Below are 56,901 nucleotides of genomic sequence, written 5' to 3' on the forward strand. Positions count from 1 at the left end.
CTCCTGCGGGACGAGCGGGACAGGTGAGACCACTCAATGGCGCAAAGCGCAGAGGGGGCTCACCGCACGCCCCGCGGAAAGCGAGCCACTGCAACGGAAATTAACCTCATTCAAAAGCAACAAAGTTTGCTAAAACAGCCTTTATAAAAAAAGAAGGGGAAGCCCCCTCTTTTATAATGACATTTTTAAAATGTTTAATACGTCTTCTTTATTTTGCTTGCTAAAGTTGCCAAACTCACCTCTAGCCATTGCTTTATCGGCTATCAAATCAAGTTTCGAACTGTCAATATCATAATCCGCTAAGGCATTTGGTGCACCTAGTGATGTCCAAAATGCTGATAAACGGTCAATACCTTCCAACGCGGCTTCTTTATCTGATTTCCCTTCTGTTTCTACACCAAATACTCGAACAGCAAGCTGTTTAAACCTGTCTACATTTGTGTCTACGTTATGTCTCATCCAATTTGGAAAAAGAATAGCTAAGCCGCCAGCGTGAGGAATGTCATATACAGCAGAAACAGCATGCTCTATATTATGGCTTCCCCAGTCACCGCGAAGACCCATTTGGAGGGTTCCATTAAGAGCCATCGTTCCATTGTAAAGAATAGTTTCACGCAGTTCATAATTTTCTAGATCCTCTAGCAGCTTAGGTGCCGTTTCCATAACCGTTAATAAAATCGATTCGGCAAAACGGTCTTGCAAAGGAGTATTTTCTGCATTATGAAAGTATTGTTCTAATACGTGGGACATCATATCTACAATTCCGTAAATCGTTTGATCTTTTGGAACAGAGAAAGTATAGGTTGGATCCAAAATGGAGAATTTCGGGAATACTAATGGGCTTCCCCAGCCATATTTCTCTTGTGTCTCCCAATTCGTGATTACTGATCCGGAGTTCATCTCTGATCCAGTAGCAGCTAATGTGAGAACTGTACCAAAAGGAAGAGCTTCTTGAGGCTGAGCTTTTAGAGTGATTAGGTCCCAAACATCTCCATCATATTTTGCTCCCGCTGCAATCGCTTTTGTACAATCGATCACACTTCCGCCGCCTACTGCCAATAAGCATTCAATATTGTTTTCTTTACAGAGGTCTACCCCTCTTTTTACAGTAGTCAGCCGCGGATTAGGTTCTACTCCAGAAAGCTCGCTTACTTCCATCCCCATCTTATTTAACTCATTCATCACTTCATCATATAATCCGTTGCGTTTAATGCTTCCTCCGCCATAGACAACGAGTACTTTTTTACCGTAACGGCCAAGTTCATCTTTAAGAGTCTTAATCTGATTTTTGCCGAATACTAAACGGGTCGGGTTGTAATATATATATTCATTCATTGCAATTACTCCTCCTTACATCATTTAAACCGTATTATGTGGGACTCATCCTTAAAAAGTAAAGTAATCAGCTTACCGAACCTTAGGATGCGTCAGTAAATGTTGTTTCATCCTGCAGAAGTCGGGAATGTATACATACAGTTAAAATTTGGCACTATAAGAGAGCATTTTTATTAAAAAAATAGGAGGAATTATCAAATGAGTGGATTACAGCGATTTGCGCTGGCATTAGTAATTGTAGGAGCAATCAATTGGGGACTAATCGGATTTTTTCAGTTTGATCTTGTTGCAGCCATTTTCGGCGGGCAGGACACTGCTTTAGCTCGTATCGTATACGGACTTGTTGGTTTATCCGGCTTGTACTGTTTAACATTATTATTTAAGCCTTCTGAAGAATTAAGCGGTGAAAGAACTCCTGAACATAATCGGGTTTGATACAATCATTTTTGTGTACAAAAAAACCTCTCGAAATGAGAGGTATTTTTATTATTTTTTAAGGCGCTTATTAAGTTGAGCCTGACGATCAGTTGACTCTTTCAACCAGTCTTTAAGCTTTGCTTCAAGAGTGTTGAAACCTTTGTTAGCGTCTTGATTGTTATTGCTGCTGCTTTTCTTGTTGTTGTTGAAACCACCAGGACGGCGCTCTTTTTTCGGTGCTGGCGCTGGTGCTTCTTGTGTTTGTCGGATGGAAAGTGAAATTTTCTTGCTGTCTTCGTCAACAGAAAGAATCTTTACTGACACAACGTCGCCAACACTTAAAGCGTCATTAATATCTTTAACGAAGCCATGGGAAACTTCAGAAATATGCACAAGACCTTGTACATTATCATTTAATGCAACAAACGCACCAAAAGGCTTAATGCCTGTAACTTTACCTTCAACAATGCTACCTACTTCAAAATTCATGAAAACACTCCTAACTATTTTTTAACCTGTTAAGTATAACATAACTATACAGTACAAGCAAAATTAATAAATGGAGTGTTAACGGCCGGTTAGTGTTAATTCCTGTCCTATACTAGGATTGTACATTTCGTTCTTCCCGAAATTGTATCTTTTCTCAATATTTATCTGATGCCATAGCATGAACATCAGTACCGTCCATATCTTCCTGCTGTAATCTCCTCTTCCAGCACGGTGTCCTTCAAGTAGGTGAAGTACTGTATCCTTATTTAAATATTGATCCGTATCACTCGATAAAATCAGTTGTTTAGCCCAATCATACATTTCATTTTTCAGCCAGTGCCTGATCGGAACAGGAAATCCTAACTTTCTGCGGTGAAGAACGCTATCAGGTACAATACCTTGCATAGCCTCTCTTAAGGCATATTTAGTAGTTCCGTTTGTTACTGTAAGATTAGGATGCAGACTTGAAGCAATCTTAAACACTTCTTTATCTAAGAACGGTACTCGCAGTTCCAATGAATGAGCCATTGTCATCTTATCTGCTTTTACGAGTATATCTCCTCGCATCCATGTATGAAGGTCGATATACTGCATTTTGTGTACATCATGAAACGCTGCAGCTTGATCATATAAAGGTTTTGTCACATTTTTATAATTATAAGCTGACCGATAATCTTTCAGCAGTTTACTTTTTTCATATTCTGAAAACATCTTAGCGTTTCCAATATAACGCTCTTCAATCGTCATGCTTCCCCGCTCCAAGAAGCTTTTGCCTTTAAGCCCCTCAGGAAGTACGTTTGCAATTGCAGCAAGTCCTTTCGTTATTCCTTTTGGCATGGAAGACAAATGACGTAAAGAGTGTGGTTCATGGTAGATGTTATATCCACCAAAAAGCTCATCTGCTCCCTCACCTGATAATACTACCGTCACATGCTTTGCAGCTTCGCGAGCCACAAAATACAATGGAACCGCCGCTGGATCTGCAACTGGATCATCCATATGCCAGATTATCTTCGGAAGCTCCCTAATAAACTCTTCAGGTTTTACCAAGTAATGAATGTTTTCAACGTTCAATGCAGCAGCTGTTTGCACTGCAACATCGATCTCACTGAAACCTTCTCTTTCAAATCCTACAGTAAAAGTTTTAAGTGAGGGATGAAGTTCACTTGCCATTGCCACAATTGCACTGGAATCTATCCCGCCAGATAAGAATGCGCCTACAGGAACATCTGAACGCATGTGAATCTTTACGGAGTCACGCATTACAGATCGAATTTCATCTTTTGCTTCTTCAAGAGTCATATCTTTTGTTGTGAAATTAGGCTTCCAATATGACTTGATTTTTAAAGGTCTGCCTGCTTTTTTTACAAAATAATGCCCTGGTTCGAGTTTCTTGATTCCTTTTGTTAAAGTCATCGGCTCAGGAACAAATTGATAAGTTAAATAGTGATGCAGTGCTTCAGCATCTACTTGCTGATCTTGTTTTGCCAGGGTGATGCTTTTCTTTTCGGAAGCACAGTACAAGCCTTCTTCATCCTCTAAATAAAAGAACGGTTTAATTCCAAATGGATCCCGCGCACCAAAAAGCTCTTTTGTTTCTTTATCCCAGATTAAAAATCCGAACATACCTCGAAGTTCTTTCATTGCCTCTTCCCGTCTTTCGCTAAAAAGAGCAAGTATAACTTCAGTATCAGAGTGTGTTTTAAACTCAAATCCTTTTTCTTCAAGATCTTTCCTTATTTCAACATAATTATAGATTTCTCCATTAAAAATGATCCAATAACGATCATCTTCATATGATAAAGGCTGTTTACCGCTTTCTAGGTCGATGATGCTTAAGCGGCGAAATCCAAAGCGGACATATTGATCAACAAAGTGTCCACTATCATCCGGACCTCTGTGTGTAATGATGTTTGTCATCTCAATTAATTTTTCAGTTTCCTGCTGCTCAGCAGTGTCAGGTGTATTTAACATATATCCAATAAAGCCGCACATTTTAAAGTTCCTCCCAAAAAAAGCAGTTCAAATATCAAGTTTTTCACGTATTTCATCACTTAAAGGTTTTCCAATATATTAAATCGTTACCTTTATTTGAGAAATACCTCTTAATTATAACGCTTATTTTTAACTATTCACTACATTTTTGTTAAAAAAATGAAAAACAAGGAATCTGTACTATATTTGTCGAGAAAAACAAAAAAAAGTTACAACATTTTATTAATGGCTCATTGCTTTTGAACATTTTTATGGAGTACGCTTCTTTGACTAGTTGATTGGAGCGCAAGGTGCGAGACTCCTGCGGGAGCAGCGTGCCAGCTACCTGAGTATTCTTCTCGTAAGGCATGCGACGAGGAACACCCTTCGTCAGAATTTACTTGTTGACGCAGGAGCACACCAACTTCTTTGAAGGTGAGACTCCTAATGGTGCAAAGCGCCGAGGAGGCTCACCGCACGCCCCGCGGAAAGCGAGCACCTGGAGCGGAAATCAATATCTTCTAATCACAACAATGTTTACGAAACAGCCTATTAAATCATTGAGTTCGGATCTAAAATACGTTCTGCTTCCTCCGGTGTGAATAATTTTTTTTCAATCAAAAGTTCTTTCAAAGTTTTCCCTGTTTCAAAGCTTTCTTTTGCCAATGCAGCTGCCTTTTCATATCCGATATGAGGATTTAGTGCTGTTACCAGTGAAAGACTTTGATCCAGCCACTCTTTAATTCTCTCTTTATTCGCGCTGATTCCTTTCAAGCATTTATCCGTAAATACATTCATACCATTGCTTATGATCGTAATAGATTGTAAAACGTTATAGCCAATTACAGGCATCATTGGATTGATTTCAAGCTGGCTTCCGATGGCAGCAGTTGTTACACATGAATCATTTCCAATTACCTGTGAGCAAATCATATATAAATTTTCTAGAATGACTGGATTGATTTTGCCTGGCATTATAGAGGAACCTGGCTGGACCGCTGGCAGGGTTATTTCTGCAAGTCCAGTTCTTGGCCCGCTGCTCAATAGACGCAGATCACTTGAGATCTTTATAAGATGAACCGCTAGTTCTCTCAGGTGGCCGCTGATTCGGATCGCAGCATTGGTATTTTGCATAAACATATACGTGTTTTCACTTTGTGTGAATGGAAGCTTCGTCCGTTTCGCAATCTCTTTAATAGCTAAAACTGCATACTTTTCATGGGCATTAATTCCGGTTCCTACTGCATTTCCGCCTAATCCTAAGTCAAATAAATACTTTTCTGCCTCTTTTAAAGCGTTTTTTACAGATAGAACAGCTCCTTTATATCCTTTAAATTCACTCCCCAGCCTGATAGGAACCGCGTCCTGCAAATGTGTACGGCCTGCTTTAACAACTGAATGAAATTCCTTTTCTTTTTCTTCCAAGACTTCTAGTAAATGATCTATAGCAGGATACAGTGTTTCATAAAGCTGACCCGCAATTGAGATATGTATAGCAGTTGGAATTGTGTCGTTTGTAGACTGTGACATATTCACATCATCGTTTGGATGAACGAGACTAAAATCTCCTTTTTTGCCTCCTAGTATTTCAGCTGCTCGTGATGCGATGACTTCATTCACATTCATATTTTGTGAAGTACCTGCACCCGCCTGGTACACATCTACAACGAATTGTTCATTCCATTTTCCATTGATGATCTCTTCAGCTGCCTGAATAATACAGTCCGCTTTTTTAGCGTTTAATACACCGCATTCTTTATTGGCCGCGGCAGCACTGGCTTTGATGATCGCTTGTGCTTTAATAAAAGAAAAAGGCAGTCTGAGACCGCTTATCGGAAAATTATTTACCGCTCTTTGGGTCTGGGCACCATAATAAACATCTTCAGGTACTTTAACTTCACCTAACGTGTCCTTAGCAATTCGAAATTTATCCACTTCATTCACTCCTTAAAAAAGCTTTCTTATGACTTGTATTCCCAACCGCTGAATATATGTAATCCTTTTTTCTAATATTTGCTTAGGCTTTATCCATGATCTCCTGTCCTTTGTTTATGAAATTTCACGGTACGTGTTCTTATATTTATTACACGTTCGCTCAGATTCATTGAGTTTCGCTCAAAAACGCCGACTTACGCTCAAGATCCTCTCGTTTCGCTCAAAATACCTCTAGTTTCGCTCCAAAACTTCCTTTTTCGCTCAAAGCGCCTCTTCTAATAGCAGCATTTTACAAAAACAGCCTTTTGAACAGAACAAAACCGCCATGGATAAGGCGGTTTTACAATTGAGGCAACGCTATGACCACAGCAGGTTCTTTTTTAATAAACTTATGCTCTGTCTTATAGCCCGCTTTTTTTTGTTTTATAAAGGTTTTCTTAGAAATTGGACGGGGCCTTGACCAGGAAAGGGAGTCAAGATTTTTCCAATTATCATGTGTAATAATTTCACTTTTGTAATAATAACAGTTTCCGCTAGTATACTCTTCACAAATATAGCGAACTGTTTGACGACTGTGCATATCATCTCTCCATTTTTTACTTCATTATCCCCGCATGACGTTTCATTCATACTTTAAGCAAAAAAAGGCCTGAAGACCCTACCTCCAAGCCTTAATCTGTTAATCTCTGGTGTTCCACCACCACCAGCCACCAAATATCAAGATGAGAATAAACAAGATTATTATTACAGCCCAGATCCAACCGTAGCCATAGCCGCCATAACCGTAGCCACCTGCATACGGGTAATAGTAAGGATAATATGGAAATGCCATCCTGCTACCTCCTTCATTTCTTTTCTTTATGCGTTCTTACTCCTTATTAAAATATGTACGAAGCATGTAAAGAGGAATAGAGACAAACGCACAAATTTTGATTGGACTGCTGGAATTCCGGGATGAAACAACCTTTATGAGTATAGGAAATAATTGCACCTTGTATCTTTAGACAGGTTTGGTAAAACTACGTATAAGATTTTTGCGGACGGAGGGTAAAAATTCATGGCCGTAAATAAAGAGCATCCATTTGTTCCTGGATATCGGTTAAATGTAAACAATGTGGAGATTTATTACGAATACTTCGATCATGAAAACCCGGATGCAAAAGTAATTGTGCTCGTTCATGGGTTTTTATCATCTACAATCAGTTTCAGAAAATTACTTCCCTATCTTACAAAAGAATATAAAGTGATCGCTCTTGACCTGCCTGGGTTCGGTCAGAGTGAAAAATCTACAAGTTTTATCTATAAGCTTAGTAACTATGGACAATTAATCATTGATTTTTTAGACAAGCTTAACATTCAAGATGTGATATTAATCGGTCATTCTATGGGCGGTCAGATTTGCATGCATGCTGCAAGAAAAGCACCTAAACGGATTAAAAAACTTATTCTTCTTGGCTGCTGTTCCTATGTAAAACGAGCCAGCCGTTCATTGATCGCATGCTCTTATTTACCTTTGTTTACATGGGGAATGAAAAGCTGGATTCAAAAAAAAGATGTGAAACAAAACCTATTGGCAGTTTTGCATGATTCAAAATTAGTCACACAAGAAATGATTGACGGATACAGCAAACCAATAAGTGAAGCAGCTTTTATCAATTGTTTAATCAGACTTTTAAGACATCGCGAAGGCGATATGAGTTCAGAAGAGTTAAAAGAGGTAACTCAGCCAGTATTGATGATCTGGGGTAAGGAGGACAAAGTTATTCCTTTGAAGATCGGCTATAAGCTTAAACACGATCTCCCAAACGCAGAACTGATTGTCTATGAAAAATGCGGCCATCTTGTCATGGAAGAAAAACCAGAAGAGATCACAAAAGAAATTCTTCGTTTTATCGAACAGCCAAATGGGGTCAGCCATGAGATTCTTTAAAACAGGAAAGTCAATAAAATCCAACCCCATTGCAGAAAAAAAAGAAAATAAACAGTTAGATAATAATATCCTTTGGCAAGAAACTGGTATTTCGGATTGGGAATCTGGTTATATCGAGTCTTTGATCTCACAAGAACGCTTTAATAAAGAGGTGCTTCGTTTCTTACAAGACCATAAGAAGCTTTCGAGCAAAGAAATGTATGAGCAGCTTCCATTTGGAAATAAACATTGGAATGAAAACCCTGATAAAAAAACGATTAATGCCATGATTCTGCAGGGATGTGTTGCACTAAAGAAACGTTCATCTACAGGGATGATTTTCGTTCACCTAATGAAGGAACAAACTGTCAGAGCCATAAATGTACCTGAAGTAGAATTTAGTGTAGTCGGTCCAAAAGAAGCTTTTAATGAGGATCTAGAAACAAACTTGGTATTGATTCAAAAAGGGTTAATGCGGGTGATCCAAAAGTAGTAAAAGGGATTGAAAAAAACATAAAAAACGAACTCGAACATAAAGCTCGAGAGTTAACCCGTAAATTTCAAGAATTAAATATAGATCCACTCGGTGTTGGTGAACATGTGCGTTCACAAACAAGGGGATTCAATTCTAAAAAGTGGCTTGATCAATACCAAGATACGGATATTCAGGTTGTGTATAATCTTAAAATTTCAGAATCCGGGATATCTCAATAATGGGCTGTTCCAAAAGTCAGGTAAACTGACTTTTGGCAGCCCGGATTATTTTATGTTTCAAATAAAAAGAGGCTGACTTCATAAGTTATTTACTTTAGAGTCAGCCCCTTTACTTTTATAGAAATTTATTGTTCACGGCTCTTTGTCATCTGCTGCCAAACCGTTCCTGCTGCTTCCTCACCGCTTTGAATACGCTCTAAAGCTATTTTAACTTGTAAAGCTACTTCAAATTCCGGGTCATCTTGGGCAGCTTTTAATGCCGGAACTGCTGTTTCATCACCAACTTCAAAAAGAAAACGTGCTGCACGCCATCTTACTAATTTGTTTTTATCAGAGAGTGCATCACACATTACTGGAATGGCCTTTGGATTGCCCAGGTCTGACAAGGCATCACCTGCTGTACGTCTTACAGACACATTTTTGTCCTGCAAGGCAAGATACAATAATGGGAGAACAGCTTCATCTTCAATCATTCCTAAATAGACAACTGCTAGACGTCTGATGGATGGCTTTTCATCCTTTAAAGCTTGTTTCAATATCATTACATCATCAAGTGTCGGATTCATTCTTTCGAGTGCCGCATACCGAGTTTGCCAATCGCTGTCACGGAGCTGCTCAGCTACTTCCGAAGTTGATACGTTCTCTTCCTCAATTTCTTTTTCGCCATTCGAGCTATACGCCTGTTCCACTAACTGATCAAGACGTTCTTGAGGATAAACAGCTGACAATTCTTCTGCTACTTCATTTCCTACTTGCTCAAATGTTCCATAACGAACACCTTGTTCTTCCCATTTACGCTCCATTACAAGGTTGTCTGAAGAATCCTGCGCTTTAAGTGCTGCTTTTGCAAAACGTTCCGGCAGTCCAACACGTTTTTCTTCTTTTTCCGTTTTAAGCTTAATCTGCATCGGCAAGCCGCGGAACATTTGAATAAGAACTGTAATTTCAGTAATTTCTTCATCCTTGTCCTCATTTTGTTCAGCTGCAGATTCTTCTTCTTGTCCAAATACTTTTCGTACTCCCGCTAAAATATCTTCCCATTTCGAACGGGGATTCCGGTCCAGAGCCATAAAGTCGGCAACATGATAGATGCTCTTTACCCCTTCTACTCTAAATACCTCCTGAATAAACTCCGGTGCGTTCTGAGCATTGTCTTTTGTATAATTGTGGCGCTCTGTTCCTGGCAATGTCTCATCTAAATTTATTTTCATGGAGTTCGGGCTCGGAGTTGGTTCAATTCCTGTGATCTTCAATATCATTCACTCCCCTTTTATTAACTGTTTTTCATTTATTGATTGTAAATAGCTTGTAATCTGCTCTTTTTCTTTATCCGTAAACTTGTACTCACAATCCACACCTTCATCATGCGCAATGATTTCCTGAAGCTCGCCGTCTTTATCATATACTGCAAGTGCACTTGGATCGTTTAATCCCTCAGGCAGAATTTCCACATTTTCAATATCAAATGAAATATAAACATTTAACCATGGGCCTACCTGATTAATTTCATAGCCAATGAAGTTTAGTTTTCCTTCAAAATAATTTGTAAAACCATACTTGAACATAGTTCTCCTCCAATAAGCATCTCTTTTTCTATTATAAGGAACATCCATCTAAATCTCAAAAAATGCTGTTTAACGTAAAAAAACAAACACATAAAGATGTGCTTGTTTTTAAAGAAGGCTTTTTTCACAAACTTTGTTGCTATTGGAAGTGGAAGCCGTTGATTTCCGCTCCAGGATGCTCGCTTTCCGCGGGGCGTGCGGTGAGCCCCCTAGGCTAAACAAGCCTGCCGGGGTCTCACCTGTCCCGCTAATCCCGCAGGACAAGGAAGGCTCCGGCAGCTTTAAATCGCACGAAGAAAATGTGAAGTTCATTTTCGAGGAGTCTCGCACCTTGCACTCCAATCAACTTATCAATGAAGAGAATGAACAAAGTGAGCCAAAAGCAACATTTTTCTTGAGAGAAGAGCCTTAAAGATTAACTCATTTCTTTGAGAATGGCGCGAACAGGGCTGCCATCTCCATCTTGTAACGGAAGGGGCAACGCCATCAGTTCATACTCCCCTTCTGAAACTTCATCAAGCACCAATCCTTCTAAAATATGAATGTTATGCTGATGAAGCGCATGATGTGCCTGCAGTTCCTTGCTGTCGAGGGGATCGACTGACGGCATGTCCACCCCGATCAAACCTACTCCATGTTGTTTTAAAAAAGGAACCACTTCGGGAGATACAGGTACGATTTTTTCCGGGAAAATGTTACGGTCACTCCAGCATTTCGTTTTAAAAATCACACGTTTTGTGCCGTTTTTTATTTTCCCCTCTATACTTTCAATTGTAATCTCCAAAGCACCTGTCACATCAATCACCAAAGAGGGACCTGTGTATAGATCAAGAGGCAGGTCGGTGACTCTTTTCCCTTCATTGTCAAAATGAAAAGGAGCATCGATATGTGTCCCAGTATGAGTACTCATCTCAAGTCTGCCGACGTTAACAGAACCCGATTGTTCCTTCGTCCAAGCCAGGTCAAATGCATAAGGAGTGTCTCCTGGCCAACCAGGAACACCATTATATAACGGCATAGAAATATCAAATATCTTCACTGTCCCTAACTCCTTATGCAATGACTTCCCGTTTATTTTCATATTTCTCATATTCACGTGTGTTCATTATTTTAGCTAAAATGTGCACAGCATCATATACATCACGGAATGAATTATAAAGAGCTACTGGAGCTAGACGGATCACATTAGGAGCACGGAAGTCAGGCACGATGCCATTATCTTTCAAAGCTTTACAGATTCTAGCTGCATCGTTATGCATTAATGCAACATGTCCGCCTCGTCTTGCATCATCTAATGGATTTACTACTTTAAATACATCTTTTAGCTCTTGGTCCAGCAGATCCATTAACAATGTTGTAAGTTTTAATGATTTACTTCTGATCCTTTCAATCTTCGCTTCTTCGAAAATAGAAAGCGAGCCGATTAATGGAGCTGTACTGAGCATATGCGGAGTACCGATTTGAAATCCGCCAGCAGATTCTTCAGCGTCAAATGTATGGTCCATATCAAACTGTGATTCTTTTTTACTTCCGAACCATCCGGAAAGTCCAGGTGTTTTTGTGAAATGCTTTTTGTTTACATAAATACCGCCTACTCCCCCAGGTCCTGCATTTACATATTTGTAGTTGCACCATAAAGCGAAATCAACGCCCCATTTAGAAAGTTCATGAGGGACCGCACCAATTGAATGACAAAGATCAAATCCAATCGGTATATTTCGTTTGTGCGCCTCTTTAGTCAAACGTTCCATATCAAGCAGTTGCCCGCTGCGGTATAGAACGGAAGGCAACACGATTAGGGCAACGTCATCTGTCATCGCATCAATGATATCCTGCTCATCCAAAGTCATCCAGTTCTTGCTCTTAACTTGAACCAGTTCTGTTTCAGGGTTAAGACCTTTCAGCTTCAACTGGCTTTGAAGTGCATAAATATCTGAGGGAAAAGTCAGCTCATCTGCTAAAATCTTCGTCTTGCCTGGTTTCGGCTCGAAAAATGTGGCTGCAAGCTGATGCAGGTTTACTGTTGTTGATCCTGTAACGATCACTTCATTCGCTTCGGCACCTACTAGTACTGCTAACTTTTCAGCTAACTGTTCACTCAGTGTGAACCAAGGGTATTTACCACCCATCCAGCCGTCGATCCCTTGCTCTTTCCAATCGTTAAGAACATCCAATAAAGATTGTTCAGCACGTCTTGATAAAAGCCCTAAGGAATTCCCATCTAAGTATATCGAATCATTTTTTACATAAAACTCGTTTTTAAAAGAAGCCAGTTCATCATTCTGATCTAAAAGTTCTACTGTTTCCGCTGTAATTTGGGTCATCTCGTTAATTCCTCCTGCGACTAGTTCTTGTAACCGTTTTCAACACAAGGCAAAAAGACATATACTTTTCCCCTCATCTTACATTATTATAGAGCCAAGGGGGGTGTTGCTTGTGAAACGTTATTTGTGGTTTTCTGGAATAATTTCCGTTTTCTTTATTACCATTGCACTCTTATATATGTATAATAACGCAGATTTACAGGCGATAGAAGAGAAAAAGGCACCTAAACAAGAAAATACAGCCGTTCCGAAACAAACAGAACCTGAACCAGAACCAGCAGTTGAAAAGCCCGTCGAAAAAACAACAAGCCTTACACTCACAGCTGTCGGTGATATATTAATTCATGACACCGTTTATAATAAAGCCAAACAGCAATCAGGCGCATATAATTTCAATCCAAACTTTGTACCGGTAAAACCTTATCTGACACAGCCTGATATAACAATGGCTAACCAGGAGACAATGATTGGCGGTACTCAATTTGGTTTATCTTCTTACCCATCTTTTAACTCTCCTCATGAAGTTGGTGATGCATTAAAAGAAAATGGTGTTGATCTTGTAACACTAGCAAACAACCATACACTTGACCGCGGGGAAAAAATTATTCTAAGCGCGTTAAATTATTGGAACGAAATTGATGTGATGTATACAGGAGCATATGTTTCACAGGACGATCAGCAGAACATCAGACTCATGAAAAAGAACGATATTACGGTTTCCTTTTTAAGCTATACATATGGGACTAACGGAATACCTGTCCCTGCTGGGAAGGATCATCTTGTGAATTTAATCGAAGTAGAAAAAATTAAAAATGACATACAAAGAGCCAAGGATTTGTCTGATGTATCTGTGGTATCTTTGCACTTTGGCAACGAGTATGAAAGAATGCCGAATAATTTTCAAAAAGAAATTGTTAAAGTTGTCACAGAAGCAGGCGGTGACATTATCATTGGACATCATCCTCATGTCCTTCAGCCAGTTAAATGGGAAACAGCAAGTGACGGCTCAAAAACGTTTGTTGCCTATTCATTAGGGAATTTCCTATCTGGACAAAGAAGGAGTTATAAAGATATAGGCGGCATTGTTCAACTCACTATCACAAAACATGTAAAAGGAGAAGAAACAACAATCGGTCTGGCGGAACCTAAATTCCTGCCGACTTATGTAGATCGTTCTTTCGTTATCCACCCCATGAAAAATCTGCCTGAAATGAAAAAATCATATGACGAGATTAAGGCACACATGAAGCAATGGGTACCGGAACTGAATTTCTTTGAATAAAAAGCAGAAAAGCTGGCTCAGTTGTGAGCCAGCTTTTTACTTATTTTCCTTTAGAACGCGGACTTTGTGTATCTCTTTTTGGTATTTCGTCAGCAAATTTTTCATCTGAAAACTCTACGTTTGTCATACTTTCTGTCGGTGTTTGATTATTTTTTACCGCTGCATCTAAAGCATGTTTTCTTTTCGCCATGATAACATCCCTCCTTATCAGTAGGATGTGTACTTTCTGAAAAATTAAAAGGTGACACCTATATTATTGAGGCTTTTTATAATCATTGTTTTTTTTACGGTACGTGATCTTTTTACTATTACACGTTCGCCAGATGCGAAAGGGTTTTAACCCAATTGAGTCCTTGTTTCGCCCCAACAACCGCTCGTTGCACTCCGAAATCCACAAGTTTCACCCGATGACTACTCATCTTCACCCCATAAGTGTTCTTGCAGCTGAAAAAACTCGTTCGCAAGACATGCTTATTTGTGTGAGAACACTCGTTGATAAGTTGATTGGAGCGCAAGGTGCGAGACTCCTGCGGGAGCAGCGGGACAGGTGAGACCCCACAGGCGCTATGCGGCGAGGAGGCTCACCGCACGCCCCGAGGAAAGCGAGCATCCTGGAGCGGAAATCAACCACTTCCGATAGCAACAATGGTTTGCGAAAATAGCCTCATAAAAAAAGAAAAGCTGATTCCATAAAGACTTTTTATGCCTTTTTGGATCAGCTTTTTTGAGTTATAACACCATTGCGGCAATGAATCCAAATGCGATCAATGGCAAGTTGTAATGGAGAAAAGTTGGAACACATGTATCCCAAATATGATTATGCTGATTATCTACATTCAAACCAGATGTTGGTCCAAGCGTACTGTCTGAAGCTGGTGAACCTGCATCTCCTAGTGCTGCAGCTGTCCCAATCAAAGCGATGGTCGCCATTACACTAAGACCCAATTCACCTGCAAGCGGAACAAAAATCGTAGTAATAATAGGGATAGTTGAGAATGAAGAACCAATCCCCATTGTCACAAGCAGACCGATCACTAACATTAACAACACGCCGAGAGCGGTAGAGTTGCCAATAAATGCAGCACTGTCTTTTACCAATGTCTCAACTTCACCTGTTTCACGCATAACCGCAGCAAAACCAGCTGCAGAAATCATTACGAATCCGATGTATGACATCATTTTCATACCTTCCGTTAGGACGGCATCTGAAGATTTTAATTTTAATTGACCGCTAAAATATAGCAATACAATACCTGAAAGAGCACCGAAGATCATCGAATCAGTTTGCAATTGTACGAAAAGAGTTGCAGCGATTGCAAGAACTGCGGTTAGGATTGATCTTTTTGTATAAACTGCTTCTTCTGAATTGGAAGTGCCGACAACTTTATTTTCATAACTGCGAGGCTTTCGATACGTAATGAAAACAGCTATCAACAGACCTGCGATCATACCTAGCGAAGGAATCGTCATCGCTGTTGGAATTTGATCCATGTTTACTGTTAATCCGCTATCCTTCATATTTGTCTGAAGAATTTCATGAAAAATGCCTCCAAATCCTACAGGGAACCACATGTATGGTGTTATTAAACCAAATGTGATAACTGTAGCCACTAGACGTCTGTCTAGCTGAAGTTCATTCAATACATGCAGAAGCGGCGGAATGAAGATCGGAATAATGGCGATATGAACCGGGATCAGGTTTTGAGAAAAAGATGAAATCATTAATATGACAAAAAGAATAAGAACTTTTGATAGAGATTTTTTTCTCGTTTCTCCTTCTTTCCCAACAAGCAAGATGGCTTTGTTAACCATTAAAGCTGGAAGTCCCGTTCGTGACAGAGCCACAGCAAAACTTCCTAATAACGCATAACTTAGTGCAATCACTGCATTGGATCCTAATCCTTCGGTAAATACGGTTATCGTTTCAGTAAGACCCATTCCGGCGATAACACCGCCCGTAAGTGCACCTACTAGTAAAGCAACAACTACATGTATACGTAAAAGGCTTAGTACCAGCATTACTGCTACTGCTAATACCACAGCATTCATTATTATTTCCTCCTTGAAAGCTTTATTGCTTTATTTCGCTAAATCGCTAATTTGTTAAACCTTTAACAAGTTAACATGTTTGTCGTACTGTGTCAATGAAAAAAAGGGAGACTGAATCACAAAAGATTCAGCTCCCTTTTTATTTTATGCTTTAAAGTTTCTTACAAAAGTCGTCAACGTGCGGACCATTACTCCTGTTGCACCCTTTGGTCCAAGTTCTGATGCTTTTGATGAGTATGCTGTTCCAGCGATATCTAAATGTACCCAAGGTGTTTTTTCTGCAAATTCTCCTACAAATAATCCGCCTGTAATCGCATGCCCGAGTCTTCCGGTAGCGTTATTCAGATCAGCGACATCACTTGACTTCAGCATATCTTTAAATGGCTGGAAACTAGGAAGGAGCCATAATAGTTCTGCTTCATCTGATGCTGATTGTTTAATATGCTCATAGAAGTTTTCATCATTCGTTAAGGCACCTGTTGTACAATCTCCGAGAGCTACCAATACTCCCCCTGTTAATGTTGCAACGTCAACGATGAATGCTGCCCCTTGTTCTTTTGCGTATGTAATCGCATCGGCAAGAATGAGGCGTCCTTCTGCATCAGTGTTACGCACTTCGATTGTTTTTCCGCTTAATGAAGTTATAACGTCACCTGGTTTCATGGCAGATCCGTTTACAAGGTTTTCTGATGATGGAATCACAAACATTACATTAATCTCAGGCTTTAATCGGCCAATAGCTTCCATCGCACCTAGCACAGCAGCACTTCCGCCCATATCACTTTTCATCTCGTGCATGTTTAATGCAGGTTTGATCGAGTATCCGCCAGCATCAAACGTTAATCCTTTACCAACTAATGCCACAACGGAATCCCAAGTCTTTCGCCCTTGGTATTTTACTGTAATTAACTTAGGAGGCTGATCGGATCCTTGGCTTACTGCAAGAATACCTCCCATCCCCAGCTTTTCCATGTCTTCTTTTTCTAAAATTTCGTATTCCATACCGTATTCCAGTGCTACGTCGATGGCTTCAGCAGCAAGGTCTGTTGGTGTCAGCAAGTTAGCTGGCGTGTTAACTAAATCACGGGCCAGATTAATACCTTTCGCATAAGCATATCCACTTGTTAAGCCCGCTTCTGCTTCACTATTTTCCGTATAAACCGTAACTTGCTCCAACCTTTTTTGAGGTTCATTAGACTTCTTTTTATAGTTCTCAAATTGATATGCAGAAGTCCCCACCGCTTCACTAAAAGCATGTGCAAGTTTTTCCATTGATACTTGATCGCTTTTAAAGGTATCCAGCAGGATTGAAAAATGCGTTCTTTTCTCTTTTGAAATTTCTTGAACTGCTCTACCAAAGGTATTTCTCACTCTGTCATACGTAAGTTCATCTCGTTTTCCTAAACCAGCAAAATAAATACGTTTCGTACCAATCTGATTCAGCGTATTTAATTTTTTTACACTTTTTAATTTATTCGAAAGGTCTCCGTCTTTAATTAGCTCGGTAATATGACCTTGAAGTTGTTCATCTATAACAGCCATTACTCCTGAAAGTTTAGGTTCTTGAAATAAACCGACCAGTAGGACTTCTTCTTGTTCTATAGCATTCCATGGATGTTTTATTGTAAACACGTTAAAGTTCCCCCTTATAAATATACTTACTCACTCATTATACTCTTTCTTTTAGAATATTTCGAATTCACATTGTTTTATTCTGTTAAATTAATATAGTGTTTCGGAAGAACAGGCAAAGTGTGTGATGCCGTGAATGGTACTTTATCAATATGTAAAGGCATTAAATCTAGACATTGTCCAATAAAAAGAAGTACAGGATCTAAATCTAAATTCCAGAAATGAGGTTTGTAAGGTGTCAGGTAGAGTTTTGCGGCTTTCATCATCTCACGTGCACCTTTTACATTGCCGTACTCATAATGATATAAGGCAACTGTCATCTGCAGCAGGCCTTTAATAAACAAGTTGCTGCGGTCTGTAAGCCATATCGCCTCTAATAGATCATGCCCTGTATAATAGTCTCCTTCATTATATACAACAAAAAACTCGTAATACTCCTGAGGAAAAAAGTCCATCTTTAAAACCCCCATCCATGATTCATGTTACCAGAGATTGAACGCCATTCAAATCGGGTAACAACTATCTAAAATAGCCATACTATAAACCACCACAATGAGAGGGAGCCAATTATGTCTGATTTATTTTTCAACTTTCCATTAATCGCAGCATTATTAGGCGTTTTTTCTGCACAATTCTTAAAAATCCCGATCCACTTCTTTCAAACAAAAAAAATCAAATGGGATCTATTTATAAGTACCGGTGGAATGCCGAGTTCGCATTCAGCTTCTGTAACATCGCTAGCGACTGCAATAGGAGCCATGCATGGTATTGGTTCTTCTCTTTTTGCTATTGCAGCAATGTTTGCCATTATTGTAATGTATGATGCAAAAGGTATACGATGGCATGCAGGAGAACAAGCTGCCGTATTGAATGATTTAGTAGAAGAATTCAGGGATCACGTTAAGAAGTCTAATAAAAAATTTGAACAGAAAGATGTTGAAGAGCAAAGAAAAGAGTTAAAAGAGCTTTTAGGACATAGCCCTAAAGAAGTGTTCTTTGGCGGGCTGCTAGGAATAACACAAACATTAATTCTATCGTGGCTCTTTTTATAATAGGAGGTACTTTGTTTTGAAACTGGTCTCAATTTGCCCGAGTAATACAGAGCTTCTTCATTTCTTAGGAGCAGCTCCCGATCTGATCGGAATCGACGACTTTTCGGACTGGCCATCAGAGGTGGAGCGACTGCCCCGATTAGGTCCTGACTTATCAATTGATATGAACAAGCTTGAAGCTTTAGAGCCAGATTTAGTTTTAGCTAGTTTAAGTGTACCCGGAATGGAAAAAAACATAGAAGAATTGATCAAGCGAAACATTCCACACGTCATTTACGATCCTCAGTCTCTAACAGACATCCAGAACGACTTGCTGGATTTAGGAAAAAGGATTAACAGATTATATGAGGCTGAGCGAATAGTGAATTGGATGAAAGATGAAATAAATGAATATATGAGAATAAGCGATTCTTTAAATGAACGTAAAAAAGTCTATTTTGAATGGTGGCCAAAACCTGTTTTCACACCAGGAAAGATAAATTGGCTAACTGAGATCTCACGTCTTGCAGGCGGTATGAATGTTTTTGAAGATGTAGAACTCGCAAGTGTCCAAACAACATGGGAAGATGTTGTAGACCGCAAACCTGATCTGATTGGCATGGTATGGGTTGGTGTAAAGACGGATAAAATGCATCCTTCTCATATAATGAAGAGAGAAGGATGGGATATATTGAACGCTCATCAAACTGAAATTGTCAAGCTTGAGGAATCCCTATTTTGCCGTCCTTCACCGCGTTTAATCTTCGGTCTAAAAAGACTTGCTGCACTTATTCATCCTGAAGAATATCCTGCTTTTTTACCTGAGCAAGAAGAAAATGATATGAAAGAGCTTCAAGTTATCATTAGATGACCTGAAGCTCTTTTTTGGTTATGTAGCTTATATTAATATTAATATTAATATATAAGCTGCTGTCTGAACACTTGCATCGACTTTTCTTCGTTCAATGCCTTAAGTTCTGTTTCGGTTATATCGCCATCACCGCGCTGCACTACATACACATTAATGGTTTTCTTGCCCCATTTTTCATATACTTCTTCTATTGTATTGTAATAGAGATCAATTCTATGCCCTTTAATAGCAGATCCAGTATCAGCAACAACACCATAGCCGTACCCTGGAACCCATAGAACGGTGCCTATCGGAAAAACTTTTGTATCCGCGGCAATTGTTGAATATAAATCCCTTTTTACCTTTACTCCAGATTTCGTTATTCCATATGCAGGATGTGTCTTTTCTTTACCTGTACTTTCTTTACCAGCAGTATAACCCGTCGCAGTTACACTTACCGCCGGATATTTCGTGAAATCAATCGTATCCTCTATCGACTTTGGAGGTTTTACCTCAGCAGAAGAAAGCATCATGTTTGGAGCATAAAATGACGGCATTGATTTTAAGGTTTGTGACAAAGTTTTTAAAGCAGCATCTACGATTGGGATGTCACTAGCCTGCTTTTCATCCAGCCAGCTAGCGATATCGTCTGCTTGAACCCCGGAAACAGAACGAAACGTGGTAAAAATAGCACAAACAAATAAAATAGTCAGCATTGTTCTTTTTGCAATTTTTCTTAATTTAAGCAAAAAATGTCCACTCCTCTCCTTTCTATTCCTTCCCATTCATGAAAAAATGTATACGGATTAGTTGTTTTGTTAGAAACAAGAAGAGATTACGATGGACAGATCTGCAGCAGATAAGATAATGTCATTTTCGGTGAACGAAACTATCTTTTTTCCGATACCCCTCAAGGTATTAAAGAGAAAATTCCCACGGTAAATGGAATTAATCGCACGTTAATTAACTTTTTTCTCACGTTAATTGAAATAATCCCACGTTAATTAAAAAATAACCACGAGTCGACAAACATGGACAATTTTCGCCACGCGGATACCCCTCCCACAAAAAAAGCTCCGGGGAAAGCAGCCACATCCAATAGCAACTAAGTTTGCGCAAACAGCCCAAAAAAAGACTCCCCAGAGGAGAGTCTTTTAAAACATCTGATAACCGCGGACACGAAGCATCTTGATCGCAATACCTGCTAAAATAGCACCGATCAGTCCGAAAGTTAATATTGTTATATCTGAAGGAGATAAGTTTACTAAATCATTCCCAAGCTTTTGAAAACTTGAACCTGGCTTAGTAAAATACTCAAAAAATCTTATATCATCCACAATCATAACGACGACTAGAGGATAAAGAATAACCATAAACCATGTAGCGCGTAGAAGCATATTAAACAAAAAGCCTATTCCAAAAAAGAGAACCATGAAAAGCAGCATTGAAATAAAAAACTGTGGTAAAAGCAAATCCATGATGTTGACACCCCCATATATCTGTCGTTAGTTTACTAAATGGGGGGATTTACGTCAATTACATTGAGAGCGTTACCTCGTTAAGCTCTTTTCTTTCCGCTTCCGCAGCATTCTACACACGTTTCAGAACCTCCAAGCAACAGCTGGAAATATCCTTTACCATCACAATATTGACATTGATCATGTTTTTTCTGAACCGCATGTTTTCTCATGTTGTAACACTCCCTTGTTTTTAGTTTAAATTTTCAGATAATAATAACAAGGAATCAAGGGATTGAAAAACCTGTTTTAAGGCTAAATAACCTGATGTAAGCGTAAACATTGAGCACAATCTTAAATTATCAGAATATTTCGTACATTTTTATCTACAATCAAAAATTTTATATGAAGTGTATCCAAATATATCCCCTGGATTAATTTTATCCTCGAGATGCTTAGTTTTTTGATTCATAAAATAATGAACCATTAAGGAAGTGGCTGGGTCTTCCTTGAGCTCTTCAGGGGTCAAAAATGCAGCTCTTTCTATTTCATTTTCATCAGCAATTACAGCCCCGCTCTTCTTTTTCAATAAAAAAACAATCATATTATCACTGATGGTTTCTTTGATTACGCCTGAACGAATGCCTAGTACTGAAACCACTTCTCCCAAAATACCAGTCTCTTCAAAGACTTCTCTTACTGCTGCTTCATCAACGGTTTCTCCTGCATCAACAAATCCTGCCGGAATGGACCATTTGCCTTTTAATCCGCCATATTTCTTCTTCACGACGAGCCATTTCCCATCATCTATTAAAAGGCCAGCAGCTGCAAGCCAAATCTTTCCTCTATCTTTTTTAGTCATCAGCTTGATCGCCCTTTCTTTTTAAGCTGTATTCTTAAGAATTTTTTCTTTTCATTTGAATTTGCCTTCATTGATAAGTTGATAGGAGTGCAAGGTGCGAGACTCCAGCGGGATCAGCGTGCCAGGTGAGATTCCTAATGGCGCATAGCGCTGAGGAGGCTCACCGCACACCCCGCGGAAAGCGAGCATCCTGTAACGGAAATCAACCACTTTCAAAAGCATCAAAGATTTTGAAAACAGTTTTTTTATTATATAAAAAAGAACAGAAGCATTAGCTCCTGTTCTTAGTTTACACGATTCGATTTAGAAAAGTTTTAATTTACCTTTTTTAATAACCATTGGTACCCCGCCAAGTAAAAATAGGTAACGGTTATCGATTACTTTTTTCATTGCAGATGCAGTAGCACCGAACAATTTCTTGTTTCCTACTTTACCGATCGCTTCACCTTTACCAAGTGATGCAACCGTACCTTTAATGTCAGGTTTGAATTCTTCAAGCTTTCCGCCATTCATCAACGCTTTGATGTTGCGGCCGATTGTATAAGCTTGCTGAATTGCGATTTGTGCAGTTGGAGGATATGGACGGTTTGCTTCTTCGTCAATGATAAGCGCGCAATCCCCTGCAACGAAGATGTAATCAAACCCTGGCATACGAAGATCCTTATCAACTTTCACACGTCCGCGCATTGTTTCGAATCCAGCTTCTTCTACTAGATGGTTACCGCGAACTCCGCCTGTCCAAACGATTGTGTTTGCTTTGATCTCTTCACCATTCGCAAGAACAACTCCGTCTGTATTACACTCTTTAATCGGAGTGTTAACAAGGAATTCAATTCCGCGGCGCTCAAGGTTGTTGATTGCATACTCAACAAGCTCTTCATCAAATCCAGGAAGTACTGTTGGAGCAGCCTCGATATTTACGATACGCACTTTTTCACGAGGAATATCATACTCACGGCAAAGTTCAGGAACACGGTCAGCAAGTTCACCTACGAATTCAATACCTGTAAATCCAGCTCCACCTACTACGATTGTAATAAGCTCGTCTTTTTGACCTTCGTTATTATAACGAGCAAAAGAATAATCGATATGCTCACGGATTTTACGTACTGAGTTAATGCTGCGGATGCTGAATGCATTTTCTTTAAGACCTTGGATTCCGAAAGTTTCTGGATCTGATCCTAGAGCAATAACTAAATAGTCATATGTTAACTCTTGGTTTTCTAGAATAACACGCTTTTCATCTTTTTTAATTTCTACAACAGTATCTTGTACAAAGTTCACTTTGTTCATATCAATGATGTTGTCGATCATGATACGCGTTTTATCGTGATGCAAAGTACCTGCTGCATTTTCGTGAAGCCATGTTGTTTGGTAATGATAGTTATGTTTGTTTACCAGTGTTACTTCTGCTTCATCTGATCCTAATTCTTTCTGTAAACGAACAGCTGACATGATTCCGCCATATCCGCCGCCTAGAATAAGTATTTTTGGCTTACTCATAAATTTCACTTCCAGTTCTCATTTTTTTTAGTTTGACCTTTTCATTCATTAAATATGAAGAAAAGGAATAGATTGTGATATATTTCACGTAATAAGACATAAATAAATCCAAAAAAAAATGTTCGAAATATCGACATCTTTTATTCATACAAACTCATCTTATTCCTTTTTTCTTGTTTTTTCAACCTTTTTTTCGTTATGATTAATATTCAATTCTATTGTGGATTGTTGTCTTTTTGAGTATCATTCAATGCCAAAATATACTAGTAAAAAAAGAGGACTTTTTGCCTTCATAAAGAATGTTTAGTGGGAGATAGCAAAAAGTTCTGGTCAGAACATATTACATGTTCATCAGTCATAGAAAACAGAAGAGGTGAAAGTGATGGCAAAAGAAATTTACGATATTACGATTATTGGTGGAGGTCCATCTGGATTATTTGCTGCATTCTACGGCGGCATGCGTCAAATGAAAGTTAAGATTATTGAAAGTATGCCGCAGCTCGGCGGACAGCTTTCTGCATTATACCCTGAAAAATACATATACGATGTTGCCGGTTTCCCAAAAGTTCTGGCTCAAGACCTTGTTAACAACTTAAAAGAGCAGGCTATGCAATTTAATCCTGAAGTTGTCTTAGAAGAGTCTGTTCAGAACGTTGAAAAAAATGAAGAAGAGATTTTTGAATTAACTACCGATAAAACGGTTCATTATAGTAAAGCAGTTCTGATTACAGCCGGTGTTGGTGCTTTCCAGCCACGCCGATTAGAGTTAGCTTCTGCACAACAATATGAAGGTAAAAACCTGCACTATTTCGTGGATGATCTCCAAGCATTTGCAGGCAAGAGAGTTCTGGTTTGCGGCGGCGGAGATTCAGCTCTGGACTGGTCGTTAATGCTCGAGCCAATCTCACCAGAAGTGACACTGACTCACAGACGTGACAAGTTCCGAGCACATGAGCACAGTGTTGAACAATTAATGAATTCTAAGGTTGTTGTTAAGACTCCATATCAAATAACCGAATTGATTGGTGACGGTGAAAACATTTCAGCAGTCGTTTTAGAAAACGGAGACTTAAAAGAAACAATTGATGTGGATGCAGTTATCGTTAACTACGGATTCATTTCTTCTCTCGGTCCAATTAAAACTTGGGGTCTCGATATCCAAAAGAATTCGATTGTGGTTAATTCTAAGATGGAAACAAACATTAAAGGAATTTATGCTGCGGGTGATGTATGTACGTATAACGGCAAAGTAAAGCTGATCGCTTCTGGTTTCGGGGAAGCGCCAACTGCAGTAAACAACGCGAAAACATATATCGATCCTAATGCAAAAACACAGCCTATGCACAGCACAAGTTTATTTTAAAAATCCGAAAGGCGCCAGGTTCTGGTGCCTTTTCTACATATGTAATGAAGGAGTGAAATTAATTGAATAGACAATTCACTGAAGAAGAGATGCATGCTGCTGATTGTTTGCAGGAAATTCAAAGAATTATAAGCCAGCTTCACATAACTGATGAATCCTTTTTAGAGGAAACGAAAGTTCAAGTCCCTCGTTTAAAAGGACTTTTAAGCGAACTGGAAAAATACACCTTGGAATAATTTCCTTCTGGATTAAGGAGTCATTCTTTGTTATTATAGTTTGTGAGGCGGACAAGTGCCGCTGACCAATCAGTTTTTTCACCCGGTGTTGGCGCGCCGGGTTTTCTTATACCCTTTTTTAGATAAGGAGATAAATCCATGGAAATGAACTTGATTTTCGGTATCGTGTTCTTTATTTTAGGAACTGTTTTAATGCCCCTTGGTTTAAAACAGACAAGCAAGCAAAACAAAATGCTGCTTATAGGTGCATCCGTTTTTTCGGATTTAATAGGTCTCGCGTTAATATTTAAACTTGTATAAAAATACATAACAAAACCTCCTGAACAAAATGTTCAGGAGGTTTTGTCGTATTGTTAGCATTCCTCAGGACTACCGGCATTTGTTGCTGTACGGAATGATGATCCGCAGCCGCACGAAGCGATGGCATTTGGATTTGTAATCGTAAATCCTCCGCCCATCATATTTTGTTTAAAATCAATAACAGTGCCTTTTAACACTTTGGCACTTTCTTCATCTACAACGACGCGGATACCTTCAATCATTTCTTCTTGGTCGGAGTCGGCAAGGTCACTATCGAATCCCATTCCGTATGATAGCCCTGTACATCCTCCGCCTTTTACAGCAACACGAAGAAATTGGTTTTTATCTTCTTCATCAGCCAGCATTTCCTTGATTCTGCTTGCTGCACTTTCAGTAATTTCAATGATCATTCATTTTCACTCCTTTTAAAAGGATTATGACTTTAGTATACCGTTTCCGATATAAGCTCTCAAGGTATCGGCTTTGGTACTATTTTTCGTTAAGCTGCAACTGCATAATTTTATTATGAGTTTCATCAATTTTTTTACTATATTTTAAAACCATAGGATGCTGTATTCCAAAAGTATTTGCTGTTTGTATCATCTTATTTCGCAGACTTTCTAATTGTTCTATTTTTTCTAGTCTAGCGGCAGCTGATGTGGCTTTCATTTTCGTCACTCCACTCTTATATTTAAGACAAGTAAGGTATATCTATTTTACAGTTATTTCAATTAATAGACAATAAACCCTTAATAAAAAAACTATTTTTTTGTATTGGAAAGTTTTTATAAAAGTGACTTCCTTGTCCAAATGTATGATTAGGCTTATAATGAAAAAAGCATCTTAATGCCTGAATAGGCTTGTTTTTTAGATTATCTTTTAATTCCTTATTTTACATAGTATTCGTAAAGTCTTTGTAAAAGGAGAGCATAGTCTCTGCGAAGATCCAAAAATTTAAAAATCATCCGAACATTTCGCTAGAAAATTAGGGGGATAAAAACATGGCAAATATTTTAACGTTCGATACTCGAATGGAAGCAATTGCAGAGAAAGTTAAACATGGTGAACGTCTTACAATAGAAGATGGTTTGTATCTATATGAAACTGACGATTTGTTATCTGTAGCGTCACTCGCAAATGAAGTGAACCGTCAAAAAAACGGAGATCATGTCTATTTCATCGAAAACCTTTATATCAATCCAACAAACGTTTGTGAAGCGACTTGCAGCTTCTGCGGATTCAAACGCAAGCCTGGAGAAGAAGGCGCCTATACAATGAATGATGAACAACTTTTAGAGTATGTTCAAAAACGCTGGAATGACAATATCCGTGAGTTCCACATCGTTGGCGGACACAATCACGAAGTTCCATTTGATTACTATTTAAATACGGTCAGCACATTGAAAAAGCACTATCCTCAAGTAACTGTAAAAGCATATACTGGGGCTGAAATTGAATTCTTCTCTAGAATTGCTGGTATTTCAATGAAAGAAGCATTGCAGGAGCTTATCAAAGCCGGCCTTGATACGATGCCAGGCGGAGGAGCTGAAATCCTTACTGAACGATATCGTCTGAAAATGAGTCCTGACAAAGCTTCAACTGATCAATGGCTTGAAGCCCATGAAATTGCACATGGATTAGGACTGAAGACACACGCAACTATGTTATACGGTTCTATTGAAACAAAAGAAGAGCGCCTGATTCATATGGATCGCCTGCGCCAGCTTCAAGACGTAACGAACGGTTTCATGGTATTCATTCCGCTTGCTATGCAGCCTCGTACACAATCGATGGGCTTAACGAGAAGAACATCTGCTTTTGATGATATGAGAACGATGGCAATTAGCCGTCTCATGCTGGATAACTTTGACCACATTAAAGCGTATTGGATCAATATCGGCGTACAGCTTACACAAATGGCTCTTACCTTTGGATCAGATGATATCCATGGAACACTGATCGAAGAACGCATCTCACATGCTGTTGGTGCTTTAACATCGGCTGGTATTACTCGTAAAGAACTCGTTCACTTAATAAAAACGGCAAATAAAGTGCCAGTTGAACGTGATACATTCTATAACATCATCCAAAAATATTAATTAATGAAGAAAGCCCGACTACATTTATTTGTAGTCGGGCTTATTATTTAGCATTAGCTGTCTTTTACGGTACGTGTTTTTTTATTTATTACACGTTTGCTCATTGTTGGCCGGTTTTCGCTCAAAATATACGATCTTCGCTCAGACTATGCGGATTATCGCTCAAAATTTTCGTTCTACGCTCAAACAAGGTCTATTTTCGCTCAGACTGTCATTGTCCTATTTTAAAAGGTATTCACCTGTACAGATGACTTCTGCTGGACCTGTCATTAACACATCCCCGTCATTCTGCCAATTAATAATTAGGTCACCACCAGCCAAATGAACGGTAATATCAGTATTTTTTTCAGATTTCCCGTTTAAAATAGCTGCTACTGCAGCTGCACATGCTCCTGTGCCACAAGCTTGTGTGATTCCGGAACCTCTTTCCCAAACTCTAAAGTGCATCTCATTTTCGGAAATGCTCTCTACGAACTCTGCATTTACCCAATCAGGAAACATGGCATCCTTCTCAATTACTGGACCGAGCGAGTGTAATGGCGCTTCATTTATGTTATCAACAAAGAAAATTGCATGGGGATTTCCCATGGATACGGCTGTCATATACATTGTATGATCACTAAAAGTAACACGCTCATTTATTACGTGGTCTTTTCCAGAAAATCCTTTTACGGGAATTTGCTCCGGCTGGAGAATCGGATTTCCCATGTTAACTGTAACTAAAGATACATTATTTTGATCATTTAAGGAGACCTTCGCTGTGACGAGTCCCCCAAGCGTTTCAATTTGGAATTCCTCTTCCTCAACAATGCCATTTTCATAAGCATATTTAGCCACACAGCGGAGACCGTTACCGCAGTTTTTTGCTTCTGAACCATCGTTATTAAATATCCTCATTTTAACCGGTGCTTTTTCACTCGGACAAATTAAAATCATCCCGTCTGACCCGATTCCTGTATAAGGATTTGATACCGCAACAGCAAGATCTGCCAGGTCAGCTTCTGCAATTGTTTCCTCAAACATGTTCACATAGATATAATTATTTCCGAGTCCATGCATTTTTGTGAATTTCAGCTTCTTCATGATTTATTTAAAGCTCCTTATTGTTGACCTCTTAATTTTTCATCTGTATAAAAATAATCGTCATCAGCATTAAGTATTGTAAGCTTTCCGTGACAGCACGGCATGATCAACCGCTGCTTTACGCCTTCTTTTGCAAGCTCCATCTGCTCTTCTTTAAAACTTGTAAGCACGTTGTCACTTTTACAAAAAGGACACTCGGCGATATAGATGTCATTCATCATTCGTTCATAAGGCCATGTATATTCAAAGGTTATTTTCATGTGATTCATCCTCTATTTGGAAGGTGTGATAATTGCATTATCATTCACAATTAACATTTTTTAAAGTATAATAGGTCATGTAACAAAATACAATAGCGATCCATCTTCGGGGCAGGGTGAAATTCCCGACCGGCGGTAATTGAAGATTCCCTCTTCATCAGCCCGTGAGCGGAAAAATTCAGCAATGAATTTTTCATGCTGATCTGGTGTAACTCCAGAGCCGACAGTATAGTCTGGATGGGAGAAGATGTTGGTACAGCGGTTCATTTTATAAAATTGAACCCTTTGTTTAAGTACGCATTTTAAACTCTAAAATGCTTCTTTCTCATGCTGTTCTTCATACACTAACTCCCTTAGACCATTTTTTTGGCTAAGGTTTTTTTGTGTGATACAGGCTGTGCTGCATTTGAAATCATTAGATGGCGCAAGACAAAAAGAGGAGAGATTTCAATGCAAAAGGGAAAAATCAAACAAATGGTAGCTGTATCAATGCTCAGCACAATTGCATATCTGCTGATGATGCTCGACTTTCCATTTCCGGGGCTTCCACCATTCTTAAAAATCGACTTTAGTGAAGTTCCCGCACTGCTGGCGGCCATAATCTTTGGGCCAATTGCTGGTATCATGGTTGAAGGAATCAAAAACACGCTGCACTATGGTATTGTAGGAAGCTTTACGGGTGTTCCAGTCGGACAGCTCGCTAATTTTATTGCAGGTGTACTGTTTATTCTTCCAGTTTCGTACTTATTCCGTAAAAAACATACGGTTAAACGTCTTTCAGGCGGGTTGATTTTAGGAACAGCTTTAATGACATTAACGATGGGATTCCTTAATTATATTATTATCCTGCCGGCATATACCTGGTTCCTTGGTGCTGAGCCGATGTCCAGTCAGATGATGATGGACCTGATCATCAAAGGGATCACACCATTTAACCTAATAAAGGGTACGATCATTACTTTATTGTTTTTAGCTTTATACAATAGAATGAAGCCTTGGGTGATGAAACAAATTGCTCAGCAGGCTTAATATAATAGATAAAACCGTTGCGTTCATTAGTTACGCAGCGGTTTTTTTGGTTTGAGGAAGAGCTGTCGATATTTGTCCAGGAAAGTCGACTCGTGGATAAACAGCCCAAACTTTTGGATTCGAACCTAAAACTTTTGGATTCAAGGTCAAAATTTCTGGATTCCTGCTTTTCTGCACCTTATCACTCAATCCATTAAACCAAAAAAAAGACGCTCAAGCATGCGCTTGAGCATCATTATAAAAAATTTTATAGAATGAACATACCAGCGATTGCACCGCTTAGTAAGTTTGCAATTGTAGCTGCAATTACTGCACGCATTCCTAATCTTGCGATGTCTGGACGACGGCTTGGTGCCATTGCTCCAAGTCCACCCAAAAGAATTGCGATAGATGAAAGGTTTGCGAAACCACAAAGTGCAAAGCTGACAACTGCTACTGTTTTTTCCTTAAGTTCAGGAATCTGTGGTGCGAATTCAGAGTAAGCAACAAACTCATTCAATACAATCTTTTGACCAATAAAAGTACCGGCTTTAACTGCTTCGTCCCATGGTACACCGATTACAAATGCGATTGGTGCAAATAGGTAGCCTAAGATTTGCTGAAGTGTTATATCATAACCGAACCATCCGCCGATACCGCCAAGGATTCCGTTCACAAGAGCGATCAATGCGATGAAAGCAAGTAGCATTGCCCCGACGTTTAATGCGATTTGAAGCCCATCTCCAGCACCCTTTGCTGCAGCGTCGATTACATTTACTGTATCTTTATCACGTTCAAGCTTAATTTCACCCATTGTTTCTGGCTCTTCTGTTTCTGGAACAATGATTTTAGCAATCGCAAGTCCAGCTGGAGCACACATAAAGCTTGCTGCGATCAAGTACTCTAGTGGTACACCTAAAAGGTAGTATCCAATTAGAACAGAACCTGCTACTGATGCTAGTCCACCAACCATAACTGCGAAAAGCTCAGATTGAGTTAAACGGTTCATATATGGACGAATTACTAGAGGTGCTTCAGTCTGACCTAAGAAAATGTTTGCAGTAGCACTCATAGATTCGGCTTTACTTGTTCTTAGAAGCTTAGATAAAGCTCCACCTAAAATTCTTACAACCCATTGCATGATACCTAGATAGTAAAGAACTGAGATTAAAGAAGAGAAGAAAATGATTACTGTTAACACTTGAAATGCAAAAATGAATCCTTTTCCTTCTGCTGGAATCATGCTTCCAAACAAGAAAGTAATTCCTTCGTTCGCATAAGCAACAACGTTAGAAACTTTTTCCGACACGCCTTGCAATGCTTTTTTTCCAGCATCCCATTTTAATACGATCAATGCGAATGCAACTTGAATAGCTAAAGCACCTAGTACTGTTCTCCAGTTAATCGCTTTCTTATTTTGAGAAAGTAAGAATGCGATTACAAGAAGTACTAGCATACCGCCTAATCCCCATAAAATTTGCATATTGTTGTACACCCCTTTTGTAAGTTAGAAGAAAACGCTTTCTTTTCATGTAGTAGTTGTCAGACATCGAATGACTGACCCTTTAATAATGTAACAAATTTCGACAAAATTGCAATCCCTTTTTAAATATTTACACCTTAGATATTTTTCCCAATAAATAATGCCCTATCCAATAAAAAAACAGCTTCTTCATCTAAATATGAGAAGCTGTTCCTAAAACATAAAGTTTTCATCTATATGATTGTAAATATTCTTTACGAGTTCTTCTGGAGACTCTCCATGGACAATATCCCCATTTACGAGAGCAAAAAGTGATTTTGCACATTGTCCGCAATAACCAAGACATCCATATTCGATCACATCTAAATCATAATCTTTTTCTAATTCTTCAAGTGCTTTTTGAGCACCACTTGCTAAATTACTGACACAAAACTCAACAATCGGTCTCATCTTTCATTTCACCTCTTAATGAATCCATCCTAACGGTTTATTGAAGACTAGTCAATGTAAACACATTGATTTTTCCACAAAAATAGTTGTGAATTTATAGCAAAGTGCTATACTTAAACATGTCAAAAACGTGAAATCGTTTACTTAAAGTATTTTAAGGTTATTGGTTAATATACACTACTATAAAAATAGATAAGAATTGTCTTGAAAGAAAAGGGGAAATGACAAATGAAGCACCTCGTTTTACTTGGCGGAGGATATGGAAATATGCGTGTGTTGAAGAGGCTTCTTAATTCCTCAGACCTCCCTGAAAACATTCAGCTTACACTCATTGACCGTGTGCCATATCATTGTTTAAAAACTGAATATTATGCACTGGCTGCCGGAACAATATCTGATCACCATGTTCGTGTAACGTTTCCTGAGCACCCTCGCCTAAACATAAAATATGGTGAGGTAACAGGAATCGATATTAATGAGAAAAAAGTGCTTTTAAAAGATCAGGACGATGTATCCTATGATGATCTTGTTATCGGACTTGGTTGTGAAGACAAGTATCATAATGTGCCAGGGGCCGATCAATTCACATTGAGTATTCAAACGATTGATAAGTCCCGCCACACATATCAAGTACTTAACAACTTACATGCTAATGCCGTTGTTGGTGTTGTTGGAGCAGGACTTTCTGGTGTTGAGCTAGCATCAGAACTTCGCGAAAGCCGCCCAGATTTATCAATTAAGCTGTTTGACCGTGGAGATATCATTCTTTCAGGATACAAAAAGAGATTAAGTAACTATGTTCAAAACTGGTTTGTAGAACATGGTGTTGAAGTAGTCAATAATTCTAATGTGACTAAAGTCGAAGAAGGCGCACTTTATAACCATGACGAGAAGGTAGAATGTGATGCTATCGTATGGACAGCAGGCATTCAGCCAAGCCATATTGTTCGCGAACTAGATGTTGAAAAAGACAGTCAGGGCCGCGTCGTTTTAACGGAACATCATCACCTTCCTTCTGAAGAACATGTTTATGTAGTTGGCGATTGCGCGAGTCTTCCTTATGCACCAAGCGCACAGCTGGCGGAGGAACAAGCAGAACAGATCTCCCAAGTTCTATTAGCACGCTGGAACAATCAGCCGCTTCCTGAAATGAACGAGATCAAACTAAAAGGTGTTATGGGATCCCTTGGCAAAAAAAGCGGATTCGGCACGATGGGAAGCGCCGCGTTAATTGGCCGCGTACCACGCTTATTAAAGTCAGGTATCTTATGGCTATATAAATATCAGGTATAAATGATAAGCCGGCTAACAAATAGGTTAGCCGGCCTATTTTTGTTCGTACTTAAATTATTTACGGTACGTGTTTTTATTTTTATTACACGTTCACGCAAGAATGATAAAGTTTCACGCGAACGAGTCCTCCTTTCACGCCAAACACCTTCTGTTTCACTCAGTAACCCCATCTTTTCGCGCTCCATGACGGTTTTTTCATCTTGAAGTTCCCTATAGTGAGCTCGCAATTTTTCTAAATTCATAAAAAAACAAAAAAAACACTAACGAACATTATTGGTGTACGTTAGTGTCAGCTTTCTTTATAATTACCACCAAAAAGGGCGGAAACGGCGAATCCGGAAAAATGGAAATCCAAATATTCCAAAGCCCGGAAAGAATGGACCAACAAAGATGATACGGCTGTCACGCTGTTCACTTTCACCAGGCATGATCATATACATATTATCCTGATCATAACTGTGAAGCTTACCATGATACACATTGCCATCATTCAATTCGATCGTAACGTTCTGTCCCATATATTTTAGACAAAGATCATGATAATGATGGTGATAATGCCCCGCATGTGAAGATTCATCTTTAAACTGTTTACCTTTTGAAGGGTTCAACAATGGCATTTGCCTCCTTTTTTTCCATAACATCATATTCTAAAAAAAGTGACAAAGTATGTGTACAAACCCAATTCATAAAAAATAGGCGCTTAACTTACAGCGCCATATCCATTTTGTTCTATTATGCTATAGATAGTCTTTAAATTTGGGTTGCCTTCTGCAACTACCTCTCCGTCAATCACAACAACGGGATAAAAAAGGTCTTCTTCAATAATTCTTACTGAAAATGCTTGGTCTGCTTCATTTTCCGGCTTTTCCATATCTATATATAGCACTTGAAATACAGTGTTCGGAAATTTTCTGGAGATTGCAGCTTCCAGCCATTCAGCAGTTTCTTTAGCTGATGGAAGGTGTACACAGCTCGCACATTTCTGCTCAGCACCATATACTTTAATAATAAGTGAATTTTTCATGAAGAATCACCTCAATGTATGCGCTTATTTGCTTCCATCATACCTTATTTTGTTAAAAAGAAAAAGGAGCAAATATCATGATGCTTGCTCATGGATTTTTTATTCCATATCCCGTATACTAAAGGTAAGTTCTTTTTAAGAAAGGAGCCTTGATAGTTATGGCTGAAACTCAAAACTTAGAGATGCGTGAACAAGTAGAAGAAGTTCTTGATAAATTGCGTCCGTTCCTTCTTCGTGACGGAGGAGACGTGGAATTAGTGGATATTGAAGAAGGTGTAGTTAAAGTACGCCTTATGGGTGCTTGCGGAAGCTGCCCAAGTTCAACAATCACACTAAAAGCTGGTATCGAACGTGCACTTTTAGAAGAAGTTCCTGGTGTAGTTGAATTAGAACAAGTATTTTAATTTTTATGAAGAAGCCGCTTATCTAGCGGCTTCTTTTTTTTGGCTGTTTTCGCAAAGCTATGTTGCTCTTGAAAGTAGTTGATTTCCGTTTCAGGATGCTCGCTTTCCGGGAGGCATGTACCCTGAAGCGGAGATCACCGCACCAAATATTTTGTTTAAGTACTTTTACAGTCACCACCCTTAAAGCAACACTCTTTTTGAAACAGTCCTTTAAGTATCAAGACATCAAATGAACAAGCAATGCTTTTTGTGCGTGAAGACGGTTTTCTGCTTCCGGAAACACAACTGAATGATGACCATCAATGATTTCTGCTGTCACTTCCTCCCCGCGATGAGCAGGCAGACAGTGCATGAAAATATAATCTTTTTTTGCATGTGACACAAGCTCCTGATTTACTTGATAAGGTTCAAAATGAGCCATTCGTTCTTCAGCTTCGCTCTCCTGCCCCATACTTGCCCATACATCTGTATAGATGACATCACTGTTCTTAATGCCGCTTACTGGATCATTCGTAACTTCCACAGTAGATCCTGATTGCTTAGCGATTTCTTTTGCATAAGAGACGATTTCTTCTTTCGGTTCATAATTATTTGGCGTAATAATGGTACAATCCATCCCGACTTTAGCTGAAGCAATCAGCAGAGAATGAGCAACATTATTGCCATCACCAATATAAGCAACTTTTTTTCCTTTAAATGATCCCTTATATTCTAAAATTGTTAATAGATCAGCGAGTGCCTGGCATGGGTGGAAATCATCTGTCAGTCCATTAATAACTGGGATGGTACTGTTATGAGCCAGCTCTTCTACAGTCGACTGGTGGAAAGTACGGATCATAAGACCGTCCAGATAGCCAGATAATACCTTAGCTGTATCTGAAACGGTTTCTCCTCTTCCCATTTGTATATCGCGAGTACTTAAATGGATTGCATGACCTCCAAGCTTAAGCATAGCGGCTTCGAATGACACTCGGGTGCGTGTGGATGACTTTTCAAATATCATACCAAGGATTTTGCCTTTTAATAAAGGCGGTGCGGAAGGTCCCTGCTTCTTTAAGTCTTTAGCCAGATTCAGCAAATCAATGATTTCATTTGGAGAATAATCGAGCAGTGTCAGGAAATCTTTCTTAGTTCTCGTTGTGCGTAAAGGATGAACGATTGACATCAGATCAACACTTCCTTTCTTGAGTTCTTTAATAAAACAGCTGCTTGCAAATAAGCTTGTGCGGTCTCTTTTCGAGTAAAAACATGCAGCCTCTCCAGCACCGCTTTTTTTGCAGAAAAGCTGTTTGTTTCATCTGTAAAATTTATATAAGCAGCTTTATTGTCCGTTTTTATCCATTCATAAAATGGCATATCCTCTTTCGTAACGATCTCAAATCCAAGGTCAGCCCAGGCTTCCAAATCATTTTTAGCTGAATCACCTTCTATAAAAATGCTCCCTTTAAAATCCCAAAAATGATTTAATTGAAGACCCGATCCTTTCAAAGCTTTGAGCAGTGCTGACGTAAAATCGTTGTCTGTTCCGATCACTTCACCGGTTGAGGTCATGACCGGAGAGAGCACTGGTGAAACTCCTGACAGTTTAATCGTTGAATAAACAGGTGCTTTTACTGTAATAAACGGTTGGCCATTATGCCCATCTTCAAGCTTTAATTGGTTTAAAGGTGTTCCAAGCATCAGTTCTGTTGCTTTTTGTACTAAGTTCACATCTGTAATTTTACTCATGATTGGAGCTGTCCTTGAAGCCCTTGGATTTACTTCAATCACATAAACTTCTTCACCTTTTACTGCAAATTGTATATTGAATAATCCTTTATAATTTATATTTATTGCAATTTTTCTTGAGTAGCTTATTAAGCTGTTTTGAACACTTTCGGTAAGGGATTGCGGCGGTGTTACGGTTAAGCTGTCGCCAGAATGTACGCCTGTTCCTTCGATATGTTCAAAAATTCCCGGTATAAAAATGTCCGTTCCATCTGTCAGCACATCTACTTCTGCTTCTTTTCCTTCAAGGAATGTATCGATTAAGATGGGATAGACAACATCTTCATTCAGTAAAAAGTCATTAAGCTCTTTTGCCGAGTAAAACACCTTCATCCCGCTTCCCCCAATTACATACGAAGGACGGACAAGTATAGGAAACCCTAATCTTTCAGCGAAGGTTTTTGTTTCTTCTTTATTGTGAGCCGTGAATCCATCTAATTTTGGAATATCAATTTCATCTAAAAATTGATAAAAACGATCTCGATCTTCCATTTGATCGACAGTATCCGCTGGAGTTCCTAGAACATGGAATCCAGCATTCTCTAATTCTTCAGCTAAGTTGATTGAAGTTTGACCGCCAAACTGCAAAATAACATCTGTTATTCCTTCAAACTGCAAAACGTTATAAATATCCTCAAACGTTAATGGTTCGAAGTATAATGAGTCGGATACTTCATAATCCGTACTTACCGTTTCTGGATTGTTGTTGATTAATATGGCTTCATAGCCCAATCTGTTTAGAGCTAACGCACTGTGCACACAGCAATAATCAAATTCAACACCTTGCCCTATTCGTATGGGGCCTGAACCGATAACAGCGACTTTTTTCTTTTGTTCAGGTTTCTTATCACTTACTCCGCTCCAGCTGGAATAAAAGTAAGTTGTCTTTGCTTCAAATTCAGCAGCGCACGTATCAACCATTTTGTATGAAGGTGTGATCTTCCACTCTTCCCGTTTGCTTCTAACCTCTTTTTCAGAAACAGACCACTTTTTAGAAAGGTCGTGATCTGAAAAGCCAAACTTTTTTGCCATCTTCAGCTGTGATTCATCTATGGTATCTAAGCTTAATTTCTGCATCATCTGATTCATCTGAACCATTTGGCTGAACACCGATAAGAAATAAGGCGTAATCTTGGTTACCTCATGAATTTTTTCAGCAGAAATACCTCTTTTAAGTAGTTCAAGAACGACAAAGAAACGGCGGTCGTCTGCATGAGCTGCGAGTTTGAATAACACCTCTATTTCTAAAACAGCAAGTTCTTTTAAAAACATGCCTTCTGTTTTTAGCTCGAGTGAACGAATCGCCTTTTGGAAAGCTGAAGCCATGTTTCGTTCTAAAGCCATTACTTCTCCTGTTGCTTTCATCTGTGTGCCAAGCTTTCGGTCGGCGTCAGTAAATTTATCAAATGGCCAGCGAGGCATTTTCACTGCAACATAATCCAGAGCCGGCTCGAAACTTGCAAATGTCGTTCCTGTAACAGGATTCTTCAGCTCGTGAAGGTTGTATCCCAGTGCAAGCTTAGCCGCGATTTTTGCTATAGGATATCCAGTAGCTTTGGACGCAAGTGCTGATGAACGGCTCACTCGCGGATTAACTTCGATTAAGTAATATTCAGAAGTATGCGGATGAAGAGCAAACTGTATATTGCAGCCTCCAACGATTTCCAGTGCATTAATAATCGTAAGAGACGCTTTTCTTAATGACTGGTACTCGTCATCTGTCAGCGTCTGACTTGGTGCAACAACTACAGAATCACCAGTATGGACACCCACTGGATCAACGTTTTCCATATTGCAGACTGTTATGCATGTGCCATTCTCATCCCGCATTACTTCATACTCGATCTCTTTAAAGCCTGCGATACTTTTTTCAATCAGACACTGATTGATAGGACTTGCCGAAAGACCTTGTTTGACGAGGTTTGTGAGCTCTTGTTTCGAACCTGCAATTCCTCCTCCAAATCCGCCAAGCGTATAGGCTGGACGTACAATAACGGGGTAGCCTGTTTTATCTGCAAATCCAATGGCTTCTTCAACGGAAAATACGATTTCACTTTCTGGTACAGGTTCACCAAGCTTGTGCATAAGGGCACGAAACTCTTCTCGGTCTTCTGCTTTTTTTATGGATTGTATATCTGTACCTAAAAGCTTCACTCCGTATTTTTGAAGAATGCCATTTTCATAGAGATCCATCGCTAGGTTTAATCCCGTTTGACCTCCTACAGTTGCTAACAGTCCGTCAGGCTTTTCTTTTTGAATAATTTGTTCTGCATATTCAACGGTTAATGGTTCAAAATAAATCTCGTCTGCAAAAGTCTTATCCGTCATGATGGTTGCAGGATTGTTGTTGATTAAGACGACTTGAATTTCCTCTTCTTTAAGAGCTTTGCACGCTTGTGTCCCTGAATAATCAAATTCTGCTGCTTGCCCTATTACGATAGGTCCTGAGCCTATCACTAGGACTTTCTTGATGCCGGATACTTTAGGCATAGCTTCTCACCTTCTCTTTATGCTTTACAGTCTGGATGAAATCTTGAAAAATTTGCGCGTGTTCTTGCGGTCCAGGTGCTGCTTCAGGATGAAATTGAACACTTAAAATAGCGTATTGGCTGTGCCAGAGCCCTTCCACACTTTTATCGTTCACGTTCTCAAACCAAATGTTAAATCCGGTTGAATGTAAACTCTCTTTTTTCACAACATAACTATGATTTTGTGAACTCATCGATACTTTTCCTGTTTTCATATTCATAACAGGGTGATTAGCTCCTCGATGACCAAATTTCAGTTTCATTGTTTCCCCGCCAAATGCGAGTGCCAGTATTTGATGACCAAGGCAGATTCCCAGCACCGGGTAGCGAACCGCAATATTTTTATAACGGTGAAAATACTTTGAAAATCTCATAGGGTCGCCTGCACCATTTGAGAACACGAAACCATCTGGATTCAATTTTTCTATTTCATCAGTCTCATAGTTATATGGAACAACAGTGACTGTACAGCCTTGAGCTACAAGAGAATCAGCAATCGATTTTTTATAGCCAAAATCAATAAGAACAATGTGTGTTTTACCTGTACCGAATTTTTCTAGTGCTGTTTGCGGCCAGCATTCTTGTAATTGAAAGGAATCGGAAGGTATAGTGCTTGTATGCATAACAGCAGGGACTGAACCTTTTTCACGAATCTGTTGAATAAGAGCTCTTGTATCGACATTTGTTAAAGCAGGAATATGATGATGGTTAAGATACTCTGTCAATGAGAGTCGTTCTCCTTCTAGCTGAAAAGGATAGCACTCTGCCATAATGACACCTGAAACTTGAATAAGAGCTGATTCCATACTTTCCGGCTTGAAGCCATAGTTACCGATAAAAGGGTAAGAAAATACAACGATTTGTCCTTGGTAAGATGGATCTGTCAACACTTGTTCATATCCAGTCATTCCTGTATAAAATACAACTTCACCCGAACAATATTGATGATCACCGAGCCAGTCTCCTGCAAATGAAGTCCCATTTGCTAATGTAATAGAGCCTTTCATAGTAAATTCCTCTCCTTGTATAAAACCTATATCTATTCGTATTTTTATTCATTTATACGTATAAAAAATAAGGATTATTCGTCCTTTTAATTGGATACCGTATGATACTGTTTAAACAATTGATTTATAATCGCTGCAGCTGTTTCTAATTCTTCATCAGAAACGGTTAATGGCGGGAGCAATCTAATTACGTTCTCTCCTGCCGGAACGGTTAATAGACCATGCTCTTCAAGCCACTCTATCAAACTGCCCGCAGGTCGCTCACATTCTATCCCGATCAATAAACCCTTGCCTCTGACTTCTTTTACGAGTGGATGTGATTGCAGCGAGTCTGCAAGAATTCCCTTAAATTCATTTCCTTTACGTTCAACTTCTTGTAAAAATTCATCCTGGAAAATTATATTTAGAACCGACTGACTCACTGCACAGGCTAAGGGGCTTCCACCAAATGTCGTCCCATGGCTTCCTGGTCCAAAAGCAGTTTTCAATTTATCTTTACCAAGCATAGCTCCAATCGGGAATCCATTTCCCAACCCTTTTGCAAGTGTAACGATGTCTGGGTTTAAAACGAAATGTTCAAATGCATACCTTTTCCCTGTTCTTCCGATCCCCGTTTGCACTTCATCTATAATTAGCAGGATATGATTCTCATCGCAGATCTTTTGAATTTCATTAAAAAATGAGAGCTCAGCCATACGTACTCCGCCTTCACCTTGAAAAACTTCCATCATTATAGCAGCGGTATCATCATCTGCGATTTTTTTTAGCTGTTCTGTTTCACCCCATGGCACGTGCACAAATTCAGAAACAAGGGGGCCGTAGCCATCTTTGATCTTTTGCTGACCTGTTGCGGACATAGAGCCGAATGTACGCCCATGAAAAGAATCTTTAAACGTTATGATTTTATTTTTTCCAGTAAACTTTTTTGCAAGTTTAATTGCCGCCTCATTGGCTTCAGCACCGCTGTTGCAAAAAAAGGCTAAATCTAATGGTGTGTTTTTCACAAGTGTTTCAGCAAGAACTTCCTGTTGTTCGATTTTAAATAGATTAGATGTATGCCATATTTTCTCACTTTGATTCTTGATTGCCGAGACGATTTCCGGATGACAATGACCAAGGCTCGTTACGGCAATTCCGCTTGTAAAATCTAAATAGCGTTTGTTGTTTTCATCATACACATATGTCCCGCTTCCCTTTTGAAGCTGAAACTCTTTTCTTTTATACGTTGGGAATAAAGAACTCATATCGCAAGTACCTCCTTATAGCAGCATGTACCTGATAATGTTTGGTCCGTTATTAGCACTTCATCGATATTCAGGTTTAGACATTTCATAGCTGCTTCCACTTTCGGTATCATCCCGCCGTAAATGTGCCCGTCATTTATGCATTGCTTTAATTGAGTAACGGTTAACCGATCAGCCTTCTGTCCTTCTACTTGAATTCCTGATATATCTGTAACGAAGCAGACTGATACGGCTGAAAGTGCTGCTGCTGTTTCACCAGCTGCGGTGTCTGCATTGATATTTACTTCATCCCCGTTTTCGGTGACACCTAGAGAAGCAATAACAGGAACTTTCCCCGATTCTAATATTTTTTCTAAAAGCTCTGTGTTCACTTTTTTAACTTTGCCGACACATCCATACTTCTCTTCGTCTAAAAACTCACACTGAATAAGTGTATTGTCTGATCCGCATAAGCCGGCAGCTTGAATTCCTTCTTTGTTTAATCTCTTTACCAGCTTCGTATTTGCTATATCCTTTAATGCTTCTTTTACGCATGATAGCGTATCTGGTGATGTGATTCTTATTCCGTCCTCCATTTGAACCGGCAAACCCTTCTCTTGCAGCTTTTTATTAATTTCAGGTCCCCCGCCATGAACAATGACTATTTTTTCACCATTACGAATCTTGTTTCGCAGACTGTTAAAAAAGGCAGGCTGTAAGTTTTCTAATGTGCTTCCTCCAATTTTTAATACAGACAACAAATTTTCCACATCCTTTTACGTTCGGTAACTGGCATTAATTTGCACGTAATCATAGGTTAGGTCGCATCCCCAGGCTCTTCCGTTTCCGAAGCCTTCTGATAAGATGACGGTGATATGAATTTCCTGGCCTTTTAAGTAGTTTCGAAGTTCTTCTTCTGAGAAGACAACAGGCTCTCCATCTGCCACTACTTCATGATCGCCAATCAGTATTTTAATTTGGTCTGGGTTAAAAGCCACTCCGCTATATCCTGCAGCTGCAAGGATCCTCCCCCAGTTCGCGTCACATCCAAAGACAGCCGTTTTAACAAGAGGTGATCCTACAACCGTTTTGGCTATGATTCTAGCTTCCTTCTCTGTTCTCGCTCCTCTTACGTTTACTTCAATAAGTTTGCTCGCCCCTTCACCGTCTTTAGCTATAAGTTTGCCTAAATCTTCACAAACAAGGACAAGAGCATCCAAGAATAAATCCCATTCCGGGTGATTTTTGTTCAGCTCCTCATTCTCGGCCATACCATTAGCAAGCATAAGGACCATATCATTCGTTGAAGTATCACCATCTACAGTAATGCAGTTAAATGTTCGTTCTACAGCATAGGACAGCGCTTCGTGAAGATCATCCTGATGAATATTAGCGTCTGTTGTAACAAATCCAAGCATCGTTGCCATGTTGGGGTGAATCATCCCTGAACCTTTTGCAGTACCTGCGATCGTAATCGTTTTATCATTGATCTTAAAAGAGTAAGTCGTATTTTTTGATACCGTATCTGTAGTTAGAATGGCTTGAGAAAAATCAATGGAACCTTTCAACTCGGAATCCAGCTTAAGATTTTGAATGCCTTCCGTTATTTTATCCATCGGCAGGTGTTCACCGATTACTCCGGTAGATGCAACTCCAACAAGGTGTGGAGGAATTCCAAGCTTATTCGCAGTTTGCAGCTGCATTTCCTTTGCATCTTCCTGGCCTTTTTTACCGGTACATGCATTGGCGTTTCCAGAGTTCACGATAACCGCCTGAAGCTTTCCCTCTTGTTTAATGCTCTCCTGTGTCACTTTTAGCGGAGCCGCCTGGACTTGATTTGTCGTGTAAACTCCTGCAGCGTTTGCTGGTACCAGGCTGTATATCAGCCCTAAATCCAGCTTCTTATGTTTTACTCCGCAATGCAGTCCGCTTGCGTAAAAGCCTTTTGGTGTAGCAATGTTTATACCTGTTACCTTGTGTATGGATGGTTTTGTAGCCTGCATCTATCCTGCCTCCTCTTTTTATGGGAACAATGGTGATTGTTGCAGTCCCTCTGATTCGTTTAAGCCGACCATGATATTCATATTTTGTACTGCTTGCCCGGCAGCACCTTTGATTAGATTGTCAATTACAGATACAACAGTGATTCGATTTGTCCGTTCATCAATCGCAAATGTTAAATCACAATAGTTTGAACCGTACACCTGTTTTGTAAAAAGATCTGTATTTTCCTTAAAAACACGGACAAAAGGTTTTGATTTATAGGATTCATTGAAAATCTCACTGACAGTATGAGATTGGATATCGTCCGCCAGCTCTGCATACATAGTAGCCATTATCCCTCTAGTCATCGGTACAAGATGAGTCGTAAAGGTAATGTTAACTTCTGTATCAGCAAGGGTTTTCAACGTTTGTTCTATCTCTGGTATATGCTGATGTTTGTTCATCTTATAAACACTCAGACTATCATTTGCTTTCGTAAAATGAGATGCTTTTTGAGGCGAAGCCCCAGCACCTGATAGTCCGCTTTTCGCATCAATGATCAGTGTTTTCGGGTTTATCAGTTTTGTTTTTACTAAAGGTAATATTCCGAGCAGCGCTGCTGTAGGGTAACAACCCGGATTTGCGATTAAAGCCGCTTCTTTTATTTCCTTCTTGTTCCATTCCGATAAGCCGTATACCGCTTTATTTACAAAAGAAGTGTTCGGAGGCTTCTTTCCATACCATTTTCGATATGTATCTGCCTCTTTTAATCGAAAATCTCCTGCCAAATCTATCACGCGCATCTTCCGGTCAAGGAGCGGAGGAAGAAGTTCTGATGATACCCCGCTTGGAGCTGAACAAAACAGAACATCGAGTTCATCCGTCTCTAACTGCTCAAACGAGCGAAGTTTATTTTCGTTAATCCCAAGCAAGTGAGGTGCTTCATCAGAAAGTAATTGACCTTGTTTTGAGGATGAATAGAGAAATACCTCTTTGATTTCTGGATGTGCGGTTAACAGCCGGAACAATTCTAATCCACCATATCCGGTTACTCCAATAATTCCAGCTCTCAAACCACATCACTCCTTTAATAAGTTAAGGTTCATTATAGAACTGTATAAAAATTAATTCAAGAGTATATTTATTAATTTTTTATTTCTTACAAAATTCGTTCGTTTTTAATAAAAAAAGAATGCACCCGCCATTTCGGGTTCATCCTTTTATTTTGCTTGATCTCGTAGTAGTTTCAGTTAAAAAACTGCCCCTTAAGAAATACCTCACCAGGTATTGGAGCAAGAATTCCCGTGGTAAATCGTATTAATCCCACGTTAGCCAGTATTTTTCTCACGTTAAATTAGATAATCGCACGTTATTTGTAAAATAACCACGAGTCGACACACATGGACAAATTTCGCAACTCACATACCCCTATACCCAATCACGAAAAAAGCTTACTTGTTTTTGACGGCTTTTATAAACCATCTCACAAGTAAGCTTTTAGCAAGTTATATTATTGTCTTAAAAATCCGCCTTCAGAATGGATGATTTGTCCTGTAATCCACTCGGCTTCTGGTGAAGCTAAAAACGCGATCAACCTTGCTGCATCTTCAGGTTTGCCGATTCTTCCTAAAGGAAACTTCGGCAATAATACTTCTTTAAGAACTTCTGTCATCCATCCGGTATCGGTCGGTCCAGGATTTACAGCATTAACTGTAATCCCTTTATGACCTAGTTCCGCAGCCATCGTTACCGTTAAAGCGTCAATCGCACCTTTTGTAGCGGCATAAGCCATTTCACCTGTCATCGGACCTTTTGACTGGCCAGAAGTCAGATGAATGATGCTTCCCTTTGATCCTTTAAAACGTTTTGCGAATTCCACACTTAAAAGAGCAGTCGCGCGAAGATTTATGGCGTAATGCTTGTCCAGCATCTCGCTTGTTGTTTCTTCCCAAGTGTGGTTTTGTGAAAAACATGCATTATTAACAAGAATACTTGGCGAGCCAAGTTTTTGTTCGATCAGATTAAAGAGATTAGGAATCTGGTTCGATTCTGCTAGATCAATCTCTTTATATACAGCTTGAACTCCAAAATTTTGAAGCTTTCCAACCAAAATATCTGCATCACTTTGATAATCGCCTTCATGCATCTGTTTGTCATATGTGCCCCATGTAGTGAAAAAAATATTTGCACCTTTTTCAGCGAGCTGTAAACAGATTGCAGCGCCGATTCCGTTCAATCGGCTTGCTCCAGTTACAACCGCTGTTTTTCCTTCCAGAGGACGAATGGTCATTTGTTTTCCTCCTTAGCTGACAGGAGTTTCAGCCGCTTTGCCATCTAAAACAAATGCGATGTTACGACCAGCCAGCTCTGCCATCTTCATTCTCGTTTCCACACTTGCACTACCAATGTGAGGCAAAGCCACAACTTGATTCATCGTTAGAAACGGATGATCCACTGCGATCGGTTCTTTTTCAAAAACATCTAATCCGGCTCCAGCTATTATGCCGTTTTGAAGAGCATCCACTAGTGCTTCTTCATCAACTGATGCTCCTCGTCCAGCATTAATAAAAATAGCGCTTTTTTTCATCGCCTGAAAGGCTTCCCTGTTAAACATGCCTTTCGTTTCTGCTGTAAGCGGGGCAAGACAAACAACAAAATCAGACTCCTTCAGCAGATCATAAAAATCCTTATATTCAGCATTTAAGTTTCTTTCTGCGTCAGGTTTACGATTTCGGTTGTAATATAAGATGTTCATATCGAATCCATTTGCACGTCTTGCTACCGCTTCACCAATTCGCCCCATACCTACGATTCCGATTGTCTTATGATGAACATCAGCTCCTGCCAGCAATAAGGGACCCCAGCTGTTCCATTTACCTTCTTTCACGTAGTTGGCTGATTCAACAACACGCCTGGCTGCCGCCAAGATTAATGCAAAGGCTAAATCAGCTGTTGAATCGGTCAGAACATCTGGTGTATTGCATACCGTTACGTTATTTTCTTTTGCTTTATGTATATCAATATTGTCATAACCTACTGCGAGGTTAGCTACAACTTTCAATGAAGGGGCATTATCCAAAAGTTCACCATCCACTTTGTCTGACAGCATCGTTAATAACCCTTCAGCTTTTTGTGCTTCCTTTAAAAGAACTTCACGAGGAACGGCTTTCTCCTCATGCGGCCACATGCCGACTTCCGCTTTTTCTTTTAGGGCATTAAGTGTTTCTTCAGGCAGCTTTCTTGTGACATATACATATGGTTTTTGCATCCGCTTTCACTCCTTATTTTTATTTTCGCATGAACGTACAGAAAAAACAAAAAAGAGCTCTTACGGAGAGCCCTTTATCGTCAAATCATTGGAACGAGCCAGTCAACCATCGGAATATTTAATTCACGCACAGGTAAACCAATCGATCTGAAAAAGCTTTTAAGAAAATACTCATTTTGTCTTTCATACGAGATTAAGTCAGTAAAGCGGCGTACATATAGTTCTTTTCCTATATCCCTCTCATTTTTATAATGGCCTTCAACTGTATCAAAATATTGTGAAGGGAATAAGAGTCTTCCATACAACAATCTCCAAGCACCTTTCGACAGAGGTTTTACCTTTTCATAGTCATCAATTAAATTTAATACTTCGTCACTTCTAAACTGTGGCTGATAAATTTTTTCACGAATGCATTCCGCCATATCTCTCATCGGACTATCAATAACCCAGCCCACAGGCAATTTAATAAAACCGCTAGAAGATCTCAGCCAGGAGCGTTCACTAAAACGGTCATAACAGATTGCAGCAGACCCGATTCCCTTTGGACCTCTTTCTAATTGATAGTCTGTGATGTACTGAATGGCATTCTCTGCAAGTCCCTCATAATAAGGAAAAGTCGTTATAAATAGATGGTCAAAATCATTTTTTTGTTTTCTCGCTGACACTTCAGCATATGTGTTGTGCATTTCATCAACACGGTTCATCCATAAGAGTGGCCATTGCCCATAGGCAACCTGCTGAACCGGGTAATATTGCTCGAGCCCTTTACCCCTTTTATGAAATTCTGCCAGCTCCATTCCTAATGAAACATTCCGCTGTTCTTCCTTCTTATGAGACTTTTTGAAGATGATTACGGATTCTCCATCTACATATGCACTAGGCATGTTTGTAATGGTCGGATGAAGTACGGGCAAGTTGCTTTCTCCCCGCTGCTGCAATAAATCACTGATGAATATCATTTCCTGCAATTTCTCATATGTCATCTGCTGCTGAGGAATAACAATATACTGGTCTCCCTTGCAGGTAAATGTCCGGTACCCGGATTCCGATCGTCTGTCTTCACAAACAAGTTGATAATGATGAAAAATATCTCTTTCAAACAAAGGCGATCCCCCCACCTATCAGCTTTCCACGGCTGCAAGATCATTAACATCCGCATATATGGATACACCATTGTATGCCCATATTGGCGAAGTGGTTAGCTTTTTTTGATAAATTCATAACTTTATCGTGAAAACATATACTATACAAAGCTAAGGAGACTACAGGAAAAGGAGTACAGGGATGCAAAATAAAAAAGTGGAAAATGTCGAAGAAACAGCACGCAAATTGCTGAACGAACGGGGCGTTACGGTAAACGATATAGCTGAACTCGTTTATTTTCTCCAAGTCCCCTACCATCCTGATTTAAAAATGGATGTATGCAGAGAAAATGTTGAAAGAGTCATTGCAAAGCGTGAAGTTCAAAATGCCATATTAACTGGCATCGGGCTTGATGTTCTAGCTGAAGAAAAGAAGTTAGAACAGCCGCTTCAAGAAATTTTGGCTAGAGATGAGAGTCTTTATGGTATTGATGAAATTATTGCACTTTCTATAGTAAATATATATGGTTCGATTGGATTTACGAACTACGGATTCATCGACAAACAAAAACCTGGTATTTTAGAAAAATTAAATGATAAGTCTACTGGCAAAGTTCACACGTTTTTAGATGATATTGTAGGTGCAATCGCAGCAGCGGCATCCAGCCGACTGGCACACAGGGCTGCAAACACGGAATAATAATAAGGCTTAAGAACAAGAGAGAAATTCTTTTGCCCTTAAGCCTTTTTTGTTGTTGCTATTTAAGATAACAGGGGGAAGTTGATTTCCGCTTCTGGATGCTTGCTCCAATCAACTGTTTATCTTCACAACAATATTTCGGTGTTTATTTAATCTCCCACTCATCTAAACCGTTAACTGTGTACGTTGGATGGATATCGATATCTTCGAGATGCTTTTTTGTTGTTACCCCTGTATGAACAAGGAGTGTGTCCAGTCCTGTTCGAATCCCTGCTAAAATATCGGTTTGGTAGTTATCACCGATCATCAGCGATTCTTCTTTTTTAGTACCTAATGTTTTAAGTGCCATTTCCATAATAATCGGCTCAGGTTTTCCGATAAAAATAGGCTCAGTCTGCGTTGAAACCGTGATAACAGAAGTCAGCGAGCCGTTTCCAGGCAAAAGCCCTCTTTCTGTAGGAAGAGCAATATCTCCATTGGTTGAGATGAATGTAGCTCCGTTTCTAACCGCTAGACAAGCTTTAGCTAATTTCTCATAAGTAATAGAACGGTCAATGCCAATTACAACATAGTCTGGATTTTCATCCACAAGTTCTAAGCCCTTTTCCGTAAGAGCTTCTCTAATGCCGTCCTCACCGATACAGTAAACCTTCGCACCTTCTTTTAGATTCGATATGTAGCTGGCTGTTGCCATGCTCGTTGTGAAAACATGGTCAGTAGTAGCAGGTATTTCAAACCCTTTCAATACTTCTGCAACTTGTTTCTTAGTTTTTGAAGAGTTATTCGTAACAAATAAATATGGAAGATTAAGCTCGTTCAGCTTTTTAACGAATTCAACCGCCTCATGGATTCTTTCCGTTCCTCTGTACATCGTGCCATCTAAATCAATCAAAAATCCTTTATATGCTTTCATTAATTTCTCTCCTTTATGTACATTTATCATTCTGCCCATTGCCAAAAAAAACACACCTGAAGCAGGTTATCCTTCAGATGCAGCTCTTTTTTCTTTAATGACATAACAGCAATAATCGCCGCCTTTTGCCATACATGTCTTCCGTTCAATGTCATCTGTATTAAGCATTCTTTTAAATAAAGATAGTTCACATGAACAAGCTTGCTGATATTCATTGGCTACCATAGCGATCGGACAATTATACTCAGTTAGGACATAAGTACCGGGATCCTCACCCTTTTGCCAATCAACCATATATCCTGCTTCATTTTGAATGTTAGCCAGTTCATTCACTTTTTGCTCAAACTGAGTCAGGTTGTTCATACGATCTTTATATTTATCCTGAAGCCGGTTTTCACGTCTTTTAAATAAGCCATCTACCGTTTCAGTTCCACTCAGGTCTTCAATATCTCTTAAAAATTCAACGGTCAATCCGGAATAGTTTCGCGGGAATTGTTCATCACCGCTTGCGGTCAAATGATAAAAATGGATAGGTCTTCCCATGGCTTGACGCACAAGCGTTGTTTCAATAACATGGTCCCTCTCCAATGTATTGAGGTGGCGTCTAACAGCCATTTCTGTAATCCCTAGGGATTTAGCCATTTCCGTAACGGTCATCCGTTTATTTCTTTTTAAAAGATAGATGATCTCATCACGTGTTGAGGTGTGATTCTTCACAGTCATCACCATCCTTTTTACCATTTTACCGTAAACATAAGAAAACGTACATTTTTAAATAAAAATGTTTAAAAACTATTTAGTCCCATTTATTCCGGTAAAAATGCAGATACCGGCCCTAATTCTTCTTCTAAATACCGCTTAACATGAGCTGGAAAAGCTGACAGTTCCGGCATATATTTTTTTATCGTATTGTATGTTTGTTCAACATCTGATTGCGGATAATCCTGAACGAGCGATTTACGCATAATTACTACACTTTTTAAAGATGCTGCTTCATTACTTGGCAATACTTTTTCATCAATAAGAATATCCAGAATGTCTTCAAAGCTGCCTGGATCACGCATGATAAAACCGTCGATGATCATATTACCAACGTCCATCATGGATTCAATAAGCAAATGGCCGATTCGTTCTACAGCAAGAACTTTAACACGATTTTCTGGAAAAGACATTGTTTCAAATGTTGATATTAATTCATTCATATACACTAAATGCTCGTTGATTTTCTTGCGGTCAACAAAATACATAGTCATCACCTTTTGTAAGTTTATCAAGTAAAGTGTAACATAAAAGAAGAGAATTCATTTATCCTAAAAATGAAAATTATCACTAAGAAATTTGAGGAGGCTTTATATATGTCAGATGAAACATTTTTCTTGTATGACGATACAGAAAAAACGGAAACCCGCTTTGTAAGCTTTATGGGGAAAAATACACGATTCGATTTAGCTATTACTAAAACAAGCCGTCATTACGGAAAATCACTTGTGCTGAATATGCTTGGCAGTCACTTTGCTATTATTGGACAGGATGATTTAGAAGAAGAAGGCTATTTGGAGCATGCTTTTAACTTAACGGAAGAGGATGCTATGGAGCTGCGTGAATTTTTAGCGGAGGTTATTTAAAGGCTTTTTGGGGAATTTTTGTTGCTCTTGAATGAGATTAATTTCCGTTGCAGGGCTCGCTTTCCTCAGGGTGTGCGATGAGCCCAATCGTCGCTTAGCGACATTGATTGGTCTCATCTGTCCCACTCATCCTGCAGGACAAGGAAGGCTCCGGCAGCGATACATCGCACGAAGAAAATGTGATTTTCATTTTCGAGGAGTCTCGCCCTTCCACTCCAATTAATTTTCCAAGGAAGAGTTTTCCTAAATATCCCAGTAGCAACATCTTTAGATACGCTCTTTTCTTAAGGCTCTTTTCTAAAAGATTGTTGCTTTAGGCTTTTTCTATTCTCATCATGTGCTAGTTGATAGGAGCGCAAGGTTGCCGACTCCTACGGGACGAGCGGTCAGGTGGAGACTCCTAACGGCGCAAAGCGGCAGGAGGCTCACCGCACGCCCCGTGGAAAGCGAGCAACCTGGAGCGGAAATCAACTACTTTCAAAAGCAACAATGTATGCGAAAACAGGCTTTCTTAAAGGTAAAAAGCAACCTTGCAAGATGATTGGAGTGCAAGGTGCGTGCCTACCACATGAGAAGCTTCTCGCTAGGCATGCGACGAGGAAGCTCACATCGGTAGCATTTACTTGTAGACGCAGGAGCAAGGATACTTCCATGAAGCGGTCAGGTGAGACTCCTAATGGTGCAGAGCGCCAAGGAGGCTCACCGCACGCCACGCGGAAAGCGAGCATCCTGGAACGGAAATCAACTACTTCACAAATGAGGTTTCACTCAAAATGTACCAAGCAAGAATCATCTTCTACGGGACAAACTTTAAGTAAGGATAGAGATAGCCTTTATCCTAAACTGGCCCCGAGAGGATGGTTTTTTTGTTCGAAAAAGAGACAAAGCAGTATACTGATTTTTCGAATGTAGAGACCGGTCGCAACTATGTGCTTCCTGAAGATCTGCCTGAAGGTCCGTACGGTTCCCCTATCAAAAGGGCTTTAGGGAAATCAACTCCGTGGAGAGAAGAGCAGCGTTATTACAGTGCCTTTAACTACGAAAATAAAACCTTGCATGAAGGACTTGAAAGACATGATCCTGGCGCACATCCAACCCACGATGACCCAGAGTATCATTCTGAACAGCCTTACGATGATTCTCGCGGCTCATAAAACAAAGAAAAAGGGGCTGACTCAAAAGTGTAAAAACTTTTGAGGTTCAGCCTCTTTTTCTGTAAAAGTGTCTCTATATGTTTTTAGGCGGCCTTCTTGGCCGCCGATTTTAATAGGTTGTGGGCTAAACTGATCAGCCCAACCTCGATATTTACCTTCGGTAGTCCACGGAGCGAAAACCGCCGGAACGACCGATTGCCCTTGAACTGACCGAAAACACTCTCTATGTCGATTTTTCTTCTCGCATAGAGTTGTTTTCCTTCGTCTGTCCAAAGGCGTTTTTTTGCTTTCGATTTTAGTTCCTGATAGGTCTCATTCACTTGCGTACTTCTTCCATCCTTTGATGTTGTGCATTCTTTTCGAAAGGGACAACCCTCACATTCGTTACACTTATAAACTTTGATTGTGGATTCATACCCTGATTCCGTTTTTTGTTTCTTTTCCCCGGTGAGATAGAGAAGTTTGCCTGCAGCACAAGTGAACGTGTCTTTTTTTACATCATAAAACCAGTTCGATTGGTGATGAGGATTCTTCTTAAAAGACCTTTTTTGTTCTTTCTCAAACAAACCATATTTAATGTATGCTTTCTGCTTTTTCCCTTCTAAATACGCATAGTTTTCTTCAGAACCATAACCGGCATCTGCGATAATGCGTTTTGGATCAATATCAAATTTTGCTTTGACTTCTTGAAGATGCGGGATAAGACACCGTGTGTCTCCCGGGCGCTGGTGCAGGGTATACGATAAAATGAACTGATTGTTGGAGGCCATTTGCACATTATACCCGGGTTTTAATTGTCCGTTCTTCATATGATCTTCCTTCATACGCATGAAGGTCGCATCGGGATCTGTTTTGGAAAAACTTTTTCGATCGCCACATATGGATAATTGCTTCTTATATTTAAGACTTCTTGGCAGATAGTCTTTCTTCATGACCTTTACAGCTTTTTTCAGTTCTTTGTTTTTTGGTTCTTTTTCCAGTTTTTCTTCCCATTCATCTACTTTGTTTTGAATTTTCTCAGGTGAAATCACGGTCTTTTCTTTGTCTTCACAAGACGCTTCTTCTCTCCAAACACCATCAATCTGGGTGATAAGCTCTTCGACTTTCCCCTCAAGTTTTTCCTTATATTTTTCCGTACTCTTCTTCCAAACAAATGTATAACGATTGGCGTTTGCCTCAATTTTTGTACCATCTAGAAAGTAGGATTCGAGCTGAACTTGTCCTTCTTCTACTAAAAGAACGAGCACTTGTTTAAATAAATCGTCTATTAATCCTTTTAATCGTTCTGAACGAAAACGGTTAATGGTCCGGAAATCGGGTGTTTGAAAACCACTCAGCCATATTAGGGGAAGATGCACGGTTAGTTGGTGGGCAATTTCTCGCCCAGAATACATGCGCTGCGTGTAGGCATAGACCAAAACCTTCGTCATCATTTTAGGATGATACGTGCTTCGTCCACCGCCAGGATAATATTTAAGAAAATGTTCATCAGGAATACGTTCAATCATTTCGTTTACAACGCGAGCTACATTATGTAGGGGAATTAATTCACTAATATCCATTGGAAGAGTCAATTGGTCCATGTTATAATCGATGAAAGAAATATGATCATGTTTCATAAAAAAATCGCTCCTTTTAGTTGGTTGTGTTGTGGTGACTTAATCATACTAAATAGGGCGATTTTTTTATTGTGCAAAAAGACATATTAAAAAAGGCTGACACCAAAAGGTCACGTTATGTGTCCTTTTGAGTCAGCCCCTTTACTTTTTTTAACACAAAATACGGACATCCGAAATTGCAATATTCATATATGTATTCCGGCAATGTACTGATTTTCGTATCGAACGTAGCCTTTTCGTGATTATCTTCAAAAAAACCACGCAAACGAAGTTGTTCGTAACCGAGGTCACCAACAATATAATCGTATTTATGTAAAATTTCACTGTAGCGCGCTTTAAATTGTTCCTCATTAAAGGCTTCCCGTACATCTTCAATCACTTCATAGGAATAATTACCAACTGTAATCAAAAATGCTTCACCTCATTTCCTGATACTTATTTTACCATGTTTCGGCCATCAACAGCCAACAATTTCTTTGTAAAGTATTTGCGTTTAAGGTCATTCTAATGGATAAGGAGGTGAAAACACCTGTGAAAAAATTAGGAATGCTTTTATGTTTAGCCATCGTTCTCTCAGGATGCGGTGGTGACGACCAAAAGAAAATGGGACAGGAATATAAATTTTCAAGAACTAATGTCAAAGATGAAAATCGGATTGGCAACAACAAGAATTACGGGGATTTTGGATATATGCGCCATATGTCCGGGGACAAAGTAAAAACAGGAAATGCTGTACCTTACTTAAACCGTCAAAAGCTTGCAGATATGATCTCAGACATGGTTCTTCAGCTTCCAGACATTAAAGATGTCGGGACTCTTGTGACGGATGAAGAAGTATTAATCGGATATAAGACGACGAACAAAGACAGAAATGCTGCAGCTGACCAAGTTAAAATGACTGCATTCTCTGTTGTTCCGAGATATTATCACGTATATGTAACTGATGAAAAAGGCATGATTAATAAAATTGAACAATATCAAGCTTTAAATAATGATACAGAGGATATTGAAGGAATCATCGACCGCCTGATTCAAGAAATGAAGAAAGCTCCACAGGGTAAGAAATGGAATTATGGAGAAAATGAAAACGGCGAAATGAATGGTGAAACTAACCCGATGCGCGGTGAAATGGAAGGAAAATAAAAACCAGAAGCAGATTTTTGCTTCTGGTCTTTTTGTATTAAATGTTTTGGGCTGCGGCATTTACTTGCTCATCCGCATGATAAGAAGAACGTACTAGCGGCCCTGACTCACAATGTTTAAATCCTTTGCTGAAGGCAATATCGCGAAGTTCTTTAAACTCTTCAGGTGTATAATACTTTTGTACTTTTAAATGCTTTTTGGTCGGCTGCAAATATTGACCGATTGTCATGATATCCACATTATTTGCACGCAAATCATCCATTGTTTCGATGATCTCATCCCATGTTTCACCAAGTCCGATCATAAGGCTTGATTTAGTCGGAATGTTTGCATTCATTTCTTTTGCACGGCGCAAGAATTCCATCGTTCGATCATAAGTAGCACGTGCACGAACTCTTGGAGAAAGTCGTCTTACTGTTTCAATATTGTGGTTCATAATATCCGGTTTTGCATCCATCAATGTTTTCAGTGCATCAATGTCACCCAGCATATCAGATGGAAGAACTTCGATTGAACAGAACGGATTACGTGCGCGAACTGCACGAACAGTTTCTGCAAAGACATGTGCTCCGCCGTCTTTTAAATCGTCACGGGCAACAGCAGTTATAACGACGTGTTTAAGTCCCATTTGTTCTACAGATTCAGCAACGCGTTCTGGTTCTTGAAGATCCAATTCAGTAGGCAAGCCTGTTTTTACAGCACAAAAACGGCATGCTCGGGTACAGATGTCACCTAAGATCATAAATGTTGCTGTTTTACGGATAGCCCAGCACTCATGAATGTTAGGACATTTCGCCTCTTCACAAACAGTATGTAGCTTCTTTTCTCGCATCATTTTCTTTAGTTCTTTATAATTTTCGTTTGTGTTTAGCTTTATTTTCAACCATTCCGGTTTACGTACATATTCTTCTTTCTTTGCCATCATCATCACCCCAAATTTTCTTGGTCTGAAAGTCACATTTTTGTTTAGATTTAAACATTATTCCCATCAATACTCTACCATACGACAGCCAAAACTCCAAACATGAGTTTTTTTCCAGCATTTTTCCTTCATGTTTTTTTGTAAGTTCAACAAACTAATGGTAAATGAAAGAAAGGAGTGGTTTGGGACGTATGAGGAAATTTACAGTCCTGTTCCTCACTCTGGCAGCCCTTCTAATGACCTTTCTTCCTGAAAGAAGCAGCGAGGCAGCCGAGCGATTTACTAAAGAAGATGTTGACAGGCTGAGCCTTTATAAAAAAATGGAGTCTGTCACACTAATTCCATGGCATTATTTTGCGGGCGTCGATCAGTATGAAAGAAGTGTCCGAAAAGCGAGACGCGACCTTCCGGCAAGAAAAGGGCTAGTGGGCATATACTTTTCCCCTATTCAATGGTCAGGACCAATCAATCCGATAATGGATGATACAAATCCTGAGCGAATTGCCATGTTTGGCGGAATCGGAAAAGATGGCAACAATGATGGAATTGCTGATCGAAACAACGATGAAGATATTCTGTTTACATTCGCTGAGATCATTCAAAAACATGGTCACGATATTGAAAATTTCAGAATCGGGCTTTGGAGTTATTATCAAAGAGACAAAGCTGTGGATATCATTATGGAAAACGCAATGATCTATGAGACATATGGTACTGTTTCTTTAGATAAACATAGCTTTATTGTGCCTTTAAGATCCAACTACAGCTATCGTAGCACATGGGGTGACCGCCGCGGATTTGGCGGGCTTCGTATCCATGAAGGAACTGATATTTTTGCTGATTATGGTGTTCCAGTGAAAGCTGTCTCGTATGGAGTCGTAGAAGTCAAAGGATGGAACCGCTTTGGCGGATGGAGAATCGGGGTTCGTGACATTAATAACGTGTATCACTATTACGCTCATTTAGGGAGTTTTAATAAAAGCATTGAAAAAGGCTCGATCGTAGAACCAGGTACTGTGCTTGGCTATGTCGGCAGTACAGGATACGGTCCTCCTGGAACGTCAGGAAAGTTTCCGCCGCATCTTCATTTTGGAATGTACCGGGATAACGGGATTACAGAGTGGGCATTTGATCCGTATCCATATTTAAAAGCGTGGGAACGCCAGGAAAGAGTCGATAGCAAGAGAAGATAATAAAAAGAAGCTGAAGCAGCCTCTTTTTTGTTGGGATGAACGCGTATTCCGTATGGCGATCATAAATTCCGTATGGCGATCATAAATTCTGTATGGCGATCATAAATTCCGTATGGCGATCATAAATTCCGTATGGCGATCATAAATTCCGTATGGCGATCATAAATTCCGTATGGCGATCATAAATTCCGTATGGCGATCATAAATTCCGTATGGCGATCATAAATTCCGTATGGCGATCATAAATTCCGTATGGCGATCATAAATTCCGTATGGCGATCATAAATTCCGTATGGCGATCATAAATTCCGTATGGCGATCATAAATTCCGTATGGCGATCATAAATTCCGTATGGCGATCATAAATTCCGTATGGCGATCATAAATTCCGTATGGCGATCATAAATCTCGAGCTGCGCTCTGATTTATGATCTAAGAATGAA

Annotated in this window: 61 protein-coding genes and 1 riboswitch; of the genes, 19 read left to right on the plus strand and 42 right to left on the minus strand. The window is 39.5% G+C overall.

The features are described 5' to 3' along the window. Positions 1–171: 171 nt before the first annotated feature. On the minus strand, positions 172–1,335 hold the full coding sequence (locus ABE41_RS15335) for an iron-containing alcohol dehydrogenase (protein WP_066292109.1): 1,164 nt from the start codon (positions 1,333–1,335) through the stop codon (positions 172–174). A gap of 198 nt (positions 1,336–1,533) precedes the next feature. Between ABE41_RS15335 and ABE41_RS15340 the strand changes: the two genes are divergently transcribed. Further along, complete coding sequence (locus tag ABE41_RS15340) at positions 1,534–1,770, plus strand: DUF378 domain-containing protein (protein ID WP_066292112.1); 237 nt, start codon at positions 1,534–1,536, stop codon at positions 1,768–1,770. A gap of 51 nt (positions 1,771–1,821) precedes the next feature. On the opposite strand, the gene yugI is transcribed toward ABE41_RS15340, so the two are convergent. The 4 genes from yugI to ABE41_RS20740 form a co-directional block, all read right to left on the minus strand. Next, entirely contained in the window at positions 1,822–2,241 is a 420-nt protein-coding gene (gene yugI / locus ABE41_RS15345; RefSeq protein ID WP_066292113.1) for a S1 domain-containing post-transcriptional regulator GSP13, read from the minus strand. 78 nt (positions 2,242–2,319) lie between these two features. Further along, positions 2,320–4,236 (minus strand): asparagine synthase (glutamine-hydrolyzing), encoded by a 1,917-nt coding sequence (gene asnB, locus ABE41_RS15350; RefSeq protein ID WP_066292115.1) that lies wholly within the window; start codon positions 4,234–4,236, stop codon positions 2,320–2,322. Between the two features lie 531 nt (positions 4,237–4,767). Then, positions 4,768–6,150 (minus strand): class II fumarate hydratase, encoded by a 1,383-nt coding sequence (locus ABE41_RS15355; protein WP_083207828.1) that lies wholly within the window; start codon positions 6,148–6,150, stop codon positions 4,768–4,770. A 679-nt stretch (positions 6,151–6,829) separates the two neighbouring features. Then, positions 6,830–6,982 carry a sporulation protein YjcZ gene (locus tag ABE41_RS20740; protein WP_083207830.1) on the minus strand — a complete coding sequence of 51 codons (153 nt, stop codon included), beginning with the start codon at positions 6,980–6,982 and terminating at the stop codon, positions 6,830–6,832. A 225-nt stretch (positions 6,983–7,207) separates the two neighbouring features. On the opposite strand from ABE41_RS20740, the gene ABE41_RS15365 reads away from it, so the two are divergent. The 3 genes from ABE41_RS15365 to ABE41_RS21555 are packed head-to-tail and all read left to right on the plus strand — an operon-like array spanning position 7,208 to position 8,773. Next, positions 7,208–8,080: an alpha/beta fold hydrolase gene (locus ABE41_RS15365; RefSeq protein ID WP_066292127.1), complete on the plus strand. Its 873-nt coding sequence runs from the start codon at positions 7,208–7,210 to the stop codon at positions 8,078–8,080. Continuing rightward, the gene (locus ABE41_RS15370) at positions 8,067–8,552 is read left to right on the plus strand and encodes a spore germination protein (protein ID WP_066292129.1); all 486 of its coding nucleotides are present in this window, start codon (positions 8,067–8,069) and stop codon (positions 8,550–8,552) included. Before ABE41_RS15365 ends, ABE41_RS15370 begins: the two co-directional genes overlap by 14 nt. Before the next feature lie 20 nt (positions 8,553–8,572). Then, positions 8,573–8,773 (plus strand): Ger(x)C family spore germination C-terminal domain-containing protein, encoded by a 201-nt coding sequence (locus ABE41_RS21555; protein WP_367642158.1) that lies wholly within the window; start codon positions 8,573–8,575, stop codon positions 8,771–8,773. Between the two features lie 125 nt (positions 8,774–8,898). On the opposite strand, the gene ABE41_RS15375 is transcribed toward ABE41_RS21555, so the two are convergent. From ABE41_RS15375 to kynU, 4 genes are all read right to left on the minus strand, one after another. After that, on the minus strand, positions 8,899–10,026 hold the full coding sequence (locus ABE41_RS15375; protein ID WP_066294910.1) for a conserved virulence factor C family protein: 1,128 nt from the start codon (positions 10,024–10,026) through the stop codon (positions 8,899–8,901). Positions 10,027–10,032: 6 nt separating this feature from the next. Next, on the minus strand, positions 10,033–10,338 hold the full coding sequence (locus ABE41_RS15380) for a hypothetical protein (RefSeq protein ID WP_066292131.1): 306 nt from the start codon (positions 10,336–10,338) through the stop codon (positions 10,033–10,035). Positions 10,339–10,753: 415 nt separating this feature from the next. Beyond that, positions 10,754–11,377 (minus strand): arylformamidase, encoded by a 624-nt coding sequence (kynB, locus tag ABE41_RS15390; protein WP_066292135.1) that lies wholly within the window; start codon positions 11,375–11,377, stop codon positions 10,754–10,756. 13 nt (positions 11,378–11,390) lie between these two features. Then, the gene (gene kynU / locus ABE41_RS15395) at positions 11,391–12,662 is read right to left on the minus strand and encodes a kynureninase (RefSeq protein ID WP_066292138.1); all 1,272 of its coding nucleotides are present in this window, start codon (positions 12,660–12,662) and stop codon (positions 11,391–11,393) included. 112 nt (positions 12,663–12,774) lie between these two features. Between kynU and ABE41_RS15400 the strand changes: the two genes are divergently transcribed. Beyond that, positions 12,775–13,944 (plus strand): CapA family protein, encoded by a 1,170-nt coding sequence (locus ABE41_RS15400; RefSeq protein WP_253805359.1) that lies wholly within the window; start codon positions 12,775–12,777, stop codon positions 13,942–13,944. A 40-nt stretch (positions 13,945–13,984) separates the two neighbouring features. On the opposite strand, the gene ABE41_RS21095 is transcribed toward ABE41_RS15400, so the two are convergent. The 4 genes from ABE41_RS21095 to ABE41_RS15415 all read right to left on the minus strand — a co-directional run bounded on the left by ABE41_RS21095 (position 13,985) and on the right by ABE41_RS15415 (position 18,080). Then, positions 13,985–14,134 (minus strand): hypothetical protein, encoded by a 150-nt coding sequence (locus tag ABE41_RS21095; RefSeq protein ID WP_156774286.1) that lies wholly within the window; start codon positions 14,132–14,134, stop codon positions 13,985–13,987. A gap of 539 nt (positions 14,135–14,673) precedes the next feature. Further along, positions 14,674–15,993 (minus strand): Na+/H+ antiporter family protein, encoded by a 1,320-nt coding sequence (locus ABE41_RS15405; protein WP_066292143.1) that lies wholly within the window; start codon positions 15,991–15,993, stop codon positions 14,674–14,676. A gap of 144 nt (positions 15,994–16,137) precedes the next feature. Next, positions 16,138–17,625 carry a leucyl aminopeptidase gene (locus ABE41_RS15410; protein ID WP_066292149.1) on the minus strand — a complete coding sequence of 496 codons (1,488 nt, stop codon included), beginning with the start codon at positions 17,623–17,625 and terminating at the stop codon, positions 16,138–16,140. Between the two features lie 77 nt (positions 17,626–17,702). Next, positions 17,703–18,080, minus strand: coding sequence for a DUF309 domain-containing protein (locus tag ABE41_RS15415; protein WP_066292152.1), 378 nt, complete (start codon positions 18,078–18,080; stop codon positions 17,703–17,705). A gap of 114 nt (positions 18,081–18,194) precedes the next feature. On the opposite strand from ABE41_RS15415, the gene ABE41_RS15420 reads away from it, so the two are divergent. Beyond that, positions 18,195–18,677, plus strand: coding sequence for a divergent PAP2 family protein (locus ABE41_RS15420; protein ID WP_066292153.1), 483 nt, complete (start codon positions 18,195–18,197; stop codon positions 18,675–18,677). Positions 18,678–18,693: 16 nt separating this feature from the next. Then, complete coding sequence (locus ABE41_RS15425; protein WP_066292155.1) at positions 18,694–19,527, plus strand: cobalamin-binding protein; 834 nt, start codon at positions 18,694–18,696, stop codon at positions 19,525–19,527. A 44-nt stretch (positions 19,528–19,571) separates the two neighbouring features. Here ABE41_RS15425 and ABE41_RS15430 read toward each other — a convergent pair whose 3' ends face one another. From ABE41_RS15430 to ABE41_RS15445, 5 genes are all read right to left on the minus strand, one after another. Continuing rightward, complete coding sequence (locus tag ABE41_RS15430) at positions 19,572–20,255, minus strand: 3D domain-containing protein (protein ID WP_066292157.1); 684 nt, start codon at positions 20,253–20,255, stop codon at positions 19,572–19,574. Between the two features lie 405 nt (positions 20,256–20,660). Beyond that, on the minus strand, positions 20,661–20,984 hold the full coding sequence (locus ABE41_RS15435; protein WP_066292159.1) for a YuiB family protein: 324 nt from the start codon (positions 20,982–20,984) through the stop codon (positions 20,661–20,663). Positions 20,985–21,064: 80 nt separating this feature from the next. Further along, a complete protein-coding gene (locus tag ABE41_RS21270) occupies positions 21,065–21,196 on the minus strand; it encodes a YuiA family protein (protein ID WP_172827366.1) in 132 nt (43 codons plus the stop codon). Positions 21,197–21,345: 149 nt separating this feature from the next. Beyond that, positions 21,346–21,825 (minus strand): NUDIX domain-containing protein, encoded by a 480-nt coding sequence (locus ABE41_RS15440; protein WP_066292161.1) that lies wholly within the window; start codon positions 21,823–21,825, stop codon positions 21,346–21,348. A gap of 303 nt (positions 21,826–22,128) precedes the next feature. Next, positions 22,129–23,328 (minus strand): NAD(P)/FAD-dependent oxidoreductase, encoded by a 1,200-nt coding sequence (locus ABE41_RS15445; protein ID WP_066292163.1) that lies wholly within the window; start codon positions 23,326–23,328, stop codon positions 22,129–22,131. 382 nt (positions 23,329–23,710) lie between these two features. Between ABE41_RS15445 and ABE41_RS15450 the strand changes: the two genes are divergently transcribed. The 3 genes from ABE41_RS15450 (at position 23,711) to ABE41_RS21105 (ending at position 25,227) form a co-directional block, all read left to right on the plus strand. Then, positions 23,711–24,691 carry an NAD(P)/FAD-dependent oxidoreductase gene (locus ABE41_RS15450; protein WP_066292164.1) on the plus strand — a complete coding sequence of 327 codons (981 nt, stop codon included), beginning with the start codon at positions 23,711–23,713 and terminating at the stop codon, positions 24,689–24,691. A gap of 62 nt (positions 24,692–24,753) precedes the next feature. After that, positions 24,754–24,927: a hypothetical protein gene (locus ABE41_RS21100; RefSeq protein WP_156774287.1), complete on the plus strand. Its 174-nt coding sequence runs from the start codon at positions 24,754–24,756 to the stop codon at positions 24,925–24,927. A 138-nt stretch (positions 24,928–25,065) separates the two neighbouring features. Continuing rightward, complete coding sequence (locus ABE41_RS21105) at positions 25,066–25,227, plus strand: hypothetical protein (RefSeq protein ID WP_156774288.1); 162 nt, start codon at positions 25,066–25,068, stop codon at positions 25,225–25,227. Between the two features lie 53 nt (positions 25,228–25,280). Here ABE41_RS21105 and ABE41_RS15460 read toward each other — a convergent pair whose 3' ends face one another. Together ABE41_RS15460 and ABE41_RS15465 are read right to left on the minus strand one after the other, a co-directional pair. After that, positions 25,281–25,637: a HesB/IscA family protein gene (locus ABE41_RS15460; protein WP_066292166.1), complete on the minus strand. Its 357-nt coding sequence runs from the start codon at positions 25,635–25,637 to the stop codon at positions 25,281–25,283. A 79-nt stretch (positions 25,638–25,716) separates the two neighbouring features. After that, complete coding sequence (locus ABE41_RS15465; RefSeq protein ID WP_066292170.1) at positions 25,717–25,896, minus strand: aspartyl-phosphate phosphatase Spo0E family protein; 180 nt, start codon at positions 25,894–25,896, stop codon at positions 25,717–25,719. A 332-nt stretch (positions 25,897–26,228) separates the two neighbouring features. Here ABE41_RS15465 and mqnE point away from each other — a divergent pair, with 332 nt between their 5' ends. After that, positions 26,229–27,326: an aminofutalosine synthase MqnE gene (gene mqnE / locus ABE41_RS15470; protein ID WP_066292172.1), complete on the plus strand. Its 1,098-nt coding sequence runs from the start codon at positions 26,229–26,231 to the stop codon at positions 27,324–27,326. Positions 27,327–27,545: 219 nt separating this feature from the next. Here mqnE and dapF read toward each other — a convergent pair whose 3' ends face one another. Further along, complete coding sequence (dapF, locus tag ABE41_RS15475; RefSeq protein ID WP_066292174.1) at positions 27,546–28,409, minus strand: diaminopimelate epimerase; 864 nt, start codon at positions 28,407–28,409, stop codon at positions 27,546–27,548. A gap of 17 nt (positions 28,410–28,426) precedes the next feature. Beyond that, a complete protein-coding gene (locus tag ABE41_RS15480; RefSeq protein WP_066292176.1) occupies positions 28,427–28,669 on the minus strand; it encodes a hypothetical protein in 243 nt (80 codons plus the stop codon). 98 nt (positions 28,670–28,767) lie between these two features. Beyond that, a riboswitch (FMN riboswitch) is annotated at positions 28,768–28,922 on the plus strand. Positions 28,923–29,119: 197 nt separating this feature from the next. On the opposite strand from ABE41_RS15480, the gene ABE41_RS15485 reads away from it, so the two are divergent. After that, entirely contained in the window at positions 29,120–29,698 is a 579-nt protein-coding gene (locus ABE41_RS15485) for an ECF transporter S component (RefSeq protein ID WP_066292178.1), read from the plus strand. Positions 29,699–29,945: 247 nt separating this feature from the next. On the opposite strand, the gene ABE41_RS15490 is transcribed toward ABE41_RS15485, so the two are convergent. Next, a complete protein-coding gene (locus ABE41_RS15490) occupies positions 29,946–31,160 on the minus strand; it encodes a NupC/NupG family nucleoside CNT transporter (RefSeq protein ID WP_066292180.1) in 1,215 nt (404 codons plus the stop codon). A gap of 213 nt (positions 31,161–31,373) precedes the next feature. Next, positions 31,374–31,610, minus strand: a complete 237-nt coding sequence (locus ABE41_RS15495) for a YuzB family protein (RefSeq protein WP_066292181.1) — start codon at positions 31,608–31,610, stop codon at positions 31,374–31,376. Positions 31,611–31,838: 228 nt separating this feature from the next. On the opposite strand from ABE41_RS15495, the gene ABE41_RS15500 reads away from it, so the two are divergent. Continuing rightward, positions 31,839–32,903 (plus strand): NAD(P)/FAD-dependent oxidoreductase, encoded by a 1,065-nt coding sequence (locus tag ABE41_RS15500; protein WP_066292183.1) that lies wholly within the window; start codon positions 31,839–31,841, stop codon positions 32,901–32,903. A 305-nt stretch (positions 32,904–33,208) separates the two neighbouring features. Here ABE41_RS15500 and ABE41_RS15505 read toward each other — a convergent pair whose 3' ends face one another. Together ABE41_RS15505 and ABE41_RS15510 are read right to left on the minus strand one after the other, a co-directional pair. Next, positions 33,209–33,514 (minus strand): LSM domain-containing protein, encoded by a 306-nt coding sequence (locus ABE41_RS15505; protein ID WP_066292189.1) that lies wholly within the window; start codon positions 33,512–33,514, stop codon positions 33,209–33,211. A gap of 89 nt (positions 33,515–33,603) precedes the next feature. Further along, on the minus strand, positions 33,604–33,927 hold the full coding sequence (locus tag ABE41_RS15510; RefSeq protein ID WP_066292190.1) for a YuzD family protein: 324 nt from the start codon (positions 33,925–33,927) through the stop codon (positions 33,604–33,606). A gap of 158 nt (positions 33,928–34,085) precedes the next feature. On the opposite strand from ABE41_RS15510, the gene ABE41_RS15515 reads away from it, so the two are divergent. Then, entirely contained in the window at positions 34,086–34,331 is a 246-nt protein-coding gene (locus ABE41_RS15515; RefSeq protein ID WP_066238880.1) for a NifU family protein, read from the plus strand. A gap of 217 nt (positions 34,332–34,548) precedes the next feature. On the opposite strand, the gene argF is transcribed toward ABE41_RS15515, so the two are convergent. The 10 genes from argF to yutH form a co-directional block, all read right to left on the minus strand. Continuing rightward, positions 34,549–35,496, minus strand: coding sequence for an ornithine carbamoyltransferase (argF, locus tag ABE41_RS15520; protein WP_066292191.1), 948 nt, complete (start codon positions 35,494–35,496; stop codon positions 34,549–34,551). Then, the gene (locus tag ABE41_RS15525) at positions 35,496–38,588 is read right to left on the minus strand and encodes a carbamoyl-phosphate synthase (glutamine-hydrolyzing) large subunit (RefSeq protein ID WP_066292195.1); all 3,093 of its coding nucleotides are present in this window, start codon (positions 38,586–38,588) and stop codon (positions 35,496–35,498) included. Before ABE41_RS15525 ends, argF begins: the two co-directional genes overlap by 1 nt. Then, a complete protein-coding gene (locus tag ABE41_RS15530; RefSeq protein ID WP_066292198.1) occupies positions 38,581–39,633 on the minus strand; it encodes a carbamoyl phosphate synthase small subunit in 1,053 nt (350 codons plus the stop codon). Before ABE41_RS15530 ends, ABE41_RS15525 begins: the two co-directional genes overlap by 8 nt. Positions 39,634–39,719: 86 nt before the next feature. Then, the gene (locus ABE41_RS15535; RefSeq protein WP_066292200.1) at positions 39,720–40,877 is read right to left on the minus strand and encodes an acetylornithine transaminase; all 1,158 of its coding nucleotides are present in this window, start codon (positions 40,875–40,877) and stop codon (positions 39,720–39,722) included. Then, positions 40,874–41,614, minus strand: a complete 741-nt coding sequence (argB, locus tag ABE41_RS15540; protein WP_172827367.1) for an acetylglutamate kinase — start codon at positions 41,612–41,614, stop codon at positions 40,874–40,876. Before argB ends, ABE41_RS15535 begins: the two co-directional genes overlap by 4 nt. A gap of 18 nt (positions 41,615–41,632) precedes the next feature. Beyond that, entirely contained in the window at positions 41,633–42,859 is a 1,227-nt protein-coding gene (gene argJ, locus ABE41_RS15545) for a bifunctional ornithine acetyltransferase/N-acetylglutamate synthase (RefSeq protein ID WP_066292212.1), read from the minus strand. Between the two features lie 18 nt (positions 42,860–42,877). Then, positions 42,878–43,912, minus strand: a complete 1,035-nt coding sequence (argC, locus tag ABE41_RS15550; RefSeq protein ID WP_066292213.1) for an N-acetyl-gamma-glutamyl-phosphate reductase — start codon at positions 43,910–43,912, stop codon at positions 42,878–42,880. 437 nt (positions 43,913–44,349) lie between these two features. Continuing rightward, on the minus strand, positions 44,350–45,129 hold the full coding sequence (locus ABE41_RS15555) for an SDR family oxidoreductase (RefSeq protein WP_066292216.1): 780 nt from the start codon (positions 45,127–45,129) through the stop codon (positions 44,350–44,352). A gap of 12 nt (positions 45,130–45,141) precedes the next feature. Next, positions 45,142–46,107, minus strand: a complete 966-nt coding sequence (locus ABE41_RS15560; RefSeq protein WP_066292226.1) for a 2-hydroxyacid dehydrogenase — start codon at positions 46,105–46,107, stop codon at positions 45,142–45,144. Positions 46,108–46,187: 80 nt separating this feature from the next. Continuing rightward, positions 46,188–47,210: a spore coat putative kinase YutH gene (gene yutH / locus ABE41_RS15565; RefSeq protein ID WP_066292227.1), complete on the minus strand. Its 1,023-nt coding sequence runs from the start codon at positions 47,208–47,210 to the stop codon at positions 46,188–46,190. A 181-nt stretch (positions 47,211–47,391) separates the two neighbouring features. Here yutH and ABE41_RS15570 point away from each other — a divergent pair, with 181 nt between their 5' ends. Continuing rightward, the gene (locus tag ABE41_RS15570) at positions 47,392–47,889 is read left to right on the plus strand and encodes a phosphatidylglycerophosphatase A family protein (RefSeq protein WP_171978779.1); all 498 of its coding nucleotides are present in this window, start codon (positions 47,392–47,394) and stop codon (positions 47,887–47,889) included. 145 nt (positions 47,890–48,034) lie between these two features. Here the strand turns inward: ABE41_RS15570 and ABE41_RS15575 are convergent, their stop codons facing one another. From ABE41_RS15575 to ABE41_RS15585, 3 genes are all read right to left on the minus strand, one after another. Continuing rightward, complete coding sequence (locus ABE41_RS15575) at positions 48,035–48,802, minus strand: TIGR01457 family HAD-type hydrolase (protein WP_066292230.1); 768 nt, start codon at positions 48,800–48,802, stop codon at positions 48,035–48,037. Between the two features lie 66 nt (positions 48,803–48,868). Continuing rightward, positions 48,869–49,525: a helix-turn-helix transcriptional regulator gene (locus ABE41_RS15580; protein WP_253805362.1), complete on the minus strand. Its 657-nt coding sequence runs from the start codon at positions 49,523–49,525 to the stop codon at positions 48,869–48,871. An 83-nt stretch (positions 49,526–49,608) separates the two neighbouring features. Beyond that, the gene (locus ABE41_RS15585; RefSeq protein ID WP_066292234.1) at positions 49,609–50,049 is read right to left on the minus strand and encodes a DUF86 domain-containing protein; all 441 of its coding nucleotides are present in this window, start codon (positions 50,047–50,049) and stop codon (positions 49,609–49,611) included. 108 nt (positions 50,050–50,157) lie between these two features. On the opposite strand from ABE41_RS15585, the gene ABE41_RS15590 reads away from it, so the two are divergent. Together ABE41_RS15590 and ABE41_RS15600 are read left to right on the plus strand one after the other, a co-directional pair. After that, positions 50,158–50,427, plus strand: coding sequence for a DUF3055 domain-containing protein (locus ABE41_RS15590; RefSeq protein WP_066292236.1), 270 nt, complete (start codon positions 50,158–50,160; stop codon positions 50,425–50,427). Positions 50,428–51,284: 857 nt separating this feature from the next. Continuing rightward, entirely contained in the window at positions 51,285–51,581 is a 297-nt protein-coding gene (locus tag ABE41_RS15600) for a hypothetical protein (RefSeq protein WP_172827368.1), read from the plus strand. An 83-nt stretch (positions 51,582–51,664) separates the two neighbouring features. Here ABE41_RS15600 and ABE41_RS15605 read toward each other — a convergent pair whose 3' ends face one another. Further along, positions 51,665–53,200, minus strand: coding sequence for an IS1182 family transposase (locus ABE41_RS15605; RefSeq protein ID WP_066292246.1), 1,536 nt, complete (start codon positions 53,198–53,200; stop codon positions 51,665–51,667). A 115-nt stretch (positions 53,201–53,315) separates the two neighbouring features. Then, positions 53,316–53,609, minus strand: a complete 294-nt coding sequence (locus tag ABE41_RS15610; RefSeq protein WP_066292251.1) for a YutD family protein — start codon at positions 53,607–53,609, stop codon at positions 53,316–53,318. Positions 53,610–53,731: 122 nt separating this feature from the next. Here ABE41_RS15610 and ABE41_RS15615 point away from each other — a divergent pair, with 122 nt between their 5' ends. Next, positions 53,732–54,343, plus strand: coding sequence for a YhcN/YlaJ family sporulation lipoprotein (locus ABE41_RS15615; protein WP_066292253.1), 612 nt, complete (start codon positions 53,732–53,734; stop codon positions 54,341–54,343). Positions 54,344–54,380: 37 nt separating this feature from the next. Here the strand turns inward: ABE41_RS15615 and lipA are convergent, their stop codons facing one another. Then, positions 54,381–55,265 (minus strand): lipoyl synthase, encoded by an 885-nt coding sequence (gene lipA, locus ABE41_RS15620; RefSeq protein WP_066292256.1) that lies wholly within the window; start codon positions 55,263–55,265, stop codon positions 54,381–54,383. 191 nt (positions 55,266–55,456) lie between these two features. Between lipA and ABE41_RS15625 the strand changes: the two genes are divergently transcribed. Continuing rightward, complete coding sequence (locus ABE41_RS15625) at positions 55,457–56,458, plus strand: M23 family metallopeptidase (RefSeq protein WP_066292260.1); 1,002 nt, start codon at positions 55,457–55,459, stop codon at positions 56,456–56,458. Positions 56,459–56,901 lie beyond the last annotated feature (443 nt).

The sequence above is a fragment of the Fictibacillus arsenicus genome (assembly GCF_001642935.1).
Classification (GTDB): domain Bacteria; phylum Bacillota; class Bacilli; order Bacillales; family Fictibacillaceae; genus Fictibacillus; species Fictibacillus arsenicus_B.

Coding starts and splice junctions, on each gene's coding strand:
- ABE41_RS15560 (WP_066292226.1), bottom strand. CDS start 46,107: ATGCAAAAACCATATGTATATGTCACAAGAAAGCTGCCTGAAGAAACA.
- ABE41_RS15445 (WP_066292163.1), bottom strand. CDS start 23,328: ATGAGTAAGCCAAAAATACTTATTCTAGGCGGCGGATATGGCGGAATC.
- ABE41_RS15435 (WP_066292159.1), bottom strand. CDS start 20,984: ATGGATTTGCTTTTACCACAGTTTTTTATTTCAATGCTGCTTTTCATG.
- ABE41_RS15500 (WP_066292183.1), top strand. CDS start 31,839: ATGAAGCACCTCGTTTTACTTGGCGGAGGATATGGAAATATGCGTGTG.
- ABE41_RS15335 (WP_066292109.1), bottom strand. CDS start 1,335: ATGAATGAATATATATATTACAACCCGACCCGTTTAGTATTCGGCAAA.
- kynU (WP_066292138.1), bottom strand. CDS start 12,662: ATGACCCAAATTACAGCGGAAACAGTAGAACTTTTAGATCAGAATGAT.
- ABE41_RS15585 (WP_066292234.1), bottom strand. CDS start 50,049: ATGTATTTTGTTGACCGCAAGAAAATCAACGAGCATTTAGTGTATATG.
- ABE41_RS15405 (WP_066292143.1), bottom strand. CDS start 15,993: ATGAATGCTGTGGTATTAGCAGTAGCAGTAATGCTGGTACTAAGCCTT.
- ABE41_RS15590 (WP_066292236.1), top strand. CDS start 50,158: ATGTCAGATGAAACATTTTTCTTGTATGACGATACAGAAAAAACGGAA.
- yugI (WP_066292113.1), bottom strand. CDS start 2,241: ATGAATTTTGAAGTAGGTAGCATTGTTGAAGGTAAAGTTACAGGCATT.
- ABE41_RS15490 (WP_066292180.1), bottom strand. CDS start 31,160: ATGCAAATTTTATGGGGATTAGGCGGTATGCTAGTACTTCTTGTAATC.
- ABE41_RS15530 (WP_066292198.1), bottom strand. CDS start 39,633: ATGAAAGGCTCTATTACATTAGCAAATGGGACTTCATTTGCAGGAGAC.
- ABE41_RS15600 (WP_172827368.1), top strand. CDS start 51,285: ATGGTTTTTTTGTTCGAAAAAGAGACAAAGCAGTATACTGATTTTTCG.
- ABE41_RS15570 (WP_171978779.1), top strand. CDS start 47,392: ATGCAAAATAAAAAAGTGGAAAATGTCGAAGAAACAGCACGCAAATTG.
- ABE41_RS15515 (WP_066238880.1), top strand. CDS start 34,086: ATGGCTGAAACTCAAAACTTAGAGATGCGTGAACAAGTAGAAGAAGTT.
- ABE41_RS15465 (WP_066292170.1), bottom strand. CDS start 25,896: ATGAAAGCCACATCAGCTGCCGCTAGACTAGAAAAAATAGAACAATTA.
- ABE41_RS15495 (WP_066292181.1), bottom strand. CDS start 31,610: ATGAGACCGATTGTTGAGTTTTGTGTCAGTAATTTAGCAAGTGGTGCT.
- lipA (WP_066292256.1), bottom strand. CDS start 55,265: ATGGCAAAGAAAGAAGAATATGTACGTAAACCGGAATGGTTGAAAATA.
- ABE41_RS15480 (WP_066292176.1), bottom strand. CDS start 28,669: ATGAAAATAACCTTTGAATATACATGGCCTTATGAACGAATGATGAAT.
- argF (WP_066292191.1), bottom strand. CDS start 35,496: ATGTCAATCGTTCATCCTTTACGCACAACGAGAACTAAGAAAGATTTC.
- argJ (WP_066292212.1), bottom strand. CDS start 42,859: ATGCAGGCTACAAAACCATCCATACACAAGGTAACAGGTATAAACATT.
- ABE41_RS15485 (WP_066292178.1), top strand. CDS start 29,120: ATGCAAAAGGGAAAAATCAAACAAATGGTAGCTGTATCAATGCTCAGC.
- ABE41_RS15420 (WP_066292153.1), top strand. CDS start 18,195: ATGTCTGATTTATTTTTCAACTTTCCATTAATCGCAGCATTATTAGGC.
- ABE41_RS15510 (WP_066292190.1), bottom strand. CDS start 33,927: ATGAAAAATTCACTTATTATTAAAGTATATGGTGCTGAGCAGAAATGT.
- ABE41_RS15415 (WP_066292152.1), bottom strand. CDS start 18,080: ATGGACTTTTTTCCTCAGGAGTATTACGAGTTTTTTGTTGTATATAAT.
- ABE41_RS15460 (WP_066292166.1), bottom strand. CDS start 25,637: ATGATCATTGAAATTACTGAAAGTGCAGCAAGCAGAATCAAGGAAATG.
- ABE41_RS15605 (WP_066292246.1), bottom strand. CDS start 53,200: ATGAAACATGATCATATTTCTTTCATCGATTATAACATGGACCAATTG.
- ABE41_RS15575 (WP_066292230.1), bottom strand. CDS start 48,802: ATGAAAGCATATAAAGGATTTTTGATTGATTTAGATGGCACGATGTAC.
- ABE41_RS15365 (WP_066292127.1), top strand. CDS start 7,208: ATGGCCGTAAATAAAGAGCATCCATTTGTTCCTGGATATCGGTTAAAT.
- ABE41_RS15525 (WP_066292195.1), bottom strand. CDS start 38,588: ATGCCTAAAGTATCCGGCATCAAGAAAGTCCTAGTGATAGGCTCAGGA.
- ABE41_RS21270 (WP_172827366.1), bottom strand. CDS start 21,196: ATGAGAAAACATGCGGTTCAGAAAAAACATGATCAATGTCAATATTGT.
- ABE41_RS15380 (WP_066292131.1), bottom strand. CDS start 10,338: ATGTTCAAGTATGGTTTTACAAATTATTTTGAAGGAAAACTAAACTTC.
- ABE41_RS21095 (WP_156774286.1), bottom strand. CDS start 14,134: ATGGCGAAAAGAAAACATGCTTTAGATGCAGCGGTAAAAAATAATCAA.
- ABE41_RS20740 (WP_083207830.1), bottom strand. CDS start 6,982: ATGGCATTTCCATATTATCCTTACTATTACCCGTATGCAGGTGGCTAC.
- ABE41_RS21105 (WP_156774288.1), top strand. CDS start 25,066: ATGGAAATGAACTTGATTTTCGGTATCGTGTTCTTTATTTTAGGAACT.
- asnB (WP_066292115.1), bottom strand. CDS start 4,236: ATGTGCGGCTTTATTGGATATATGTTAAATACACCTGACACTGCTGAG.
- ABE41_RS15580 (WP_253805362.1), bottom strand. CDS start 49,525: ATGACTGTGAAGAATCACACCTCAACACGTGATGAGATCATCTATCTT.
- mqnE (WP_066292172.1), top strand. CDS start 26,229: ATGGCAAATATTTTAACGTTCGATACTCGAATGGAAGCAATTGCAGAG.
- ABE41_RS15370 (WP_066292129.1), top strand. CDS start 8,067: ATGAGATTCTTTAAAACAGGAAAGTCAATAAAATCCAACCCCATTGCA.
- dapF (WP_066292174.1), bottom strand. CDS start 28,409: ATGAAGAAGCTGAAATTCACAAAAATGCATGGACTCGGAAATAATTAT.
- ABE41_RS15535 (WP_066292200.1), bottom strand. CDS start 40,877: ATGAGTTCTTTATTCCCAACGTATAAAAGAAAAGAGTTTCAGCTTCAA.
- ABE41_RS15450 (WP_066292164.1), top strand. CDS start 23,711: ATGGCAAAAGAAATTTACGATATTACGATTATTGGTGGAGGTCCATCT.
- ABE41_RS15340 (WP_066292112.1), top strand. CDS start 1,534: ATGAGTGGATTACAGCGATTTGCGCTGGCATTAGTAATTGTAGGAGCA.
- ABE41_RS15625 (WP_066292260.1), top strand. CDS start 55,457: ATGAGGAAATTTACAGTCCTGTTCCTCACTCTGGCAGCCCTTCTAATG.
- ABE41_RS15555 (WP_066292216.1), bottom strand. CDS start 45,129: ATGACCATTCGTCCTCTGGAAGGAAAAACAGCGGTTGTAACTGGAGCA.
- ABE41_RS15440 (WP_066292161.1), bottom strand. CDS start 21,825: ATGACTAAAAAAGATAGAGGAAAGATTTGGCTTGCAGCTGCTGGCCTT.